The organism is Belliella pelovolcani, assembly GCF_900156785.1.
In the GTDB taxonomy this organism is placed as follows: domain Bacteria; phylum Bacteroidota; class Bacteroidia; order Cytophagales; family Cyclobacteriaceae; genus Belliella; species Belliella pelovolcani.
In genome coordinates, this window is record NZ_FTOP01000007.1 from 115,343 (window position 1) to 173,013 (window position 57,671).

The following is a 57,671-nucleotide window of genomic DNA, read 5'->3' on the forward strand; positions in this document are numbered from 1 at the left end:
ATCTTCCCCTTCGTAAATAGCTGGGTAAGTTGTCCCAGCAGGATCTCTCAATGCTCCATATCGACTACTTGCTGGTAAAAAGTAAGGGATTACTTCGGTGCCAGGTCTCAGAGAATACATTGTATTTTGATCCAGCTCTGCTGCTAAAGACCTCTGAAAGCCCCAAAATCCGTAGGCCCTGAATCCAATTTCGTAATCAGGATCATTTGGATCCGTGATATAATCGATGTAAACCGCTGGGTCAAATCCTAAAATACTTCCAGGAACAGTTCTGCGGCCATCTTCAGTCATATTGATCGGCGTGAAAGGTCCATCAGGCCTAGATCCTTTGGCAACCATTGCCTCTCTGCCTGGGCCTCTACTGTGTGGGTACAAATAGTATTCTTTAGTACCATCCTTGCGTTTGACTTCGACCAAATCTGGGGCATACATCACATCCCATTGGCCATCTATCTCATAAGTAAAAATAGCCCCCTCATCTCTCCACTGAGTCAAATCTTCTACGGGTGCTGACCACATTCGAATATCCGGGCCACAATAACTATCAAACCTCACATCATGTGAACCAATGATATAAGCACGGTATTTACCAGGGTTATCTGGGTCTTCAAAAACCCGTGGTTCTCCATCGGGCACATGTTCCCAAAGAGGTAAATACGGGTTACCTGGTATTGTATGGACATATTTTCCATCTTGGATAAGACTAGATTGGGTTTCCTCTTGGGCACAGGATATAGATGCAGATATGATGACCAATCCAAACGCTAATTTCATTAAGCTTTTCCCAACAGAGAAACGTGATAACTTTTTCATAGAATAGGTTTATTCGTGATATTTTTATTTCTATTGCTAGACTTTTGACAAATCTTTGAAGCTCATCATATAGAAGACTTATCTAAAAGAAAACGATTGACATCAAGCCAATGCATAAAAGCCTCAAACCAGCGATTACTCGTTCTGTTGGGGTTTCCTAACCCAAACCCATGACCGCCGTTTTGATAGAGATGAAATTCAACTGGAACACCTGCTTTATACCATGAATCGATGATCCCAAATTGACCACGGAAAAGAAAATCATCAGTAGCAATTACATTGAACATTGGAGGCGCATTTTCTGGCACCTCGACAGGTCCCATGCCTCCGTAAATTGGGCCTATAAAGGCCAATTTCATAGTTTGAGAATTTAGCGTGCAGTGCATGGTCAGGCCAGCTCCAGCAGAGAAGCCAATCATCCCAATTCTGTCTGTATCCACACCCCACTCTTCAGCTCTATCCACGATCATCGCGTAGGCAGCCTCAGCATCTTCTAGTTGGTCTGAAAGATCCCGTTGCACAGGACGAGGCCTTGGCTCTTCGTTGGAAGCTTCATCAAAGGTCCTATTCATAGAATCTCTAAATCCGTCCAAAGACTCTGGCGTTGGATGAAGTCTATACTTGAGTACAAAAGCGGTGATTCCCTGATCTGCCAAGGCTTTTGCTACTTTCCAGCCTTCATTATCCATAGAAAGCCATCGAAATCCTCCTCCAGGAGCCACAATCACGGCCGTCCCATTGGCTTTTCCAGGCGCTGGAAAGAAAGGGGTAAGTGTTGCCGCTGTGATATTACGTGCCATTGGGTCACCCCATTGACGAAACCAAGTCTCCGAAGCGGGTTGATCTTTTACACCACCCGTATTAAGGGGGATGGCATTGGGTTCTTCAGGGGTTTCAAGTGGGTAAATGGTCCCATCCTGAGCTTTAGTAGCCAATGCACAGAAAAGTAAGCACACTACTAGGGAAGACTTAGCTAAATTCTTAATTGTAATCAACATAACAAGATCATTTTACTGGGTTCAACATGTGCATTAAATCAAATCTTCGTGCTATTTCACACTAATATCATTGGCGGAGGTTGCATATAAGCCAATCATATTTCCGGTAAATCCTCCTGCTACATTGGTAGATAAAATATCTCCTGATACGACACCACCTAGTGTAGAGAAGTCTGAGCCATTCAAAGAATATGCGAATTCAAAATCATCTCCGGTTGCTTTCACTTGCAGGAAAATCGGTTTGGATAAGTCTACTTTAACACTTGCCAAGACTTGGGACTTCACGCTTCTACTTCTCCCTCTGCCCTCTGCCTCTGTACGCTCTAACAGCAACACGTGATCATTACCAACTTTTGTCACCCCAAATACATAGTGAAAAGACTCACTTTGTACGCAGGCGATACCCGCTAAATCTTTTTCTGAATTTGGCTTATAATCCAGCTCCGTTGTAAATGAGAAATTCTTGTGTTGCTGTCTGTAAAAAAGTGTTGACGTAGGCTTCATTTCTTTCATATTGACTGCAAAAGGTGTGATTTCAGCCCCATTTTTAGTCATCTTCAAGAAGTCCTCTCTAGGTCCACGCAATCCAATCCAGCGAAAATCCAACTTGTCTCCATCAAATCTCTCCGTGTAGGTGAAATTTCCGTTGGGGAAGAAGCCGTCTTGACCTGTTTTATTTTCAGAAACTCCTCCCGGCATTTTTAACTTTGGTTGGATCGGTACAAGTCCGTTTTCAAATACCGGCCATTCTCCTGACCAATCTACTGGTAGGATAAAGGTCTCTCTTCCCGTATTGACTCTGTTTTTTTCATTTGGTCTAATTCCCAAAAAGACACCATAATACTTATCATCTGGACCAAGTACTAAGTCTGCATGCCCTGCCCAATCCACACGATTGCTTCGATTACCAAAATATCGCTGTGTCAAAATAGGATTAGAAGGCGCAGGAATATATGGCCCCATCGGATGATCACTTTTGAATATCACCTCGCTGTGATTGCCTCCTGTGCCACCTTCTGCACACATCAAATAATAGGCATCATTCTTTTTGTAAATATGTGGTGCTTCAATCCAAATAGGGTTCTTAGAAGGATCTACTCCTCCATCTACGATAATTTTATCGGTTCCTGCGACTACTTGGTCATTTTCCAAGTCATATTCCCAGATTTTAATTACCCGATGTCCATCATACCGCTCTTTTCCGGGGTCTGGTGCATCATTATGAACTACATAGGCTTTTCCATTATCATCAAAAAACATCCCTGGGTCGATTCCATCAAATTTTAATTTAATAGGATCACTCCAACCCTGAAACGGATCTTTGGTTTTGACCACGATGTTTCCAAAATCCCCTGCAAACTGCGTGGTAATCATGTAAAACGTATCATTGTAAGGATTATACTTAATGTCTGGAGCAAAAATCCCCAAAGCGATAGGTGTGTCAGCAACTTTCAGTTGGGATTTCCTATCCAATACATGGCCAATCTGAGTCCAATTGACCAAATCTTTGGAATGGAAAATCGGAACGCCTGGAAACATTACAAACGATGATACGACCATAAAATAATCATCTCCTTTGCGGGTGATAGCAGGATCGGGATAACAACCTTGAAGAATTGGGTTGTAGAACTCATCTGGTCCAAGTGGGTTATCAATGTACACTTGATCTTTGCCTTCGTAAGTCACATACCCAAATACTGGAGCATTATTTTTCTTTTTTTGAGCGTAGGACTGTCCTATGTTAATCACACATAGCATTAAGGATATTACAATAGCTAGGTTTTTTTTCATTTCTAATTAATTATCTGAAATTTCAATTCTTGATTCTAAATTGCTCTTTTTAACTTGTTCTTTATATTTAACTTACCCTTCTATACATTAATCTTTATTTAAAATTTCCAGCATCTTGATCCCATAGCGTCTTCCAAGTTCCCTGTAGCCTGCTGCTGAGAAATGCAATCCATCATCTACTGCCTCACAGTCCTCTGATGATATTACATGAGCTGTCGGTAATACTTCAGGCAAGGTTTTGATGATGTCATTCATGCTGGCACATTTACCACCCTGAGCTTCACTGACCATTTCGCCTGCCAGAAGCGGCAGGGAATTTGGGTTCAAGCCTAAATCTGAAAGCATGGTATCATAGACGCCCTTTACTTTGGTTGGCCAAGTTTGATCTCCTGTATTAGACTCTCCTTGATGCAATAGAATGCCTTTGATGACTCCATGTTGTTGAGCTAGTTTTGCCATCTCTATCAATCGACCATAAGGGTCTCCATCATACTCCTCGACCATATTTTGTAACCATCCTGGTGCAGTAGCCACATAAGACTGGTAATTATCTTTTTGAAAAAGCTCAATCTTGGTACCACCGACTGATACATTGATCACACCTACCTTAATATGCTCAGGTAAGTTGTCTAAAAGTGTCCTACCAAAATAATCTGATGGACCTAGACCAGTATAGCATCTAGTCAATGGTGCCGCAGCAGGATACCAATTACCTTTAACTCTATCCAAATTTTCACAATCGACAGTCTGTAACACTTGAAACCTATCATCCACCACAGTATCTATCTCTTCAAACTTGGCATGGCCTTCCATATTGGATTGACCAAAACTTAAGAAAATGTAAAAATTCTCATCCTGAGCCTGTAATTTCCCGATGGTAAAACTTATTAAGACAAAGCCCATGATGAAGCTCTTAATCTTAACTAAAGGTGCCACTCTATAAATGATTTGTTTGCTTTTCATAATAGGTTGGAATTAATAGGTTGTGCTAGCTTTCAATTGAATCGTATAGGTATGTCCTTTTTCAGTAGGTAAGTCATACTCGTATATTTCTTTGGGAGCAATTTTATTCAATTCCCCAGCATAGTGTATTATTGGTTCTTTGACAGTAGGCACTTCGAAGAATTGACTTGGAGACTCTGAACTTGAGATGAGTCCCTTACCTTCCAATGGGAAATAAGACCTTATCTTGCATACGCCACCGAGATGCGAATGAATCTTGATCACTTGAGGTACTAGCTCAGACCAAGCCAAATCGACTTCAAAACCTCCCCTAGCTCGTAAACCTTCAAAAGAACCTTCAGCCCATACATCTGGAAGTGCTGGAAGGATATGGATTGCTCCATCATGACTCTGGAGTAGCATCTCAGCAATACCCGCAGCACATCCAAAATTACCGTCAATTTGAAATGGTGGATGTGAATCAAACAAATTGGGGTAACTCCCTCCTCGCTGCTTTCCATCTGGAAGAATGGCAGGGCTCAATTGGTCTTGAATCAATTTGTATGCTCGATTACCATCATGAAATCTGGCCCAAAGATTCACTTTCCATCCCATGGACCAGCCTGTAGATTCATCACCACGAGCTACCAAGGATTCATTAGCAGCTGCAAATAATTCTGGGGTACGATAAGGAGAAATCTGATTGGATGGATAAACTCCATACAAATGTGACACATGTCGATGATCATCTCTTCGGTTGTCCCAGTCCTCTTGCCACTCTTGAAGTTGCCCCCAATTGCCAATCTGCATCGGAGGTAGTCTGTCAATCATGGCTTCGATCTCCCTGATGAGCTCAGGATCTCTATCTAATAACTTAGCAGCCTTTGCTGATTTTCTGAATAGATCAAATAGCAATTGATTATCCATAGTAGTACCAGAAGCTACTGCCGCATTGTGATGCCTATAAGGGATATTCTCTGGTGATACTGATGGAGATACGACCATATATCCTGTATGAGGGTCCTTCACTAAGAAGTCCAAAAAAAACTGAGTAGCTCCCATATAGATCGGATAGGTATCTGCTAGAAATGCTACATCGCCAGTAAAATCATATTTGTCAAATATGTGCTGACACAACCATGCTCCACCAAGCGGCCACATGCCTGCTGCCGCAAAATCAACAGGCCCAGTGACTCTCCAAAGATCCGTGTTGTGGTGCAATACCCATCCTCTGGCGCCATACATATCTTTGGCTGTCTGCTGCCCACTTACTGATAGCTCCCGAGCCATTTGTATAAATGGTTCATGTAGCTCACTTAAGTTGGTCAACTCCGCTGGCCAATAGTTCATCTCAGCATTGATATTTACCGTGTATTTACTATCCCAAGCTGGGTAGAGCTGGTGGTTCCAAATCCCCTGGAGATTCGCTGGCTGTCCTCCTGGTCTGGATGCAGCAATAAGCAAATACCTCCCATATTGAAAATACAAAGCCGCTAATTGAGGATCATTTCCAGTTGCAAACTGCTCTATTCTTTTGTTTGTAGGTAATTCGACAGATTCATTTTCACCCAAATCAAGCTTGACACGCCCAAAAAACCTTCTATAATCTTCAACATGATCAGTGTAAATTTTATCAAAATCCTTTTTCGTGGCTTCATTGAGATAAGCTTCAGCCTTGCTGTCTGGATCACCACTGATATCTTGATAATCGATAAAGTTGGTCGCTATCGAGATATAAATGATTACTTCTGAAGCTTCTGATACCTGAATACTCGTACCCTCAGATTGAATTTGACCACCCTTGACATCAAACTTCACCTTGGCCACTGCTTTTACTCCCCCATTGACACCTTCGTGATCACTTGAGCGCGTGCTAAATTCAAACTGATTTCTCTTATTAGCTACCAATTCAAAATTACCAGGTCTATCCATGGTAGTAGAAAAGTTCAAGGCATTAGCTTGATCTGCACTTAACCTAAGGATTATGATTTGGTCGGGAAAAGACGCGATAGTTTCTGTCTTGTAAGTCACTCCTGACCTTTTGAATGTTGAAGTAACAGTAGCTGTTTCCAAATTCAACTCCCTATAGTAGCCTTCAACTTCTCCATCATCATGAAATTTGATTTTCAAATTTCCGATCGTTTGATACGGCATGCCATGAGGCCCCTTGAAAAAATATTTATCCACTTCTTCCTGAGCGGCAACATATTTACCATCAAATATCAACTTTCTTACTTGATCTAGAGCATTAAGCGCAGCTGGGCTATCATTTCGATGTGGCTGTCCTGCATAGAATGTATTTTCATTCAGCTGAATGATTTCTTCATCTACCTTACCAAATACCATCGCACCAAGTCTTCCATTCCCTACTGGCAAGGCCTCCACCCATTGATTTGCAGGTTGATCATACCATAACTTCATGTGAGGATTAAAGGATTCCTCTTTTGCTTGGCAGGATGATAGACTAGCAAAAACTATCCAAAGACTGAAGTAGCCTACTGATAGGTTACTATTTATTGATTTGGCTTTATTTAGGAAGTTGAGTCTCATGATTCGTTGACTTAAGTTTTTTTAATTAAAAGAGACCCAATCCACTTCCAATACTCCATCACCTTTGAATACCAAAAACAAATCATGACAACCTGATACCTGACTATTCAAGTCAGTCAATTTTTCAATCCAATCTTCCGAATCAGCTAGTGTCAATACACTCAGTAATTGACCATTCAAATCTCCAATTCTAAGCTCTAAAACACCGCTAATATCCTTAGCCTTCATTTTGATCATGGCCTTGTTTAGTTCTCCGTGTTCGAAGTCTACTTGATTGTATCGCACCCATGCCTCAGGCTGACTAAGCACAGACTTCCAGCCGAGGAATGGATTAGATTTATCCAAAAACTCAATTTGAAAACCTTCTTCGCTGGTATCACTATATCTATCCAATTGAACCTGTGCATGAGCTTTGGTTAGACCTATCCCTCTCAATGTTGGTATTACTTTCTGTATCTTGCCATCAGCGTCAAAAAACAAACTGTCTGCTCTTATTGACCTATTTTTGTCAAATTCAGGGGAATAATCATTGTGATGATAAAACAAGAACCATTGGCCTTCATATTGGACTATGGACTGATGATTGGTCCAGCAGCCTACGGGTGATTCATCCATGATCACTCCTTGAAACTCAAAGGGACCTAGAGGATTATCTGCCGTAGCATATTCTATTCTCTCTGTTTTATTGGCTACATGGGGATAGGTCATGTAGTAGATCCCATTTCGCTCAAATACGAATGGCCCTTCCTTCAATCCTTCATCTGGGAAATCTTTCAAAGTAATCACCTCTGAATCAAGCTCAAGCATATTAGAGTTGAGCTTAGCACCAAAAAAATGATGTTGAGACCAATACAAATAGGCTTGACCATCATGGTCAATAAATACATTTGGGTCGATTCCGTGAACATGATCAATAGGGTTTGACTCTGGGCGATAAGGGCCTTCTGGAGTATCGGCTACAGCTACTCCAATTCTAAAGCTAGAACCATTTACATTGGGATCTGCTGTACTATCATCTCTACTTTTCGCCTTACTTGGAAAATAGAAATAAAACTTACCATCTCTTTCAATACCATCAGGTGCCCACATGCTAAATGACTCTTGATCAGCCCAAGGAACTTGATATTGACTCAAAATCATCCCATGGTCCTCCCAATCGGTCATATTGGAAGAAGAAAAAACATGGTAGTCTTCCATACAAAACCAATCTGGTCTGCCTTGTGTGGTTTCACATCTTATATCATGTGATGGAAATACATATATTTTCCCATTGATGACTCTTGCAGTAGGGTCTGCTGTGAATTGATCTCTAATCAATGGATTCTGCGCAATAGCAAACTCAACAATCAAACATGATATAATTAATAAGAGAAAGCTCTTTTTGGAATGGATATCTGAAAGTATCTTGAAAGATCTCATATACACTTATAATTTAACCTGATCGGTAATTTGGAAATAATCAAAGTCTACCTGTCCACCAGGCTGTGAAGTGGCGTAGTAAAAAAGTCCAAACCTATACCCCATAAAATGGGGAAGGGTATATTTCATTTTCAAAGTATCTCCTAATTGCTTCCAGCTTTTACCATTATCTATGCTATAAAAAAATATAGCTTCATCTTTTCTTTCACTGAAATCACAAACAGCTCTCAGCAAAACTGACTCCCCAGTAAAAGGAAGACTTTCTACATCTATTTCATGGCTATCCTCAGACCTTTGCATTATAAGCTGTTTCTGCCCCTTGATTTGTCTGACTCCAATCAACCCATAATCCTTCTGAAGCAATGTAAGTCCTGCCCAATCCCCATCCTTCATTTTGGACACATCAATTTTAATGGTCCCCATGCTTTCAGGTCCAATGGTCCTTTGGGTAAGTGTATTTCTAGCTGTAAGTATAGATTGATCTACCCTATCAGTCTTTAAGGTAAGTTTTCCCTTTTTGCCATTGATTGCCCACAATTTATCTACTGGATTATGATTCCACTGCCAAACTAATGGGAGATCTGCCTCGCCTTTCTTTCTTTTGAAATCATCTGAGGCGACGATATTTGGGATCAAGCTTTTATTGGCAGGCAAATCCAACTGCATAGGTACTTTGCCGTCTACGCCTAATACAGGCCAATCATTTTCCCAACTTACGGGAACCAAATATGGTATTCTTCCTACTGCACCATTGTCTCTGAATAAATAGGCAAACCAATCCCCTCCAGGTGTATCGATAAGTCCACCTTGTGCTACACCTAAATCTTGTAGGGCTACCCTTCCTTCATAAGGACCAAACAGATTGTCAGCTTTGTGGACGATGACGGTACGCATACCACCACGAGGCCAAGCAATATTGAATAGGTAGTATTTGCCATTTACTTTGAAAATCTGCGACCCCTCTGCAGGTAGCATGATGTCACCTTCTATAGGTTCGTGCGCATTCTTGATCAATACGCGTTCTGTATTAGGCTTAATACCTGAGAGATCACTTTCAAGCTCTATTATTTTGATTTCACCACCACCCCAAATCATATAAACCTTTCCATCATCAAAAAGCAAGGTATGGTCGTGCAAAGATGGCCTAAAAGACTGTTGCTTCCACGGCCCATTCTCTATATCCTCTGTAGAAAAAATATACGTCCTACCTGTATTTCCAGAAAACGTACTTACATAGTATTTCCCCTCATGATACCTCAAGCTACTCGCCCAAGAGCCTTTACCATACATGTTTTTGTCATGCTCTAATCTCAAATCGTCAGATTCTCCTAATGTCTCATATGCGTAACTAACCAATTCCCAATTCACTAGGTCTTTTGATTTCATGATGGGTACGCCAGGGTTGACGTGCATGGTCGTACTACTCATGTAATAGGTATCTCCTACCCTTATCATAGATGCATCAGGTACATCAGCATGAATGATCGGATTGATAGCTTGCTGAGCTGTGGATTTTGAAAGGTTCCAGGCTAAGCATATAAGAAATAGGAAGACTATTTTATACGATTGATGCATTTTGATCTTAAGGCTATAGACGGCAGCATCAATTTGAAATGATGCTGCCAGTTTTGTGGGTTTTACAGGTTTGGGCTATTAGGCTTTGTTGTTTATGCTCAAAGAACTTAGCTTTGAGCTCATCAGTCTTAATATTGAGCTGCAAGTTGGATGATTTCATTCACCACAGATTTTGCTGTATTATCTCTGTTGAATAACAAAGGATAATCAGTTCTACCTTTGACTGGCCAGCCATTTTTCCATGAATCTCCATCATTGATTCCCCACAGTGTAACCCTAGAAATCTTATCATGATGCTTGAGGAACAACTTAAAAAAGTCTAAATATCTTTCATCAAATTTTTGCTGAACATCATCTGGAAGTCCCTCAGTATATGGATTCAAACGTTGCTGATATTCCACATTGGTAGCAATGTCAGCCCCCATATCTCTACGAGGAGATGGCAATACAGATAAGTCTAGCTCTGTCACCATTACTGTCACTCCTAAGCTAGAAAAAGCAAGAATACTTTTCTCAAATTCTTCAATAGTAGGATATTCTAAGCCAATATGGCCTTGCATCCCTATTCCATGTATCTTGACACCTTGCTCTTGAAGATTTTTTACCATTTTGACCACACCCTCTCTTTTACCTGGGTTGGCCATAGAGAAATCATTGTAGTACAATTCTGCCTCTGGGTCAGCCTCATGTGCAAACTGAAAAGCAAGCTTCATGAAATCTTCACCGAGAATTTGGTAAAACTTACTATTTCTCCATGAGCCATCATCCAGAATAGCTTCATTAACAACATCCCAACCTTTGACTTTGCCTTTGTATCTGCCAACTACAGTATGAATGTGATTTTTTATGCGCTCTGTGAGCACTTCAGGGCTGACATCTTTGCCTTCACTATCGGTAAAGAACCATCTCGGTGCTTGAGAATGCCATATCAGCGTGTGTCCTACAATATGGAAGTCATTTTCAACTCCATAGTTGATAAACTTATCCGCCATATCGAAGTTAAATTCACCTTCTCTCAGTTGAATCATTCCACTCTTCATGACATTTTCGGCCACAATTGAATTGAAATGCTCCTTCAGGACTCCCATTGAAGGTTGGCTGTGGTTATTGATATAATTTGCGCTGAGGGCTGCACCAATGTGAAACTTACCTTCGAAGGCATCTTTGAGTGTTTTTGCTGGTTCTTTTTCAGTCTTTACCATACAGCTGATACCTATCAGTCCTATTAGGAATACAGCAAGCACGATGAGCGTATTTGATTTAATTCTGGTCATGTTCTGAGTTTATATAGGTTTTTAAGGTTTGTTTTTATATTTCATAACTAAGCGTTCAAATTAATTACAGGCTATTTTTTCGCTTGCATATTCTTTGAACCATTTCTGACTTGGGTAAGCACAAGCATCAGGATCACCACCATAAGCTAGTCCTGCATTGGGATTCCCACGATCAATTAAATTTTCGGGCATGAGTAAATTCCAACTTACATTACCTGATTCATCTGCTAAGGCTTTAAAGTTTGCCCCAAAACCATAAGCTCCCGCAGTTCCTGTGATACCGCCTTTTCCCCAAACACCATATTGTTCTGGTCCCCAATCAATTTCTGTAATAGCAATTGGCGCAATGTCAGCTACTGGCTTGATATGGGTATTCCAATTTCTTCTAAAAGTCATAGGATCATTATTATCTTGACCCCAATAGCCAGGATAAATATGTACCGCATAGCCATAATTATCGTCTTCAATGGGATTGTTTGGAAAGCCACGGTAATGGGATTGATAACCAGACCCAGGAACCCATAAGACATTGTTGGCACCATTGGACCTAATCATATCCACCATAGGTTGAAAAAATAGTTTGAGTGCATCAAAATGAGCTTGGGTATCACTTCCGTATACGCCATCTGTGCCTAGTATATGAATTGGTTCATTCGCCAACTCAAACATAAGATGCTTTCTATTTTTTAAGCGTGGTTGTTGAGAAATATGATCCCAGATTCTTAGTAGGTACTGGTGATATTCATCGTCTACGGCAATTCTATCTGGACAAACACCCGGCGGCCTTAGAATCACATACATGCCACGAGATTCTGCATGATCAATCAAAGGAATAATTACTTCTTCTATGGCCGTTACGAACCTTTGAAAACTAAATCTCGAAATATCGCTTTCCGAAATAGGCTCTCCAGGCACATTAGTCCAATATGGATCAATATGAAGTCTAATCATGTTAAGGTACCATTCATCTTCTCCCTTTGATAGCGTATTCATCACCGCTCGATTATAATCTAGACAAGCTCCTACATCATAATTATTCCACCTCCACTCTCCTACATGTCCGCCGTTGAACCAAGGGCTAGGTGTAATCGCAACACCATGCAACAAAACTTTATTTCCACATTCATCTATCAAGTCACGACCTTGAACCTTTAGTGCTGAAGTTGGAATCGGCCAGGTCATTGCATCATCTGATGGAATTTCATTTTGTTCAGACTTCTCATCTTCAATGATATCTTCAGGATCAATGGTGTTGCAAGAGAAAAAAATTATCAACAAGCCTATATAAATAGGTCTAAATTGTAACATGAATCAATTGTGGTTATAGGTTTGATTGTTAAATATGATTACAACATGGGTGCTTGTAGGAGTATTATAAGTTAGTCAATGAGCCAAATAGACCCACTGACTAACTTATTAAAACAATAATTATTAATTACCTCCTAATCCATCAGCAAAGCCTGCATAAGCGTGCTTTCTGTTGAGATTATTAGCCCATAATCCATTTCTAGCGCTATCAGTACCATCGACAGGATTGGCGACGGTGATTCCATATCTTTGATTAGTTGGAACTTTGCTCAAATAGCTAGCTACCACTTGTTTGTATAACTCACCTTGATTGACTAGTGCAACCATTGAAGGTGAACTTTCATTTATTCTTATATCAAGGGAGCTAATACGGATCTTTTTGCCAGACGATGCAAGCAACTCAAACAAGTCAGTTACATTATTGAAATTAGAGTTGAAGTTCAGTTGAAGTCTGACCGAGATCCCATCAACCATCCCTCCATGCTCTTCGATAAAATCAATATAATCCAACAAGGCTTGTGCTTTGGCAAGATTTGATTCCATTCCACTCTCGCTTATAAATAATAGATCATCAGCGTTACCATATTCTCTAGCTAGCTTAAATGCCATTGGACCATATTCTTTACCGATATAATCCTGCCAGTAAAACTCCCCTTCACCTGGTGTCAAGCCTACTCCAGTTCTGATGGAAGAGAAATCCGATTCATGAATTGGTTCATTGATGACATCTCTTATTTTTATGATGTCTTTAGTTTCGGATACATAACCTGAAACCCATCTTTCCAATTGGCTTGAAATGATTGAAGTTTTTTCGCTTGGAGTCTTATCTACAATTGTAGTCTGACCACCAGTCATGCTTTCACTGGCCAAAACAACATCATCTATAAATACAGTGCCTGCAAACTCTCCATAACTAAAAATCAACCTGTTGCGATCATCAGCTGTAACGGTAGTAGTCAAGCTGACAAATCTCCAATCAGTGGTTACGAAAACTTGTCCAAAACCATTTGATGAAAAGTTTGGACTTTGCAACTCTGGTCTGATAGCTCCTTCTGCATCACCTCTAACCCAAAAACTCAACCTATATGTCTCACCATTTTTAACAGGTTCAGCAAGTTGATACAATGTTTGAACTTCCCAGAATCCACCAGTCAAAGATGGGTTCGTCACAAAGAAAGCTCTTCCTGAGTTACCTACTCCTGATCCCTCTTCAGCTACGCCTCTTACTGAGTTATTTCCCCAACCGCCCCAAGCAATTCCTGACTCAAAGTCTCCATTGGATACAAGATTATTGACCACGGGATCTCCTGCAATATCATAAACATATAAGTTATTGATATCTAGGTAATATTCATTGTTAGGTATATATCCTAGCTCCAAACTAAACTTAAAAGAATCACCTTCGAAATCACTTACACGAAATCTAATTTCTTTCCAAGAAATACCTGTAGAAAAAGTCTCAGAAGGAGTTCCTCCAGGTGTCCAAACTAATGTCGGCTCATTATTATTCAGCCCTTCGAAAGTAAATCTTCCCTGACCATCTATATCAGATTTGATATAAGCAACAATCTCATAGGTTCTACCTGGGATAATAGGTATCGAAGGAGATGTGAACCTCAAATCATCAGGACTGGAAACACCACTTCCTGTAGTTAATTTGATAGCAGGTGGTGAACCCAACCCCATTCCTTCACGCTCAGCATAGGTTACACCAGCACTTGATGTCCATCCCTCTAAGTTTCCAGCAGAGAGACTTGCAATATCCAACTCATTGACAAAAGCTGGTGAATTGACAACTAGCGGAGAAAGCAAACTATTTAGAAAACTGGCATTTTGATTTCTATGTGAGATCAGAGGAGCTGTAACAACATTCAAGTCATTTTCCTGAGCAATCTCAAGAAACGAGTTCAACTGAACAAAATTAAAGCTCCCGTTATTCTGTACAATACTACGGTGATCAGTACCTGAGCTTGGCGTAAACTCATTAAAGTTTCTATTAACTAATCTGTATCTGACACCTCTATTAGTATAATCTGAAAGTGGTAGTGAAGCTCCTATTTTAAAGCCTGGAGTTGAAAGTCCGTCCAGATAACTCAATAAGTCAGGGTAGCTATTAAGCTCTTCTTGAATTTCAACACTCAAGGGCTTTTCAACTTGGTACTCCAATGCCTCAAAATCAGCGCAAGAAGCTAAGCTTACAATCCCTGCCAATAGACCGCCTTTTATAATATTTTTCATAACAAACTTCGATTGGTGTAAACTATTTTAATACTGGATTGAAGGTTTCGAACCTTACGCCTCTATTTCTCATGACAAGCGTATCTGTAGACACTACTGTCATTCTAGGGTGATTAATCTCATAATTGAGGTAAATGGCATCTCTGTCTTGATTACCCCAGCTGTTCTTTTCACCACGCTTAGAGAATTTTCCAGAACCACTAGCAGTCACACCATCAGTCAATGAGCTGACAGTACAGTTACCATCATTATCAAAATTCAACATGAGGTTAATATCTTCATTGCTTCCGTCAGATGTTTCGATGGTAATCGGAAATTCTACAGCTGTTCTACTTGCAGTATGGAGATCGTTCAATTCATCCTCTTCTACAAATCTTGCTCTCCTAACCACAGTTCCAGAAAGATCCTCGTTTCCTTCTTTACCCAAAATCACATCCTGCCCTCTTCTCAAATAGATCCCATGCCATGGATTGATGTATTTGACAGCGTACAAAACAAAGTCTTTTGGGGTGACATCCCAGTCACCAATCACATGTGGGTTTGGATTAGGCAAAGTAGACCTGCCTACCAAAATGGAATCAGCATTGTCCACAGATGTAATTCTAAGTGGTACTACATAAGTATTCTTGATGGCTAATGGATCATCAAAAAAAGCTCCGGTCAATTGTACTTCAACACCTCCAATAATTTCCCCTCTAGGAATGATGATTTCGGAAGCTGCCATCTGAAAGTACTCAGTAGGCAAAACTCTAACTTCATCACCACCCTCTGAGAATAATAAATTCTCTGCTAAAGTTGGATCCATTTCTATTCCCAATCTCAATTGTTGGCGACTGGTGTAAACTCCACCTGTGGTGGCCATAATTCTGAACTTCCCTTCATTATCCAAAGTGGTGTCGAAGATATCTTCACCTTGAGTAATGGTCCTTACAGGATATTGATGGGCAAAATATACAGTTTGGTAATCAAAATCAGGAAACTCCCAATCTTGATTCACACAGGAACTCACTCCTATGATCATTATTACCATGCTAAATAAAACCTTTTTCATATTTCTTGTTTCTAATCAAATACTAAAACAAACTTCTATTATTTATTACCAACCTGTATTTTGCTTTAAGGAACTATATTTCAATAATTCACTCAAAGGAACAGGACCATATTTCATATGTGGAGCAAAAACTCTGTTTTGGACATTGATAACTTGACCAACATTGCTTTGAATTCTATATCCTCTAGCTGGCTCTGTCAAATCCAAATCCCATCTTCTGATATCCCAGAATCTGAATCCTTCGAAACACAATTCGAGTCTCCTTTCATTTCTTATCAATTCCCTCATGGCATCCTTATCACCTCTTACAGATTCTAAGTAAGCATCTCCATTTTGAATACCAACACCTGCTCTTTCTCTGATCCTTTTGATCACATCATAGGCAGAGAAACCAAAGCTTCCCGTACCTGTCGGCCCCCAAGCTTCATTGGCTGCTTCTGCATAGATCAAATAGAGCTCTGTATATCTTATTCTTGGCATCACATGAAGTTGACCATTTACTGAGTTAGGGTTCAAATTCACGTCTTGTCTGAGTAATTTTCTCATATAGTAGCCAGTCCTTGTAGATACCTCTACTCTGTTTATTCCATCGTTGGTACCGCCATCTGCTGTGGTATTGATCACTTGATTATTAGGGCCTGCTGTGGTTCCGTTGATGACGATGAATAGATTCAATCTAGGATCTCTATTTGCGTAAGGGGCGTTTGGATCATAGTTGCTATTTGGATGAGATATTGGATATCCATTGGATGCAGGAAATGCATCTACCAAATTTTGAGTTGGATTGAGTAAGCCATTCCCAAACTGTGTTGGAGGGAAATGCTGCGCTTCAAGGTTACTTGAAGGTCCTCCAAGTGATGTTCTCCAAAGAATCTCTTGCTGATTTACACCACCACCAAGGTTATTGATTTCGGCTACATTTGAGTACCAAGTTAGACCCGTAGGCGCCAATCCATTTACTCCACCATTGAGATTCAAAAGTTGACCAGCATAATTCGCTGCATCCTCCCAAGTAGTGGTACTTCCTGAACTAAAAGCAGGACTAGCGGCCAATAGAGCTGCTTGAGCTCTGATTGCCATTGCTATTCTTCCGCTAAGAAGTTGCCTTGCATCTTCTCCAAAAACCCTGTTGAAGTCATTTCTACTTGCTCCCATTTGTCTATATCTCTCAGGAACTTGACTTTCATTGGCTATATCTTCATAGTCTAACGGCAGTAATTCAATGGCTCTATTTGCATCAGCATATAATTGCTGCATACATTCTTCAAATGTATTTCTAGGTCTATTAAATTCTGAATTCAAATCCTGAGCTGTATCCAAAATCTGAACTCCAAGAAGCTGACCATCTGCCATACCTCCATGTGATTGTAAGAGATGGAACATGAACAAAGCTCTTAAACCATAAGCTTCACCCTTGATCCTATCAGCAAACATGCGATCAAGAAGGTTATTATTGACTGTGAAAGTGACGCTATCTGAAGCTGCGATCATTAAGTTCAAGTATTGGATCGCTGCCTTAGAGTTTTGCCATTGATTCAAAGGATTATTGTCAGATGCCCACTGTCCACTTGCTAAATTGAAGAAAGCATTGTTCTCATTGTTACTTACTGCATCATCTGTAGCCATATCATTGAATGACCAACCATTTCTAGGAATTCTCGCATAGCCATTGATAATCAAACCTTGGGCAAATCGAGGTTCATTGTAGCTACTTTCAAGATCTCTATTATTCTGTATTGCTGGTTCAAATAGATCATCACATCCTGTTATCAAAACAGTAACAATCACAAAAAACCAATATGTATATTTTAAACTTTTCATAGTTGCTCTGATTTAAAATTGTGCTGCCAAACCTAAATTGAAGAATCTTGTCTGTGGAGCTGAACCAATATTGGTCTCAAGGATCCTTCTATTAGGAGCTATGGTCAATAGATTCGCACCATTGGTGTAAATATCCATTCCCTTGATAAATCTCCCTCCGAAGATGCGATCAACTGGAAGCTTGTAGCTGATTTGAAGTCTAGCAAGATCAAATCTGTCAGTACTATAAAGCCAAAAGTCCGAGTTTCTAAAGTTATTTGCTCCATTGAGTGTAGTCAATCTCGGAAAAGTAGCTTCTTCCATATTTCCTTCATGCCACCTGCCTCTTACTTCTTCAGAATATTTGGCCTCACCAGCGACCCAGAAATAAGAGCTATTACTGATCGCATAAGCACCACTTCTCATCATACCCAAGGCGAAAATTGTAAAGTTCTTCCACTCTGCGGTAACATTCAGGCCTAAAGTCAAAGGAGCTCCAAACCATCCACCTCTACCTAGGAATACTTCATCTTGAGGTGTAATTCTACCATCGCCATTTTGATCTACATACCTCAAATCCCCAGGTCGAACTTCACCAAATATTTGTTCTGGCGAGCTGTTTATTTGAGCTGCACTATTAAAGAACCCTAAATTTTGCAGTCCCCAAATCGCATCCAGAGGTCTACCGCTTCGCTCTTGATACGAGTCAAGCCAGTTTTCACCTCTTTGTAGCGCCTTGGTATTATAATAGGTACCAACCAAACCTACATTGAGATTGACATCACCTACTTTTTGTTTTACATTCAGGTTAAAATCAAAACCAGTACGCAGATCACTGTTATAGTTTTCCCAAGGAATGAATGAAGAGGCAGGAAATCCAGTACTGAAGTAGTTTGGATAAATGTCACTTCTTTGAACTAGTAGACCTGACATTCTGCTGATAAATGCAGAACCCGTGAAGAAGAGTCTATTTTGGAACAAAGATGTTTCCACACCCACATTGATTTCTTCTCTTTTAGGCAATCTCATATCTGGGTTAGCACCTCTTCTTGAAATGGTGGTAATGTTATTTAGACCATCTTTCCAAGTATAGAATACTGTTCCATCACCTTGCTGTGTGTATACCTGCTCGTAGAGGTAGTAATCTTGGATATCCAAATCTGTATGGATAATTCCTCCAGAAACGGATAAGAGCAGGTTATCTACCACTTTTGAATCCTTCAGGAATCCCTCATTACTCAATCTCCAACCTAGAGACATGGTAGGGGAAAATGCACGTCTGTTGTTTTCAGGTAGTCTAGCTGAATGAATGACTGCATTATTCATTTCAACCAAAAACCTGTTTTGATAGCTATACCCAAAGTGAAGACCTAAATTGGCATTGCTCACTCGATGATACATTTGAGAGACGCCTGTTTGGAATCCCCCAGCTACCAACATTGCAGAAAATTCATGATCCTCCTTGACTACCTTGTTGTAATTCAATTGAGCCGACATGGACATGGTCTGTTGGAATCTGTTACCAGAAATATTCTGAGTTCTCGTACTCGCATCTTGACCAAACCTAGTCAAACCAGTGATCAAATCTTCACCTGCATAATTATTCCATTGTGGTTGAAATACCGCGTAGTTATTATTAAAAGCGAGGTTGTAAGAAGTCTGATAATCCAAACCAAACCTATATCCAAAGGTCAATCCAGGTAACACATTCGTCAAATCTGCATTTACGCCTGTATTAAATTGATATTGTCTGCTGGTAAATTGATTGGAGCCTCCTGCATAAATTCCAGCAATCGGGTTCGTTTGTTCCAATTGTGTACCTCCAAGAAGATATTGGCCATTGATGACATGACTGCTATTATTTACAAAATTCTGGGATACCAAATCATCTTCCTCAATCATGCTGATTGGAACTAAAGGAGAGAATCTATGTGGTCTGATAGTCGCCGCACCTTGCCAGAAGTTGGCATTCACGCCTTTTCCATTGTAAAAGATCACAGCTGCATCCGCAAAGCCTGAAATATGCTTGGTAAGATTCATATCTACATTTCCTCTGATATTGAATCGCTCATTTCTATTCTGCGTGGCTTGGCCAAAGTTTAGGAATGACCCTTCTGACATAAAGCCCATATTGGTGTAATACCTGGCACGATCATTTCCACCACTGATTTCCATGGTAGCGTCATGTCGACTATACGCTCTCTGAAGGTAATCGTCAGAATAAAAATCCAGATTTGGATACCTGTAAGGGTTACTACCAGAACCATGATTGAAAATTTCCTCTTGAGAAAACAAAGGTTGTAATCCATCATTAGCTCTAGCTTCATTGTAAAGCGTCATGTATTCTGCAGACCCCAAATAGTTCGGGAGTGCTCTTGCCATATGTACACCAGAGTTTGCCCTGACATTGACCATTTGCTTGCCTGCAGATCCTCTTTTGGTTGTGATCATAACAACTCCTTTGGCCGCACGACTTCCATAAAGCGCTACTGCTGATACACCTTTCAAAAAGGTGACTTGCTCAATTTCAAGTGCATTGACACTTCCTACATCTCTTGGAACACCATCTACAAGGACTAAGAACTCATTGTTCCCCCAAATATTTCCATGAAATCCAGGTGCAAAACCTTCCATATTATCAAGAGGCCAAGTAAAATAACTCTTCTCGATAATCTCTGGCACATTCACATAAGTGATACCACCGATCAGATTAGATTTATCTTTGGTTTGGTAAGGTGTATTTACCTGTCTTGATTCCCACTCGTCGAAGAGGATGATTTCATCTACTTGAGCGTTGATTCTTACTACTTTTGACTCATATCCCGGAGAAGTAAAGATCAAAACTGAATTTAAGGCTACTTCAAGGCTGAAAGTACCATCCTCGTTTGTGGTGGCCAATTGCTCTTCTTGGTCATTTCTGACCACTGCATTTGGAAGAGGTATGCCTTTCTGATCCGTTATTTTCGCTCTCAGTTGAATCGTCTGAATATCCTGAGCAACCAGAATAAATGGACTTAAAATCAACATAAAAGCCAGATACCATATTATATTTTTAATTTTCATCAGATGCTAGTTTAATGGGTTTGATAAATGAAAATCTCTTACCATCCTGGGTTTTGTCTAAACTCAGGATAAAGGGTGACATCAGAAACTTTCAATGGTAACCAGTAATGTCTTTCAGCAAGTGGTCTTTCTAATAAAACCTCTTCACGATAATTGAGCACTCTCATATCGGCAGGATCTCCACCAACCTCAGAATCTGGGGCTCTATTAAATTCAATTGCTGTTTTGAGGGTGTATGGTCTTTCTATGAGTAGCATCCATCTTCTCAAGTCATTGAATCTATGTCTTTCAAAAGCAAGTTCTACAGCACGCTCTCTTCTAACTTCATCAAGAAATACAGGTACAGATTCTAGGTACTTTGGCAAGACATTAGGCATTCCTGCTCTCTCTCTGATTGTATTGATCGCGTCTACTGCGGTCTTATCAAAGTTGGTAGACTTAGCTGTCACCGCATTATGACCCATCAATGCCGCTTCAGCATACATCAAATACACATCAGCCAATCGTAGATAAGGAACATTCAAATGCAAAGCAGCGCCAAAAGCAAATGCATTGTCATAAGCATTGGCCTGAAGAGGTACAAATTTTCTATTCAAGTAACCTGTAGGGCTACCAGATACAGCACCTCTGTAGCTACCCCCAGTAAATAAATTGGCAAATCTATTATCCTCTTGATTTGGAGGCATGGAACCCTGTACTACTTGAACTCCATCGAATACAACACTTTTGTAAAATCTCGGATCTCTTCCTCTAAAAGGAAACTCTGGATCATAACCTGACTCAGCATCTGCCTGACTTACATTTGCTGGCAGCGGATGACCATTGGCCATTCCAAAGTTTCTGTTGACATAATTAGCTGTAGGAGCAAACTTAGTCGCATCACCATCTACTATGACAGAAGGAAAGAATTGCTTCGTAATCCCCCAGTTAGACTGATCACCTGACCAATAAAGTGATCTAAAAATAGATTCTGTACTACCTGATAGGGCCCAGTTTTGACCCATTGTGTAAAATAATCCATGCCAACGATCAAATGGAACTAGAGCATATTGTGTCTGTCCTGTCTCTACCAAATTTAGCAATTCACCTAAAGCCTCAGCAGACCTTCTACAGAAATCTGCATTGTAGGATCTACTTCCTGTAGATTCTAGGTTCATCAATGGACTACCAGCATAAAGTAGGTTCTTCCCAAGATAAGCTAGGGCCATGACCTTATTGATCCGAAGTTCATTTCTACCCAGTGTTCTACGTCCAGCGACAGTGTTGTCCCAGTCAATTGGTAGTAAATCAGCAGCTCTTCTAAAATCTGCCGCAGCTTTTTCAGCACTTTCATGATAAGAAAGCCTCGGTTCTCTAAGCTGCTGATCGCCTGGCAGTACCCTATCGATGTAAGGAAGACCCCCCACATGCTGAATCAACATGAAATGAAACCATGCTCTAAAGAAAAGCAACTGCCCCTCGATCAAGGCTCTCTCTTCATCTGTAGCCTCAGTCATTCTATGCAAATTCTCTAAGCCAAGGTTAGCTTTACGAATTCCATACCATGCCAGTGGCCATAGACCTTTGGTGTGTGGGTTGTCATTGGTATTGGCAGACCACTTATCCATCCAGCTAGCTTGTCCACCATGTCCAGAATGCTCTACTTGCCATGCCCAGAAGTTACCTCTGTCAAAAGCAAATGTCACGTGAAAATTACCCGCAGCAGAGACCATCTCATCTTCACCCCAGTTCCAAGATGCAGTCCAATAACTTGTAGTAAAGTTTGGAATACACTGGTATAACTCTTCAGTAAACCCTTGGAAATTTTCGAAATTCAAAAATGCTATTTCCTCAGAAATCACTGACTCTGGTGTTCTCTCCAAATAATCTAGACAAGAAGTCGAGAATAATAATACTAGAGAAAAAGAGAGAAATATATTAATCTTATTTTTTATGTATTTTAAGTTTTTCATTGTGAATCTATTTTAGAATGACATTGTAACACCCAAATTGACTCTTCGCATCATAGGATAAGCTCCCTCCCATGCTGCACCAGTACCAAAGTTAGATTCTCTATCATCTGGCATTTTACTCCATACCATCAAATTGTTACCATTTAAGAATACTCTCAAACCACCCATTCCAAGTTTACTTGCCTTGGCTTTATCAAATGAATAAGCAAATTCAGCATTCTTGATTCTCAAATAAGAGCCATCGTACAGATACCTTGCTCCGTAATAGTAGGATACTGGAGTCAACCAAACTGGTAGTGGCGTGCCTGCATCAGGATTGTCGATAGACCAATAAGTACCTTCATCATACACAAGGTTTCTCTGACCATCTAGATTGGTGAAAGGGACATTTCGCGTCACATTATTGACACCATAAAGCTGAACAAAGAAGGATAATCCTTTATATTCAAAGCCTATATTGGTATTGAAGGTATTCTGCGGAACACCTGAGAAACCAAATGGTGCAGCATCAAAAGCATCAATGATTCCATCACCATTGAAATCGACTATTTGATAGCCTCCAGGAAGTTTGCTGCTATTATTTGTGTTATGTGGCGTACTTCCATAGACTTCATCCCATGAATTATAAAACCCGTGATCTATGTGAGATCTGTGCTGACCTAATTGGAAACCTGCTTGCTTTTGATAATCTACCAAAAACTCAGGATCATCTCTATTGATCACTATATCCAAAGCTCGTGTAACAGCAACATCAGCCCATACCCGGACGCCATTTCTTAAAGTCCTATTGATACCAAGCATCAATTCATAACCCGTAGTCGTCACTCTTCCAAGGTTAGCCGCCGGAGCTGTCGCTCCAAAATAACTTGGAATACTACGATCACCCGCCATCAAAATATCTACCCTGTCATCTCTAAAAACATCGACGCTACCATCCAACAATCCATTAAACAAACTGAATTCAGTTTTCAAATTGTATTTGTAGACGGTCTCCCATCTTACATTTGGATTACCAAGGACTTGCTCTCTGTACCATTGGAATGGGCTATTATCATCTCTCCATCCAACAGTTGCTAATCTTGAAGCGCCTCCAAAAGCCCACTGATTCATGAATAGGAATCTACCTCCAATATTATCATCACCTACTTGTCCATAAGAAGCTGTTACTTTTAAGAAATCAATGGCAGAAATCTGCTTCATAAAATTCTCTTCAGAAACTACCCATCCAAGTCCACCGGAAGAAAAGAATGCAAAACGGTAATCGATTCCAAATTTCTCCGAGCCATTGTATGCCCCGTTGTATTCTACCAAATACTTTCTCTTGTAATCATATACTGTTCTAAATACCCAGTCCTCTCTGTAGCTTGGTATCATGTTACCAATTGCATCTTGCTGACGGCTAAATAATCCCATCACATTGATATTATGATCATCAGCAATGGTCTTCAAGTAATTCAATTGCATTTGATAGAATAACCTACGCTGAGCACCTTGCACATTACCTCCTTGCGTAGTCCATGCAATAGGTTGAAAAAAGTCGAAATTACTATTATCAAAGTTATTTTTTAGATTGACTCTACCTGTCACTGGATCTATCCACATCTCTTCGGTATTGTTGAAAAGGTCATTGACGCCTCGATTGACCTCGGTGAAGGTATTATCTATCGCCATGGTGCCTCTGAAATTCAAACCTTTCACAATCATCCCCAAATCTTGCTCGAGGACAATATTGGTAGAAAGACTGGTGGTGGTAATATTTTCAACACCACCAATGGCCAAAACTCTTGCGGAGTTGATCGCGCCATAATCATCAAGTGGATAATATCCCCAAAGACCATTCGAATACCTTGGTACAAATGCATCAGGTGGGTTTCGGTAGGCTGCTCTCCAAAAGTTAGCGTCATTTCCTGCATTCCAAGGGGTTTGCCTCACACCATAAATACCACCTAAATTCACTTTCAATAAGGTTGAAGAAGTCAATTGGAAATCTAGGTTATTTCTAAAGTTTAGCCTATTGAAATTATATCCAGGTTGATATCCTCTATCATTCTGAATTTCTCTAAATAAATCTCCTTCATTTTGGAAGTCAAATGCAGCAAAATATTTGGTCAATTTTGTACCTCCACTGATTGCAACATTTGCATTATATGCCATGGCATAATCCTTAAAAAGATAATTTTGCCAATCTATATTAGGGTATCTCTCTGCCTCTGCAAGATTTGCAGGATTTCTATATTTTTCCCTGATTTCTTGAGGTATATACTGAGACCATGCTTGTGGACTTACTGACAATTCTCTTTCGATAGCTCTATTTCTGATCCCTATAGCATCATAAGCATCCATCTTACCAGGAAGCTTAGAAGGAGATTTCACAGTCGCATTTACTCTTGCTACTATTTCTGCTTTGCCTTCCTTACCTCTCTTGGTAGTCACGATGATTACGCCATTAGCTCCTCGTGATCCGAAAACAGCTGTAGCAGATGCATCTTTCAAAACAGAAATTGATTCTACTGATCCAATATCCATTTGATTAAAAAATTCTGGTCTTTCAACTCCATCCACAAGGATTAGTGGGGAGTTTCCATTCCAGCTATTCTGACCTCGGATGAAAATCTGAGGTTGTTCGTCTCCCGGCATTCCCGAGCCCTGAGTTGTAATTAGACCAGGCAAGTTACCAGTAAGTGCTGCTCCAAGACTTGAAACACCACCAGTTCGCTGGAGAACTTCACTATTGGTCTGAGATACTGCTCCGATCAATGTTTCTTTTCGCTGCTCACCATATCCAATCACCACAAATTCTTCCAATGAAGACTCTGTTTCTTTAAGGGTTACATTGTAGACAGTTTTATTGGCCAAAACAGGCATCTCTACGTTTTCATATCCAATAAAACTGAATACCAATACCTCACCAGGTTGCACATCAATCTTAAAGTCACCATCGATTCCTGTAGCAACACCCCTTGTAGTTCCTTTTACCAAAATAGTAACCCCTGGTATAGGCATCCCATCACGGGCATCGGTCACTACTCCTCTCACTTCTGCAAATACTTCTTTGTCAGATTCTGATACTTTTGAAGCAGTTGCATTTTCTTCCTTTAGATCCTTGTTTGATGAAGTTTTAGAAAATTCATCACTTGCTACTCTTGCCGCTTTTGTTTGATTTTCATTGGATGTTAGTTCATTATTTTGAACTCCCTGAAAATCTAAGCTTACAGCGGCAGCTTTAATTTGAGATGAAATGCTCCCTACGATAAATAAGGATAATAACATCACAAATAACTTACTCCGAAAATTTCCAGAGATATGCCTTTGTAAAATTTTAAACATACTTTTTAAGATTATTTTAGGTTGAAAGATTTAATTAATCATTTAATAAAACAGATAGGTATACTTTCCTACCACTCTATTTATCCTGTTAGCACTTTTGCAATCATAATTTTCTATTTTGGGTTAGTGATTATTTTAATTCAGATTTATACTAAGAAGCCATGAAAAAATAAATTTTTCGTTCGCTACTTAATTTTATCAATTTGTAAGCTGGACTGGAGAGCTACTATCGAATTGGAAACCTGGATAGCATCATTGTCTTCCTCCTTTGATTTGCCAAGAATGAGAAGAAGTTCAAAAAAGAAATCTGTTTAGAAAGATTAGAATGCCTTGCACAAAAATCTAAATTGTATTGCTGTTTCATGACCTTGGGTTTTATTGTTTTTGACTTAATCAAATATATTAATTGATCTTAAAAAAATAAATTCATAGAATAGGTATTAATATCCTGATTTTCAATTATTTATAAAATTTGTTTTGTTAAAAAATATAATAATATTTGATAAAAAACGTCGATTCCAGCCAAATAAGGCACATTTTACAGTTTCTAGCATATTGAGTATATTTCGCTTAGGTAAACACATTGATTTTCAGTGATTTACATTATTTTTTTGTGATTTTTTTTTACATAAAAATTTAAATTTTTGGCTTTAACAATTGAATTATTTTTCTCAACTAACTTATATGAAAATTTCAAATTGCGATTGACATAAAGCACCTACATTTTCAACTGTTTATTCTAAAATCGTATGCTTATCGTACTGAATTTTGATAGATTTTCTTCAAAATTAATGTCAAAATATTGAGCCAATAGCACGTCGTTCCTACACTAATTTGATTACTTTCAAATACAAAAATTATAATACTTCTTAACAAATTTTTATCAGTCTCAAAAGCAAGAGAAAGCCTGAATTAGCAAGCATAAATCATAGTTTTTTTCGATTTTAAGCAGAAAATCTAACAAGCTCTTATTGTCAATTTATGATTGAATATTTTTGAATTGGTAAAAAAATAAGCCCTAATTATAAGAGCTTAGGGTAATTGTGGCGGTTTTCAAAAACTCAGCTCAAATTGAAATGGAGATGCTGGCATTCCTTCCTTGTTTATTAAGTTTGCATTGACCGGGTTATTTGCCCAGCCATACCTGACTGATACAGGGTTCAAATTGTTGGGAAGCATTATTTCAACTTGATTATTATGGATTTTTGCTGCAACCCATTGAAAAGAACCAGTATGATCCTTCAATGAAAATCCTCCAAGTCTATTTCCTTGAATGGTGGTAAGTCCACTCCCTTTCTCATCAAAGTCTAAAATCAACCTGTTTCTTTTGACTCGCCCTTTTTTAAATACTGGACCTGAAAAAACCATGTCTTTTTCAAAATAGGCGACTTTCATGGCTTGTAAAACTAGCCTCTCAGCTACCGTCTTCTTATCTAGCGGGTGTATATCATTGGCCTCCCCTACATCAATGGTAATCGCCATACCTGTATTGGGATGTCTCAAAGCTAATCTTTGTACTTCCCGCATTTCTGCCCAACCACTTTCCTGAGGTTGATCGGAAGCTTCAAGATAGTTGGGCAGTTGAACAAAAATAAAAGGTAAGGCTTCCTCCCCCCAGCTTGCTCTCAAACTATAAATCAGTGCTTCTAACTGCTTGTCATATAACTGAGCTTGGCCGACATTGGACTCTCCTTGATACCAAAGTAGTCCTTTGATTGTCATATTGTGCAAGGGAGCGATCATAGCATTGTACAAACCCATTGGTTTAAACCTGATCGCTGTTTGAGTTGGAGCAGGAGGCATTTTCGCACCCAATTGATAACTCCAATCTTTGCTCAAATCAATAATTTGCCCTTTTATTTCTAGCTGGTAGGGTTTTTCTGTTACAAAACCACCGCGCCCATTCTCACTAACTAACCTGATGGTAATAACATTCTTCCCCCTTTTCAAAAAATCTGATGGAACTTCATACCTTCTTGGCGGATATCTATATCCTGTACTTCCTACTAGTTCACCGTTCACGTAAGTTTGGTCACTATCAATCAAAGTTCCCAATAAAAGTCTTGCAACTTCACTTTCCGAAGGATCAAAATCCAAATAGAATTCTTTTCTTAACCAATAAACACCATTGATAGCATACCCTTCTTCCGCAGGAAATAAATCTACATACTCTAACTTACTCCAGCCAGAAGGTACAAATGCTGATTCAAACCAATTGATTCTTGATTTTTTCAATCCTAAATCAACAGCTTCTAAGCTGTCTTTCCAATGATTGAATCTAGCTCTGTCTGCTTGCTCTATGGAGTCAATGATTCCAGGTTTTTGATAATATATGGCTTCATCATAATCTTTTGGAAAGGACTTTAGCGCTTGCTCACCTAGCCATGCCTGAATCGGCGAACCACCTACACTCGCATTGATGACACCAACAGCTACATCATATTCCTCTTGAAGTTTTTTTGCAAAAAAATAACTGATCGCGGCAAAGGATCTAATAGTTTCTGGTTTGACAGCCACCCACTTTCCACCCTTCAAATCATGCTTGGCTCCAGTAAAAGAGTAATCATCAGGAACATCAAAATATTTTATCCGATGCTGATACGGTCGATCAAATTCCTCAGGAAACATTGGTTCCACACGCTCCATTGTCGTCTCCATATTAGACTGACCAGAACATACCCAAACCTCCCCAAACCAAACATCACTGATTTCAAGACTTTCCGTTTCTGAGGAAATTTTCAAAACGTAAGGGCCTCCGGACTGAGCCGCAGGTAAGATAAGTTTCCATGCTCCCTGATTGTCGACAGTTCCAGACACCTTGATGCCACTGATTTCTACCGTAATTTTTGAATCAGCGGTCGCCCATCCCCAAATATTCACAGGAATATCTCTTTGCAAAACGAGTCCATCACTGATCAAAGCTGGAAGCCTTATTTCAGCGAAAGCATCGATAATCGATACTACAGAGAGTAAAATAAAAAAGGGAAGAAATCTATTCATTCTGGGCTTAATGTTAATTCAATAATACATGAAAGGGATACTTTCCTTATCAAGACTTATCAAATTCGCCTTAAACATGAAACAAAATTTGTTAAAATGCAACCGATTTCATAAATATTTTAAGTAAATGAATACAATTGAATTTATTTTTAATCAAAATATTTCTGAACCTACTCTTCAAATTGATTTTTCAAGTAAAAAATCAAACCTTTAAAATAAAATTAAGCATACTATTCTACAGATAATGGCATACTGAGCAAGTTTCATTTTTGTTTCTAATCAAAATTCAATATTATTGAAATCGATTTCATTTCAATCGCTTATCATGTAGAATTAATAAAAAATTAAAATCAGTCAAGCCTATGAACCTAAAATCAATCTCTAGGGTAGCATTATTAGCTACCATTCCCTTGTTTGCCATTTCTTGTGGAGAAAGTAAAGATACCGAAGAAGAAGTTGAAGTATCAGAAGCCCCAAAGTTTTTGTCCAAACCCTTAGTGTCCCACATTTATACAGCAGACCCTTCTGTTCATGTATTTGATGGCACAATATACATTTACCCTTCTCATGATGTAGAATCTGTGGTAGAAGAGGATGACTCAGGTGCACATTTCAATATGCGAGATTACCATGTATTCAGCATGACTGACATCAATGCAGAGCCTGTGGATCATGGTAGAGCCTTGGATGTAGATGATGTCAAGTGGGCCAAAAGACAGATGTGGGCACCAGATGCGGCCAAAAAAGGCGATAAATATTATCTCTACTTTCCTGCAAAAGATTTTGATGACATCTTTAGACTTGGAGTAGCTGTTAGCGATAGCCCAACGGGACCATTCACAGCTCAGCCTGAGCCAATGAAAGGCTCATATAGTATTGATCCAGCTGTGTTTCAAGATGGCGAGGAATACTATATCTATTGGGGAGGAATCTGGGGAGGTCAGCTTCAGAAATGGAGAACTGGCGAATATTTATCAACGGGAAAATCTCCTTATGCTGACGAACCAGAAGATGACGAACCTGCTATCAGTCCTATGGTAGCGAAACTTAGCGATGACATGCTTGAGTTTGGTGAGGAGCCAAAGAAAATCGCAATACTTGATCAAGATGGCACTCCTATCAAAGCTGGAGATCACGAGAGAAGATTCTTTGAAGCTGCTTGGGTACATAAGCACAATGACAAATACTATTTCTCCTACTCCACTGGAGATACCCACAATATCGCATATGCTATTGGAGATTCGCCTTATGGTCCATTTACATACCAAGGTGTGGTATTGAAGCCGGTACAAGGCTGGACCAATCACCATTCTATTGTCAAAATTGATGGCAAATGGTACATTTTCTATCATGATACAGAACTATCAGGAGAAACACATCTCAGAAATATCAAAATGGCTGAACTGGAACATCTTGCTGATGGAACAATCAAAACCATCGAACCAATCTTGAAATAACACTTAAGCAAAGGTTAAATAATCAACGAATCCGAAGCATAGCTGCTTCGGATTTTTGTTTTTAGACACTATTCTAAATATTTACTTTTGTTCGAACTAATTTTTTATCATATTTCGAATATGATGAACTTTAAATATGGCTATTACCTTTTAGCTCTACTGCTCTTTGCGGCCTGTGGTAAAAGCGAAGAATCAAAGCATTTCAGTAATGCCTCAGGCTATGAATTAGTCAAAGTTGATTCCTTCCAAGTAGAAAATCTAACTAGGGTGAGAATTACTGACTTCAGTGAAAGTGAAAACATCTACTTAGGCTACAGTGAAGCAGAAAACGACGTGCTTGAAATTTCCCCTGAAGGGAACATCATAAAAAGAGTTAATCTCAGTGGAGATGGTCCAGGCAAATTAAGAAATTATGGTCCAATGGGTTTGAGTTTTGGCCCTGATCAGAAAAGAGTGCTACAAATGCCATTTGTCTTAGCTACCTACAACCAAGCTTATGAACAACTTGAAAACATGAGTATCCGCTCTCCACTTCCCGTGAGATCTATCATTCCATCAGGCAAGACAGCTTATTTCATGGAGGAAAACCATCCGAGGTATCTTGTAGGGCCTACTACATTCCTTTCAGCCCATCTCTTAATCTATAATGAAGTAGGTAGAGATACTTTGCAAAACTTCTCTATCCTTTATCCAGAAACTGGTGAATTGAAGTCAATCATCCCCTACGAAGCAGACTCTTATTATAAAAAGACTCCCCATATTTATACTAACCTGATGGCTAAGTCATTTTTTATATCAGCTAACAAGTTATATGTACTACAAGGCCTATCAGAATCTATTCAGGTGTATGACTTATTGGATTTCTCACTTATTAAAAACATCCCGCTGACGCATAGTGATTTTATCAAATACGATCCTGTACCACTTGGCACGGTGATGGATGATCCAAGGATCAAACAGCTATCTTCCATGGCAGGAAGAAATCAAAAGTTACTCGAAATCAGTGAAGATTATTGGCTAGTAAGTTATTTCCAAGGTGTAACTGAATCAGAATATGAATTGAAAAACTCGGAAGAGCAACCATTTCGTCTTGGTGATGCTTATGACAAGCTCAAATTGCTTATATTTAAAAATGGCAGGCAAGTTAACGGAGAATTAGCTGCACCTAAGGGAATTATGCTTTTTTCTCTAGGAAACAATAAGGTTCTTGTGGAAGAAAAACCTAGCGAAGATATAGAAGAGGAGGTTACTCGGTATAGTATCTATGAATTGAGAGCTATCAATTAAAAGAGAACTGGGCTACGGTTCAAATAGCCCAGCTTTCCTTTTGATATGCAGCTTCCCAAAACATCCATTCCAATCGTGTAGCCATTTGAAAGGCTTCTAGCATTTCTCCTTGAAGCTTATCGCTTGCCTCTGATGCTAACTGATCAGTAATTTGTATGGCTTGCATTACGGATTGAGCAAACTCCTCTCCTGAATAAGTGTCTATCCAGTTTTTATAAGGATTATCTCGGACTGCTGATTGCTGCGCATAAATATGGTCTCCCACTTCCTTGTAAATCCAAAAACAAGGCAATACCGCTGCTGCTGCTACTTCTACATTGGCAAAAGCTGATTTCGAGAGCAGGTAATTGGTGTAGAGCAGACAAGTAGGTGAAGGCTTCACTTCATCAGGAATCCCTAAGGTCTTGAAATAACTTTCGTGCAAGGCTCGCTCCACTACAATAGCTCCAGTTGCAAACTGCGAATAAGCCAGTACTTGATTCAAATCTTGCAACCTACTCGAGATGGTACTCAATGCTTTGCCAAACTCACCTAAATAATAGGCATCCTGCGCCATGTAGAACTTGAACCTCTCCTTATCTAAAGTGCCGGCGGTCAATTCTTGATTGAAAGGCAATTCTAATATTTTCTGATAGATGGGTTCAATACTCCCCCATGCTTGCTCACTCCACTTCATGTATAATTTGATTTTGAGGGTTGAAAAAATGATTCAAGGGACCATTTCCTTGACCTGTTTTTACTGATTTCCCGAGTAATATAGCTTGATAAATATAATTTCTAGCCTTAGTCACTGCTAATTGTAAATCACTTCCTTTTGCCAATTCAGCTGCAATCGCCGATGAAAGAGAACAACCTGTGCCATGAACATTGCTAGATTCTATTTTAGCATTTTCATACATCACTTCATCTCCTTCCTTCATGACCAGTAAATCTTGGATAACCTCTGTTTCTAAATGTCCTCCTTTGATCAAAACTGAATTTGGAATGTAGAATTGTAGAAAAGCCGCAGCTTTCTTCATATCACTCAGGCTCTGAACTTTAAATCCACAAAGAATTTCTGTTTCATCCAAATTTGGTGTGATCAATGATACTATCGGGAATAATTTTTCCTTGATTGATTCGATGGTTTCCTCTTGGATCAATCGATCTCCTGATGTTGCAACCATCACCGGGTCAAAGACTATCGGGATCTCTAAACCTTTCAACTTGCTAGCCAATAACTCCACTACCTCAGGCCTATCAAGCATACCAATTTTGATGGCTTTTGGCGGAATATCTGACAATATTGCATCTAACTGCGCTTCTATATGATCAATTGGGATACCATGGATACCTTTGACGCCCATGGTATTTTGAGCTGTAGTAGCCGTGATGACAGTCATCCCATAGCAACCCAAAGCTGAAAAGGTCTTTAAATCCGCTTGGATTCCTGCTCCTCCACTGCTATCTGAGCCTGCTATACTCAATACAGGAATATATGATTTCATTTTTCTCTGATTTTTAAACCTAAATCAATTTCTTTTCTAAATAGCTCTGCAGCTTTGGCTGGCGATTCTGCACTGCAAATACCTGAGACCACAGCAAGACAATCTGCTCCAGCAGCGATCACTGAGGCTGCATTTTGGATTTTAATATTTCCTATGGCAATCAGGGCTTTGGTACTCATCGTCTTCAATTCGCTTAAGCCTTCGAGTCCCCATTCTGCTATGGTATCAGTCTTAGTCGGAGTCGAAAAAACTGGACTAACACCATAATACCAAGCTAAATTTGAATATGGATCCTTGATATCATTCATTTTCTCAATGGATAACCCTATTGGAAAATCTACGCCTAAAGCCTTTTGAACTTCATGGATTGCAGTGTCTGACTGTCCTACATGAATTCCATCAGCTTCAACCCATTGCGCTACATTGACATTGTCATTGATAATTAGCGGAACCTTATATCGATCACATATCACTTTTAATTTTTCTGCTTTTTGAAGGAATTGACGATCATCAAGCTTCTTCTCGCGAAGTTGAACAATGTCTACACCTCCCTTGATAGCTTCCTCCGCAACCCAATAAAAATCCCTACCCAAACAAGCTAATTCATCTGTGACCAAGTAAAGACGGTATGGGAATTGACTTGTCATAATTGATCAATGTGCAATCTTTTTACCAATTCCTGTTCATTCAATTGATAAAGTGCATCATAAAAGTGTAATTGGAGTGTTCCTGGGCCAGTAGCTTGCTCTGCTGCAATGTCACCTGCTACACCCATCACTGCCATTGCAGTCGCAGTGGCAAGAAATGCATCCTCGCTTGCTCCTGCAAATGCTCCCACTATCGCAGATGCAGTACAACCCATACCCGTCACTTTTGCCATCATGGGATGTCCATTAGAGATCACCGCTACTCTTCCTTCTTTGATGATATAATCCTTCGCACCAGAAGTACATACTACGGCTCCAGTTTCCTTTGAAAGTTCAATCCCTGCTTGCAGTGCTTCATCTGAGCTATTGCTGCTATCTACACCCCTACTTTGGATATTTACACTAGCCAAAGCCATGATTTCTGATGCATTCCCTCTAATGATACTTGGCTTTTTGGCGAGCAACTGTGTCAAGACTTCATTTCTATAGGCAGAAGCTCCCGCTCCCACAGGGTCTAAAACCCAAGGTTTTTGATTTTCGTTGGCACAATCCGCAGCTAGCAACATGCTATCCACCCAATATTCGTCTAGTGTACCAATATTGATGACCAAGGATGAAATAATTTTGGACAGATCTCCCATTTCAGGATGTGCATGCGCCATGATAGGCGATGCGCCAACAGCCAATAATGCATTTGCTGTATTATTCATTACCACGTAATTGGTAATCGATTGAACAAGCGTTGGGTTAGATTTGAAATGATTGAATGTACTGATAATTGTGTCCTTCATGATTTTATTTTTAAGGTTAAAAAAAACTTTAGGAGCACTATAAATCGGTGATCATTACGCTATCCTGAGGCAAATAGATAGTCATACTTTTTCTTTCGCCAGCATTACCTGGTTCAAGTTCAAAGGGTATAATCTCAGCCAATCAGGCACCCCTAAAGTTTTCAATTACTAAGGTATAAATTTATTTTTCAGCTTGCTGCTTTAAGTCTCCTTTTTTATAAATCTACGATTGAAATCACCTCATTTTAGGATTAAAAAATTATTGTAAGCCAACGGATTTAACTTGGCACTAAAGTGCTAAAATCTGGAAACAAACAACAATCTTTCATTTTTGGACTATCCAAATTTTATCTCCCTAAAACTAGTAAAAATCAACTAATCCCAATTTTTTTAAATTTTTAACCTTTTGTTAATAATAAAATTTGGTTTATCCGATTCCAATCGGTTAATTTTAGCAGCATTTTATTTACAACAAACTGCATATCTTAAATCATCAATCACATATACATGAAACACAATTTACTTAAAATCAATTTGAGTGTAATCATCATGTTGACGACGTTGGTCAGTGCCTTGGGACAGGGTACTACTTCGTATCAATTTGTAGAAACATTTGAAAGCCTTGGTCTCACTGGTACAACCTACAGAGACGGCTCCTTCATTGGCAACAATGATATTACATGGGAATATACCCATGTGACTGGCGAACAATCTTTTCCGATAATAGCTGAAGGACTACTCCTTAGGAGATCTGGGGAAAATAGCTCCATCAAATCCGGTACTATAAGTGGAGGTATCAAAAATTTCAAAGTCGATATGCGCAAAGCGTTTACCTCTTCGGGTGACAGGCAAATTGGCTTATTCATCAATGATCAATTAATTGCGGAATCCATTACTTTCGGAAATTTCTCTGGAGGAAGTGATGAAATTTTTAGTTTTGAGGTAGGAGATATAGATATACAAGGTGATTTTGTATTAGAAATTAGACACTTGCTCGGAGGTACTCAAAATAGACAGCTTGTGATTGACAATATTTCTTGGAATCCGTTTGATGGAGAAAACCCAGACCCTGCTGCTATTCCTGTTATCAATCCTAATGGTGGGACATTTGATGAATCTGTATCAGTATCTCTTTCTTCAGCAACTGCAGGTGCTGCTATACATTATACACTAGATGGTTCTATTCCAAATCTAAATAGTCCAATCTATTCTAGCCCTATCTCCATTTCAACTACAAGTACGCTTTCAGCAGTGGCTTTTGCAGAAGGCTTCTCAGCTAGCGCAGTGGCTTCAGCTGACTTTATCATTAATGTACCTGCAACTCCTGCTGCTGGCATTCCTTACGTTCAGAATTTCGAAAACTTTGTCAGCTTGAGCAGTCCTGTGACTACTTTTGGCACTGAAAGCGAATGGACTTTCTCAGCTGGTGCACTAAATTACAATGGCCTTTTTGGCGCTGGCACTGCTGGTGGATTTAGAGGAGGAGATGTATTAGGATACCAACATACCGGAACTTCAGGTGTATTTACTGTTAGCTTGACTTTAGAAAACACTACGGGCTTTCCTATTTCAGATTTAGAGATTTCTTACCTTGGAAGAGTCAGTAGGGTTGATCAAACAAGATTTCCTGAGTGGACGGTAACCGTCAACGGGACTACTGTTTCAGAACTGAGCTACAGCACTGCCTCTGGAGAAGATGAAAATAAATCTGCACTCCTTTCTGGACTGAATATCCTCCCAGGAGAATTGGTCACTATTGAATGGTCTTCTGATAGGGGATTCAATGCTGGAGGTGGAAGTAGACAAATCGGTATCGCTAATTTGAGTGTAACTATTCCTGAGGTATTAGAGCCAATAGAATTTGTCAATTGGAACTTCTCAGGTGAACCAGGAAATCAAGTAGCAACACCTGGTAATGCCCTTGTAGCAGGTATAGCTGCGAGAGATTTTGCTAGAGGAGCTGGAATCAATCCAGCATCAGCGAATAACTCAATCAACTCGAACGGTTGGAATGCTGGTGATGATCGCTACTTCACATTTGGGTTCAATGTCTCTGCTGATAAGCTGGTAGACTTGACAACGCTACAAATAGGAAGTACTTCTTCTAATACTGGCCCAAGAGATTTGGCTTTGGTTTATAGTGGTGATGGCTTCACAGCTAGAATTGCTGAATGGCAACATACAGGTTCGTTTGTGAATCAAATCATTGACCTTTCAGCATTACAAAATTTATCTGGTGATGTGGAGTTTAGAATAATCACCACAAGTGACGTATCTGCCAATGGCGGAACGATTGCTTCTACCGGAACTTCGAGAGTGACCAATTTCTTCCCTGGAGCCCTTCCTGTGACATTTACAGGAATTGTAAAAGATGCCGATGGAGTAATTATTCCAAGAATTGAGGTTAATCCAAGCGAATTGAACTTCGGAGCAATCAGTTTGGCGGGTACTCCAACTGTACTTTCTTACGAGGTCTCTGCAGAAAACCTTGAAGGAGATGTCATTGTATCAGCACCTGCTCCTTATCAAGTCTCTAAAGATGGGAATACCTTCTCAGGGTCTGTTGTATTCACCGTAGAGGAACTTAACGTTACTCAGACAGTATATGTGCAATTGAATAATACCGAAGTAGGGACTTTCAACACCACTATTACCAATCAAACAGCTGGAACTTTACCAGTGGCGGTAACAGTAAATGGTTCCGTATTTGATCCATTCAATATCAGCGAAAACTTCAACAATACCTGTCCTGACTTACCAGCTGGCTGGGAAACCATCAGTGTATTAGGTGCACAAGAATGGGCATGTACTACTTTTGGTAGAGCTGGCACCACTCCTACTGCCTCAGCCCCATTTGGCTTACAGATCAATGGCTTCTCTGGAGGTGCGGTTCTCAATGAAGATTGGTTAATTTCAGCACCTTACGATTTGACTGGGTTTAATATTCCATTGATGACATTCTGGAGTAGAGTCGCATTCCAAGGCCCAAGATTGAAGCTGTTGATTTCTACAGACTATGTAAGCGGAAATCCAAATGAAGCTACGTGGACTGAACTGAGTGATAGATTTGCAACAGCAGATCAGTGGACTTTCTCAGGTCAAGTTGATTTGAGTGAGTATTTGGGTGAAACAGTAAGGATAGCATTTGTCTACAATTCTTCTCCAGAAACTGGCGCTGCAAGATGGACACTGGATGATTTTGCTTTGTTTAGCTCTGATGTGCCTGCTGAGCCATTCTTCTCCAATAATATCGGGAATGTAGATTACTGGCATTTTGGAATTGTACCAGCAGGTAGTACTTCAAGCAATACAAGAACTTTCAACTTTGGTTTATCCAATGCTGTAGCTGACTTGACAATTAGCGCAGGCGAGGGTTTTGAGTTCTCTAAAGATGGCATTAGCTTCAGTAGCACATTGACCTACGCGCCAAGTGAACTGGCTGGTCAGAAAACAGTCACTGTAAGATTTGCTCCAAGCATTGAAGGAGCCTTTGCTGCACCGATTCAATTTGAAAGTGGTGACATTTCTGTCAGAAGAGGCTACTTAACAGGGGCAACTATAGATAAAGATGATTCATTCAATGTGGTCAACTGGAACATAGAGTGGTTTGGTTCTACCAACTCAGGTCAAGGCCCAACCAATGTTGATCTGCAGTTACAAAATGTAAAAACTGTGATTGAAGATTTGGACGCAGATGTATATGCTTTCCAAGAGATTACTAACCTAGATAAGTTCTACGAATTGGTAGATGCACTTCCTGGATACAGAGGATTCCATTCCACCGCTGTATCTCAAGCAGGTAGCTTTGAAGAAGCTCAGAAGCTTACTTATCTATACAAAACTACAAGAGTAGATTCTGTATCTACGAGAGTGCTATTACAGGGTGTCAATACAGCTGATTTGGAAGGCTATCCAGATGCAAACAGAAGTAGATTCTGGGCTAGTGGCAGGCTTCCATACCTATTCGATATCAAAACAAATATCAATGGGGTACAGCAAAACATTACTTTAGTCAATGTACACACCAGATCTAATGGCGGTGGAGAGAGTGCAGGAGCCCAGAGATATGCCATGAGAAGGTATGATGTGAATGTCTTGAAAGATTCATTGGATACTTATTACGGCGATGTACCATTGATCATTCTTGGTGACTTCAATGATGATTTGGATGAAACTGTTGCTGATCAAACTGCTCCTACAGTAAATACTTCTGAAACTTCATTTATCAATTACATCAATGATCCAGAAAATTATACGCCAATTACGCTCAGCCTGAGCAATGCAGGATTGAGGACATTCCCGAGCTTTGAGAATGTGATTGATCATCAGATCATTTCCAATGAATTGAATGACAGCTGGATCGTAAATTCAGAACGTATTGTTGCGCCTTATGATTTGATTCCAAATTATGACAATACCACGTCGGACCACTTGCCGATCAAGACAAGGTTTATTCTTAGATGTGATCTTGAACAAGCTTCTGTAATTGCTTCCGAAACAGAAGTATGTGCTGGTTCGAACAGTATTACTTTCGAATTGGTAGGCGGAAGATATGATAGCATCGTAGGCTGGGAAATCTCTACTGATGGAGGAAGTTCTTGGTCTGCTATTGAAGGTTCAGCTGAATTGAGTAGTATCACTGTAGAGGATCTTGAATCCGCTGCTCAAATCAGAGCCATCATCAATTCTAATATATGTGATGCAATAGCTACCGAGGCTGTGGCGATTGAGATCAAATCTTTGCCAACCCCTGTGATAGGGTTTGAAAAGAGTAGACTCTTCACTTTGGAAGGTCCATACACTTATCAGTGGTTCAAGAATGGTCAATTGATCGCAACTACAAGCAGCAACGAGACGAGAATCCAAGGAGCGGGCATCTACACAGTAGTGATTACTGATTTGGAAGGTTGTACAGCTACTTCTGAGGAATTTGCATTCCCTGTCAAAGGAAATACTAATAAAGTAAGAGTTTTCCCTAATCCAGCTTCAGATTTTGTCAATGTAGAACTAAAGAAAGCTGAAGGTCTTCAAAATATAGAATTGAGAAACCCTAATGGTCTTTTGATCAAATCTCAATTAACAGAAGGTGGTCTAGTTCAGATGGATTTGGCTGGATTGGCCAAAGGTATCTACTTGATCTACATTACAGATAGATTTGGGGCCACATCGGTCGAAAGACTTGTCATCCGATAACAGTTTAATTTTAAAGGCATTAAAAGGTCAGCGTTTGATACGCTGGCCTTTTTTTGTTCCATTAATCATCCCGTTTTCCAAGCTTTCATCATTTTTTTGTTTATTTGTAAAGCACAAATCAGAAAAGCATGTCACCCTTTGAAGATATAAGACCTTATTATGACACGGAAGTAGATGATGCCATCAGGGAGATCTTACATCACCCTATGCTCAAAGCAATGATGAATTTTACTTTTCCTGATGTCAGCGATGATTATTGGAGAGACCTGATGCTTCACTGTCATTCTATCCGTGATTTTCAGATCAATTTCATCTATCCAGGTGTACAAAAAGTACTTGAAAAAAGCTCCGAAGGCTTATCAACATCAGGATTTGAGAAATTAGAGAAAAACGTTCCTTATCTTTTTATATCAAATCACAGAGATATTATCCTAGACACCTCATTGCTCAATGCCAGTCTTTACGAGCATGGATTATCCATGACTACCTCTGCCATTGGGGATAATTTAGTCAAAAAACCTTTCCTCAACACCCTATCTCGGCTGACGAGAAACTTTACCATCAAGAGGGGATTACCCGCAAGAGAGCTTTTAGAAAGCTCAAAAATCACCTCGGCATTTATTAAAAACTCACTCTTAAGAGAAAATCGCTCAGTATGGATCGCACAGCGAGAAGGTAGAACCAAAGACGGAAATGATGAAACCCATAAGGGTGTTTTGAAGATGATTTCTATGGCTGCTGATGATGGGCAAGTCATTGAATATTTCCAAAAATTGAATATCGTACCTGTTTCTATCTCATATGAATATGATCCTACTGATGTATTGAAAATGCCAGAACTGCTAGCCAAAGCAAATTCTGAAATCTATGTGAAAAGCGAGAACGAGGATTTTATAACTTTGCTCAGCGGTATAATGGGTCAAAAGAAAAGAATCCACATACACATAGGAGAAGTCCTCAATGATGCTATAGGTGAGATTGGGAAAACTGAATCTAATAGCAACCGGCAATTTCAAGCCATTGCAGATTTGATAGATCAAAATATCCTCGCTGGATTCAAATTATGGCCGACGAATTATATTGCTCATGACCTGATGTATGGAGTTGAAGAGTATAAAGAGCATTATACAGATGAAGAAAAGGCCCTATTCGAGCGAAGATTCCAAAAAGGAGTAGATGTGAATGACCCTATGGCTGTCAAAAGCTTTCTAGCCATGTATGCCAACCCCGTTAATAATCAAAAACGTGTCCTTGAAGAAATCAGTAAATAAATTAAAAGGCTACCCAAATTTGGGTAGCCTTTTAATTAGACTGGCAATTTGACTGTAAACTTGGTACCGCCTTCACTTGAAGAATCTATACTCAACTTTCCATTGGTTTTATCTACCAAATGCTTAACAAGTGCTAGACCAAAACCAAACCCCTTCTCCCCTCCAGTGCCGTCAGTGGATTTAGAGTTTCCATCAAGAATTTCTTGAATTTTTTCCTTAGACATCCCAACACCAGAATCCTCCACGGTCATCACCAACTCGTTCCTTTCTTGCTCTTGCTCTTGAAGGTCCAAGACTACACTTACAGAGCCATTTTCTGGAGTAAACTTGATAGCATTCGATATTAGGTTCCCGACGATCTGAAGTAATTTATTTTTAGGGAAAGGCACATGATCTCTACCATCCTTATTGATTACAGTATAGCTCACGTTTTTATGTACTGCCTGAGCTCCATACATATCCAAAAGTTTTTCTTTTAAAGTTTCCAAGCTGAACTCAACAGAATGGTTGATCTGAGGCTTAGATTGTGTTGGTTTCGGATAGTCTTGCGAAAGGATTTCATCGGCCAATTCTAAAACAGAATTTCCACTTTTTTGAATCAAATTGATAAAGTCCAAAACCTCTTCAAGCTGATTTTCATTTCCTTGGTCTTGAATAATCTTTGCAAGGCCTATGATGCCTCCAATCGGCCCTCTAATATCATGTGCTACTTTTTTCTGATTCTCTTTGATCTCTAGCATTCTATGTTTGAGATCTTTGACCGCCTTCATGATTTTCAATCTATTGACTATCTCATCAGCTATGATCTTCAGCAATTCTATTTTCTCCTGAGAAAGATCTTTTAAATCAGTATCTAATACACACAAAGCACCAAGATTGAGGCCTTCAGCTGTCGTCAATGGAACTCCAAAATAATACCTCAAATTTGGGCTATCCTTCACATAAAACTTGTCAGAAAAGCGATCATCCTTGGAAAGGTCCTTGATCTCGAATTGATCTGACTCCATCAAGGTGTATTGACAAACTGAATCCTCTCTCGGCATTTGTCCTGCTGGAAATCCATGAGCTGAGACTGACCATTGTGTAAAGGAATCTATCAAATTAACTAAGGATATTTCAGTCCTAGCAACTTTTGCCGCTAGCTTGGTCAAATCCTTGAATTGATTGTCTAAATCTGTATAATCTAAATCATACTCTGACAACTCTAATATTCTTTCGAATTCGTTGTCTGGAATAGGCGCTTCGTGAAATTTCATAATGCTATAAATTTGTACAAAGAACGAATATTAGCAGCTTATAGATTAAATAAAGTCTATTTTTTTTGGGCGAAACTGCACAAACCTTTTTAGAGTCAATGAAGTACAAAATTACCATTTCGAAACCATAGACAAATATGGTATATTCAAAGAGAAAATCTACTTGACCAAAAAACCTAAACCTAAATTCTTGATAATCCTATCTTTCACTTCTTTACTCAGTTCCAAATGACCCGTGTAGACATCTGTGATTTTTTCACAATATCGTTGCCCATTTTGCTTCATCAAATAATTCCTGATCCGCTTTTGGTGATAAAATAGATGTGCCAAATAACCTGTGAATTTCAATTCAGGAAGAAGTCTGACATGTAATGCATCTAAGTAGGCTTTCTCTGCCTGAGCAGGATTTTGAAAGTTTTCAGCTATGGCTTTTCCCGCAAGGCTACCGGAATACAAGGCATTGGTGATACCCTCAGCAGTTAGTGGGTCTGCAAAGCCCGCCGAATCGCCCGTTAGGAACACGTTATGCTTTACAAATCCATCTGTTCGAGGTGATACGGGAACCTGAAAGCCATGAGCCTGTTCGGACTTTACTTCTTTGATTCCTAAGGTCTTTAAATACTGATAATAATGCTCCCTTAGGTTTACCTTTCGTTTTTCAAAAGTCCCCACTCCTATAGATAGGTGATTTTTCTTTGGGAAACACCAACCATAGCCTTTTGGTATAGCATCTATATCAAACCTTGCCTCTGCAGAAAGTCTTTCAAAAGCCTCTTGATCCACCTCTACTTCGTATTCTAATGCTGGTATGGTCTTTCGTGTTTCCTGCCATCCCGCGAGTTTGGCCGTAGGACCCAAGACTCCATCAGCAGCAATCACATATTTGCAAGATATGGCCCCTTGAGAGGTTTCTAATCTAATTTCAGTATCAAAATTGACAGCCTTGAGCTGATGATTTTCTAATAATTCAGCACCAAACTTTCCTGCTTCCTGAATGATCAATTGATCAAAACTATCCCGCATTACCATCGTCACTACAGGATAAGGTCGCTTGGCAAAAAGTGGCTCCTTCAAATGATCAAAATAGATATATAGATCATTGAACTCTTTTTCGATGACATGGGAAATATCAAAAGGAAGCATGTCTCTGCCACGAAAAACCAAACCGCCACCACAGGTCTTATATCGAGGTAAGGTCTCCTTCTCTAAAATGGCTACTCGTAGTCCACCTTTGGCTGCTTCATAAGCAGCCATACCTCCGGCAGGCCCAGAACCTACTACTACTACATCAAAACTTTTCATCCCGAAATATAGCCACGTTTTGATCATGGTTGGAAAAACTTTTTCAAAAAAAGAAGGCTGCCAAATGACAGCCTTCAAATCATAAATTGATCTTAATTTAGTTTATCCACCACTTTGAACATTCAGGTTGATATTTCTAGTAGTTGAGAAGCCACTCTGAGTTATCAGCTGAAATTGTATAGTCACTGTTGATCCGGCTGTACCAGATGGCACTTGATATTGAAATGTCTCCACATAAGAATCCTGTGTGTTCCAAGTAGTGAAATTTCTCGTCGTGATAGTGTTGGCGGTACCTCCACTGATTCTATTCATTCTAAGCTCTGTGGCATTTTCATGCTCAGAGTAGAAGTTAACTGTAAAGGTGACTGTTTGACCTTCGGATGGGCTCGTACTAGAGGCTGTAAGCCCTGAAATAGTACCTACTGCTCCGACCACTTCATACTCAGGCTCTACATCTTCCAAGATACAAGAAGACGCGAATACCATGACTGAAAGTATAGCTGCAAAATTGAATATCTTTTTCATATTTTTTATTTTTTCTGTTCGAAATCACCTATCCCAGAACACGCGATCCTGATTGGTTACACTAGGTACATTTGAAGAATTATTGACTACTTCTCTATTAGGATAGATAAATCTTCTTGGAAAAGCTCCTTGAGTTGAGTTTGAAGGAGAAGGAACTAGGTTTGGAATACCAGAGACAGTATTATTAGCTCCAGCTGGTGCTGATCTTCTCCAATCATTCCAAGCTTCAGGTTGAAGAAACAAATCAATATGTTTTTCAACCAAGATCTTTTCTAATGTAATAGTCGCTCCAATTTCACTTCCATACAAAGCCGTGTAGGCCGTGCTGACACTGCCTGTCACTCTCTGTAGAGAAGCCGCCACTGCCGCATTGTATGCAGTCGCTGCTCTTCCTGGTTGACCAGCTCTCAGTGCTGCTTCTGCTTCAATAAACTTTAATTCCGAGTAATTCAAAATTGGAGTTGGAGCCTCTCTCCTATTGAGGTATGGGCCGGGTATCACTGAGCCTTGTGGTCTTGAACTTGATCCATTTGGAGTACCTATGTAAAGGCCTCCTGTGGTTGGTGACACAAAGAAAGGTAGTCTAGGATCATCTAATCCAGGAGCAATCCTATCTCTTAGCAAGTCTATGAAGCGTTGACTAATAGCCACATTATTCTCGCCGAAAGTGGTCTGAAAGAAAGGAAACCAAGGCCCGGCAAACTCAGAACCAAAGATCACATTAGGCTGATCGGAATTGGAGGTAAATGTACCTGCATCGATAGCTGCTAGTGTTGCAGTTGCAGACGCCTGAGGGTCTACTTTACTTAAATGGTTATGAAATCTTGCTTTCATAGCTCTAGCCAACATAATCCATCTTGGTCTTGAATTTTGTCTCCAAAGGGTTTCATTATTTGCTCTGTAAATCAAATCATTTGTACTAGGACTAGTTGAACTTTGCGCATTGAGGTCTGCTATTCCTTCATCCAATAGTTGTTGAACTCTTTGGTACAAACCTGCCGCATCATCAAATCTAGGTTGTCTGATATCATCAAGTTGCAAAGCTTCTGAATAAGGGATATCATTCCATAAATCTACTGAATAACCAATTACAATAGCCTCCATGATTTTTGCAGCCCCAGCGTAATGTGTTGCTCCTAATTCCTCAGATTTTTCTTTGATGTTTTTGATATTCAATAGACAATTGGCATAAAACCTATTCCAGGTTGCATCACTCATATCAGCGATAAAGGAATAATTATTTACCTGCTGCTGATCGCCAAGCACCCCTGTAAGGTACTGCATCAATATACTCGTAAACTGCGCTGATTCACCATTCAATCCATAAGCGAAAGAAGCTGTCACAGCAGGAAATATCACCTGAATGGAGGCATCTGTCGCCTGATTTGGGTTGGTATTGATTTCATCAAAACTCTCGCAAGAGATCAACACAAAGAGCAGAAGTATAAGGGATATAATTTTATTTTTCATTGCTTTCATGTTTTAGGTTAGAAGGACATATTCAAAGTGACACCATAACTTCGCATATTAGGCGTAGTAAAGGCATCTAAGCCTACGACACTATTTGGTCCAGAAAGATTGGTTTCAGGATCAATGCCCCCATAGTTAGTAAAGAGTAGTAAATTTCGCCCATAAACTCCCAGGGTTGCTCTACTCATCCCGAGTCTACTTGCAGCATTTGATGATAGCCTATATGAAAGTGTAATGTCTCTAAGCCTGATCCAAGAACCATCCTGAACCCACCTTTCTGTCAATTCTCTTCCAAAGGCTGTAGCCGCTCCAACACCTTGAAATGCTGCTTGATTAAGTGTTACAGGTATATTATTGACTTGCCCATCATTATCTCCACCTGGGTTTTGAATTACACCATTGAAAACCACCACCTTATTTCTATCAGTTGTATGCTCAGCTACGCCGGATCCATTACCCATCCAATAGGCCGTAACATTGACCACATCTCCACCTTTTCTCACATCCCAAAGCATGGTAAGGTTGAAATTTTTGTAATTGAAATTATTACGCCAGCCTATCAAATAATCTGGATTAGGGTTTCCTACTACCCTCTGAACAGGGTCAATAATAGGGAAGCCTTGAGGGTTGATTAGTACATCACCATTATCATTTCTGAGAAAAGCATTTCCATAAAACAAACCAAATTGTTCACCTGGAACCAATCTTCTTTGAATTCTAGCGCCGAAAAGGTTATCCACTATAGGTTCATCATTTGGCAAAGAATTGACAAAATTCCTATTGCGCGTAAAATTGATGATCATATCCCAAGAGAAATCTCCTCTGTCCATTACAGTACCATTCAAGACAGCTTCGATCCCTCTATTTTGTATTTCCCCCGCATTGATGAGCTGACTTGTAAAGCCTGTAGATGCGGGTACAGGTACAGATACAATCTGATCTCTACTGATGGCATTGTAATAAGTAACATCTAAGCCTACTCTATTTTCGAAAAGCCTGATATCTGTACCTATTTCAAAAGTATTGGTAAATTCTGCTCGAAGGTTGCTATTCCCAGCAGCGGAGCTCAATAAGACTCCACCAACTCCATCAATTGGGAACCTGACACCCCCGGCATACCTTGTTCCGGTCGTAGCAATATTATAAAATGTTTCTGTAGCAAATGCTGGAGGAATATTACCAGCACCAGCATAAGAACCTCTCAACTTCGCATAGCTAAATGTATTGCTCTCAATTTTGAATAAATCTGTCAATACCACACTCAAACCTGCACTACCATATGTAAATGACCGATTATTGGCAGGTAATGTAGAAGCCCACTCATTTCTAACTGACAACTCAAGAAAAACAGAGTTTAGATAACCTAAACTGGCTCTACCAAAGACCGCCTGTGTCAACCTCCTGGTATCTGTTTTGGTGAAAATCGGATTCTCTTGCGTATTTGCAATATTGAATAAACCAGGAATCGCAAAATTTGTCCCATTCATGAATAAGCTCGCAGTATTGGTGCTGAACATATTATGTCCTACCAAGAATGTAGAGGTAAAATTTTCATTTAAATCTTTGGTAGCAGAGATAATTAAATCTGAATTGAGGATCTTGTCTGTGTAAGTATCTTCATATATCCTACCTCCCAATGCACCACTAGCTGAAATAGCTGCGCCACCTGAAGATGAAGGAGCCCAGATTTGTGTTCTCTCATCATGAGCAAAATCAAATCCTAATCTATGGGTAATGGTCAGCCACGACGCAGGAGTGATTTCTGTTTGTAGATAAGAAATAAACCTGTTGACATTATCTGTATAAGGGTTGTTATTGACTGTCCAAAAAGGGTTATCTGGACTAAATGGCTGTGAACCATCTAAAGCTCCTCTGAAGTTTCTTTGAACACCACTTGGATAAACAAATCCAGCTGAATTATCAAATGAAGGAGGAGTTCTATAGAGCCCTTGGATGGCATCAGAGAAGTTATCACCCCTACCAAATTTTGTACTCGAGCTATTTACATAATTTACCGATCCACCTATTTTAACAATATCACTCAATTGTGAGTCAGCTGTTAATTTAAATGAAGTTCTATTAAAGGTATTGTTGGGAATAATACCTTCTTGATACATGTTGCCTGCGGATAGGTAAAAGTTTGATTTATCAGTAGAAGATGACACTGCTACGTGCGTATCATTGGTAAATCCATTTTGAAAAAACAGCCTTTGGTTGTCGTATACCGGTACTCTTGGTCCGGCATTAGGATGATTCATGTCCACAATGGTACCCCTAGGGTCCTTGGCAAAAGGTGTGCTTTCATCATATCTTAAAGTAGAGATTGGAGCGCCATAATGATTGAAAGTAGTTCCTCCATTATAAACACCATTATCTCCTTGACTGTATTGAAGCTGTGCAGGAAAATAATTCATGATTCTATCAGTAGAGGTATTGGTAGAGATATCTACAGAAAATCCTTTTCTTTTAGAACCTTTCTTAGTAGTTATCAAAACTACTCCAGTAGCCCCTTGGATTCCATACAACGAGGTAGCAGCAGGCCCCTTCAATACGGAAATACTTTCAATATCATTTGGATTGATATCAATAGCCCTATTTGCATAATCCACGCCTCCAGAAGTCCCGATAGAAGCTCTAAATGAGTTATTAATCGGCACACCATCGACCACAAATAGCGGCTGATTCTGTCCAGAAATAGACTGTATTCCTCTAATCACAATGCTGGAACCAGCACCTGCCGAACCTCCTTGTCGAGTAACTTGCACACCTGCAACTTTTGCATTAAGTGCATCTACCACATTTTGCTCTCTTGAAGCCACAATCTCTCCGGAACCAACTTCTTGCTGCGAGAAGGCCAACTTTTTCTTTTCCTGCGTCAACCCAAAAGCAGTCACAACCACTTCCGAAAGCTGCGAAATATCTGGAGCCATTTCAAGATTGATCGTACTCCTATTTCTGACAGACACATTTTGTCGGACAAATCCAATATAGGAGAACTCCAATACTGAATTTCCACTTGGAACTTGAATCGTATAGGTACCATCAATATCTGTCACTGCACCGATGGTAGTCCCTTGAACCAAAATACTGACACCTGGAAGAGGTTCTCCATCCTCCTGTGATGTCACTTTCCCTGATACGGTAATCTGCTGGGCATACAGCGAACTCATGCCAAACAGTAGTATTAGGAAGATTACACTACTAGTACATCTTTTGATCATGTAAACTTGTTTATAGGGTTAGTAAATGAAAATATCTAAAAAACCGAGATGTAGAATCTCAGACCGACTGCAACGCTAAAAGCATAAAATTGCCTTTAGTCTATATTTTTTCAAAACTGATACAGTGCTTTTTGGGACAAACCCTAGAAACTCAAAAAAACACCTCAATCAGGTATATTCTGCAAAACATAACTATGATAATACTTTTACTACCAAAGTAATCCAACAACAAAAGAAATATACCTATTAATCTTAAAAAAATAAAATATATCTACCATTGTATCTGAAAAAGAAAGATTTTTAGTTTAAAGCAAATGCTAAGTATTACAGCGCAAAACTTGGAAAAGCTGGATTTCTGAACTATTTCTACCACATTTTCTTAAAGGTCATTAACAGAAAAAGCCGCCCCTTTTTCTAGGAACGGCTTTTATAAAATCATTGTAATGTATTATTTATTCTTTAATAACAATTTTTTCAACTTTCTCGATTTTCTTACCATCTTCATAGGTAATCTCCTTTTTGACCTCAACCTTCTCAGCATCGGCCACACTTCCATGAGGAACTTCTGAGATATGCGGCGCAATTACCAGGGCAACGATAGATGTCAACTTGATCAAGATATTCATCGATGGGCCAGAAGTATCTTTGAAAGGATCACCTACTGTATCACCAGTAACAGATGCTTTGTGGGCTTCTGAACCCTTATATTCCATTTTGCCATCAATTTCAACTCCTTTTTCAAATGACTTCTTGGCATTATCCCAAGCTCCACCTGCATTATTTTGAAATATCCCCATCAACACACCTGATACGGTAATCCCTGCCAGAAGTCCACCTAAAACCTCTGGACCAAAAGCAAATCCAACAATAATTGGCGAAATTAAAGCTATAGCACCTGGAGCGACCATTTCCCTAATTGATGCTTGGGTAGAAATCTCCACACATTTTTCATACTCTGGCTTGGCCTTATATTCCATGATACCAGGGATTTCTCTGAATTGTCTCCTTACTTCATTCACCATATCCATCGCTGCTCTACCCACCGCTGCAATCGCAAGTGAGGAGAAGATAAATGGAATCATAGCTCCAACAAAAAGACCAGAAAGCACATCTGCTTTATAAATATCAATAGAACTAATACCAGCCAATCCAACATAAGCGGCAAATAATGCCAAGGCTGTCAATGCAGCTGAAGCAATGGCAAAACCCTTCCCTGCAGCAGCAGTCGTATTTCCTACAGCATCCAAAATATCAGTACGCTCACGAACTTCTTTAGGAAGGCCGGACATTTCAGCAATTCCCCCTGCATTATCAGCTATAGGACCAAAAGCATCTATGGCCAACTGCATGGCAGTAGTAGCCATCATACCAGCAGCAGCTATCGCAACACCGTAAAGACCTGCTGCAAGGAAAGAACCATAAATACCTCCTGCCAATACCAGAATAGGCAATACAGTAGACTCCATACCTACAGAAAGTCCTCCAATGATATTGGTTGCATGACCAGTAGAAGATTGCTTGATGATAGAGTTGACAGGTCTCTTTCCCATGGAAGTGTAGTATTCTGTGATGATAGACATCAAAGCACCCACAATCAACCCAATCACAACAGCACCAAATACACCCATTTTGGTGAATGAAATTGATCCACCTCTAGAAAGCACCAAATCACCATCAGGCAACATATACTGAATCACAAAATAAGAGGCTCCTACTGTCAACAAGATGGAAATCCAATTACCCTTGTTCAAGGCTGCCTGAACAGAATCTGTTTCTTTGTTGATTTTGACAAAAAGAGTTCCGATGATAGAAAACATCAAACCCAAACCAGCTATCACTAAAGGCAACAATACTGGTGCGATTCCTCCAAAATTATCTACTGAAACAATCTCTCTACCCAATACCATGGAGGCCAAAATAGTAGCCACATAAGATCCAAACAAATCAGCACCCATACCAGCTACATCACCCACGTTATCACCTACGTTATCAGCAATCGTCGCAGGATTTCTCACATCATCTTCTGGGATACCAGCTTCTACTTTTCCAACTAGATCTGCTCCTACATCAGCAGCTTTGGTATAAATACCACCACCTACTCTAGCAAAAAGCGCAATAGATTCAGCTCCTAAAGAAAACCCAGCTAACACCTCAAGCGCAGTGGCCATGGCGTCACCGTTGACATTGCCGCCAGTAGACACGACAAACATGTTGTAGAAAAGTATAAAAAGCGAGCCCATACCCAATACAGCCAAGCCAGCTACTCCTATACCCATCACAGAACCACCTGTAAAAGAAACCTTCAATGCTTTGGCTAAGCTAGTCTTTGCTGCTTCGGTAGTCCTTACATTAGCCTTGGTGGCAATATTCATCCCCAAATAGCCCGCAAAGGCAGAGAGAACAGCTCCAATAACAAATGAAATGGCTATAATCCAACTTGAATTTTCTACTAGCGTACCCGACCAACCAAGGATAATTCCAGCAATAACAACAAAGTAAAAAAGTACTTTCCATTCAGCACGAAGAAACGCCATTGCCCCACGGGCTATATGACCTGCCAATTCTTGCATATTGGCATCTCCGGCATCCTGCTTTGTAACCCAAGCAGATTTTACGGCCATCACAATGAGGCCGAGAACCCCGAGTGCGGGGACCACATACGTAAACATTTGTTCCATAAGAGCTATGATTATTCGGTTTATTGTTTTTAAAACTGTCCGACAAATATATTATTATTCATATAGCAAGCAATAGTGAGCAAAGAATCTTTGGTCTGTGAAAAATATTCAAAAAGTTTAAAATTTGAAAGTAGATGGGGATTTTCAACTCTCACAGCATCATAAAAAACAAGTAACTCATTAGAAAACAATCCATTAAGAAACCGCTTTCAAGTATTCATGATATTTGTATGTGCGCTTTCGCACCAGTAACCATATTTTATCACGCACACGCCTTAAATTCAGCTCTTGTCGACCGTCGTCAATAGAAGATTATCCACTTGATCCTTTCGTTTTATTGAATTACTGCTGTCATTGCGAATACTCATATAATGATAAATACACTTTCTTTGTGGAAAACCAGTTTGAAAATAAAACAAAAAAAGGCTAACCACAGGTCAGCCTCTTACTTCATTTATTAACCATTAAATCAACGTCTTATATCAGAGACCAAATAGCCTTGGGAGCCAAAGTGTCAACCCAGGCCAAGTGGTGATGATGATCAATCCTATAATCATTGCAACAAAGAAAGGAAGCAAAGGTTTGACAACTTTTTCAATACTCGTCTGAGCGACACCTACACCAATAAACAACACCGAACCCACAGGAGGTGTACAAAGACCTATACACAGATTCAAAATCATAATGATCCCAAAATGTACAGGATCTACCCCAAGAGCAGTGACTATTGGCAGAAATATCGGCGTAAAAATCAGTACGGCCGGAGTCATATCCATGAAAATCCCCACAAATAATAAGAGTAAGTTGATCAATAACAGAATCACCCAAATATTGTCACTGACTGACAATAGAGCCGATGAAATGGATTGTGGTATATCTTCGCTAGACAACACCCAAGACATACTCATGGAAGTAGCAATCAGCAACATCACAATGGCAGTGGTCTCAGAAGACTTGAGCAAAATCGCAGGTAGTTCCTTCCACTTCAACTCTCTGTAAAAAAATGATAAACCCAGCGTATAAATCACCGCAATGGCAGATGCCTCAGTAGCGGTAAATACCCCTCCTACTATACCTCCCATCACGACCACCAAAAGCATCAAACTTGGAAATGCTCTAAAAAACTTTGCTGTCAATTCTTTGACACTGGTCTTTGTACCTCCTGGTAGGTTTTTTCTTTTGATAAATATGGCTGCCGTCAGCATCAATAAGAGACCTATAAATATCCCAGGAACATAACCTGCTACAAACAAGGCTGCAATAGATACCCCTCCAGACGCCAGTGAATAGACGATCAAGATATTAGAAGGCGGAATAATCAGACCTGTGGTAGATGAAGTGACATTGACAGCTGCACCGAGTTCTTTGGGGTAGCCTTCTTTTTCCATTCTTTTGCCCAATATCCCCCCTATAGCAGAAGCTGCCGCAGCAGCTGATCCAGCAATCGCTCCGAATAGCATCGCTGCAATGACATTCACATACAACAAACCTCCAGGAAGTCTACCTGTGATTGCTTTTGCCAATTCGATAAGCCTATTGGCGATACCGCCCCTATTCATGATCTCACCAGCTAATACAAAAAATGGAATCGCTAAGAGAGAAAAACTATCCAATCCTGTCCCCATCCTCTGAGCAATAGTGGTCGCTGAGGGTATAAATGCCACCGAGACCATCAAGGTCAATAAGCTTGACAACCCCAAACTCCAAGCAACTGGAACACCTATCCCCATCAAAGTGATAAATGTCAATACGAGTATGATAATGCTGATATACTCCATCTTATGCTACTTTGGGGTTCTTGATCAATAAAAAAGTAAAGCTCAGCTGATAATAGATCACCAATAGGCCGGAAAAAGGAATGATACCATACACATAGGCCAAGGGAATCTGTAAGGTTGCTGATTTTTGGCCCAGCATGTAGGTGATATATACCAAATTGCTCCCTCCGAGCACCATAGCAATGACAGCAAAAATGATGACCAGCACATTGATCATAATCTGTAGCCTGATCTTAGCTAAGCCTTCCAATTTTCTCAGAACTATATCAATAGCCAAGTGTTGATTCTGACCAGCGACATAGGCTGCCCCAAGCATCCCTAGCCATATCAACATATATCGAGAAAGTTCATCTGTAAATGAGCTGGGGCTCTGGAAAATATATCTTGAAAGTACTTGCCAAGTTACATTCACAACCATCAGTCCCATTAAGAAGACCAAAGAGGTAGCGATTACCTTGTCAATTTGATTTTTCATTTTTTCACTAAACATGCTAAAATTCTATTTTCAGGTTTATTGGTTGTTTCGAATTTGGGCTACTACTGCTGCTAGTTCTGGCTGAGTCACATTCAACTCCTCGTACATGCTTTCTACTGCTAACCTGAAGCCCTCGAGCTCAGGATACACGATGGTCACACCAGCTTTTTCCATTTCAGCTAGAGATTCTTCCACTGATTCTGCCCAAATTTTATATTGAAATTCCGCAGATTCATCTGCTGCTTCTTGGAGCCATTGCTTTTCTTGATCAGAGAGCAGGTTCCATACTTTGGTACTGATGATCAAGATGTCAGGGATGGCAGTATGCTCGTTGATAGAATAATACTTACACACCTCGTAATGCCGAGATGTAAATAAACTAGGTGGGTTATTCTCAGCTCCGTCTACGATTCCTTGTTGCAATGCTGTATATAATTCTCCATAAGATACCGGTGTAGGAGATCCACCAAAGTTCTTCACCATATTGATGGCTGTATTACTTTCCATCACCCTAATTTTCAGCCCCTTCAAGTCTTCAGGAGAGTCTACGGGCTTATTTTTGGTGTAAAAACTACGTTTACCCGCATCATAGTAGCAAAGCCCTCTCAGCCAAAAGTCCTCTCCATCTAGTAGAAGTTGCTGACCTATAGGACCTTTCAGAATTAGGTCACGGTGTGCATCATCTTTGAAAAGGTAAGGCATGCTCAACACTTGCAATTTAGGCGCAAAACTTTCCATCACTGCGGAAGAAACTTTGGTCATTCCCAAGCTGCCGATTTGGAGCAATTCTACCAGCTCTCTTTCAGAACCGAGTTGCTGATTGGGGTAAATTTTGATAATCATCTCTCCTTTGGACTTCTCTTCAAGTCGCTTAGCCATAAAAACCATGGCTTCGTGTACTGGGTGAGTGACGCCTAGTCCATGACCAAGCTTGATCACGCGTACACCTCCAGGCCCTTTACAAGCAGAGAGAAAAAAGAAAGCAATAGCAATAAGATAGCAAATTCTCATTTTCATTTGCGATGTATTTTGGGTTTGTGGTCTTAAGATCTGATTTGTTTGATCAATGTCAAGGTAGTATTAATTTTCTCCTGAAGTATCTCATACTGTCCCGTCTTAATGACTTCTTTGTCAAAAAGCTGAGAACCCATCCCTACACAGAATACGCCGGATGCGAACCATTCTGATAGATTCTCTTGCGAAGGTTCTACTCCTCCTGTCGGCATGATGCGTACATCAGGCATGATAGATTTTACTGCTTTGATAAATCCTGAACCAAGGAGATTCCCAGGGAAAGCCTTAATCAGCTTTGCTCCTAAAGATTTGGCTTGAAAAACCTCGGTCACTGTAGCACAACCTGGGACCCAAAGTAGTCCTTTCATATTACAAAAATGTGCTACTTCAGGGATTAGAGCAGGGGAAACAATAAAATCAGCACCAGCATGAATGAAATTTTGAGCATCTGCAACAGAAAATATAGTACCTATACCCAAGTACAAACCTTCAAATTGCTCACTGTAGATTTTAAGTGCTTTAAAAACCTCGAAGGCATTGGATTCGCGGTTGGTAAATTCAAAAACTCTAATTCCTGCTTCATAAGCAGCCCTCAATACTGATTTAGCAACTTCAATATCCTTATGATTGAATACTGGAATCATTCCAGTGTCTGACATGCTTTGAAGAATTTTGTTGTGGTGGGTCATTGGTTTGTAGATTTCAGATTTTAGCCCCGAGGGATCGGGGAGATTTTAGATTGAAAGATTATAAGATTTCATCCCGATTGACGAATTTGGAAATTAGACTGTTAGAAAGATCATGATATTACTTAGAGAATCTTTTCGTCTCTACGGGCATAGAATTTTCACCTTTTTTTAATGGCCACAAAGGCACGAAGACACGAAGGGATTTTTTTGATTTGATGACTATTAGTGATTCATCCTTTCTATTTCTTCCTTCATCCTTCTTATTTCCCCCCTCCTTACCTTAGGAGTTTGCCAACATGCTCTCCTCTGACCAAAGATTTGACTTCTTCAAGGCTGACAAGGTTGGCGTCACCCAGAATGCTATGCTTCAGCACTGATGCAGCTACTCCAAATTCTAAAGCATCTTGATCAGATAGGTGAAGCAAGCCATAAATCAAACCTGCCATGTATGCATCTCCTCCTCCCACTCTATCTACGATATGGGTCATTTGATATTTTTTGGAGGAAAGTAGGACTTGCCCATTCCAGAGAAGGCCACTTAGTCCATTTTCAGAAGCAGATATTGAATCTCGTTCAGTAGTGGTAATGTATTTGATCTGAGGAAAATCCTTTTTGGCTTGAATGCAAGCTTGTTCATAATCATCCGCTTGAATATCCATACAATTTTCAAAGTCGGCCAAACCAGCAACAATGATCGATGTATACCTAATCAATTCAGGCATAACTTCAAGAGGTCCTTTACCATATTGCCAGAGATTTCTTCTGTAATTGATATCTCCACTGATCATAAGTCCCTTGGAAGAAGCTACTTTCAAAGCTGCCAAAGTCATATCAGCCGCACTTTGAGAAAGGGCAGGCGTGATTCCTGTCCAATGAAACCAATCCGCTCCGTCAAATACACTATCCCAATCTACTTGACTAGCATCAAATTTGGCAAAGGCGGAATCAAATCGATCATAGATGATTTTTGAAGCACGTTGCATGGCTCCATTTTCTAGAAAATAAAGCCCAAGCCTTCCCTCGGATTGATAAACGTAATCTGTCTTGACTCCTACTTGTCTCAAGTATTGGATAGCGGCCCTGCTTAAATCGTGGTCAGGAAAAGCTGTAACATGGTAAGTATCCAACCCCCATTGAGCCAAAGAAACAGCCACATTTGCTTCGGCACCACCATATACAATATTGAACTGATCGGCTTGAAGAAAACGCTCATGACCGACTGTGCTCAATCGCATCATCACTTCCCCAAGGGTAATAACCTTCTTTTTCATTATTTTTTATTTCTGGGAGTTAAATTACTACGATAGAATTTTTTTTTCCTTTTCTTTTGCATAAATTGTGCAATCGATTGCGCAATATAAACAAAAAAATTAATGAACCATAAGTTTTTACAAATTCATCCTGATGACAATGTGTTGGTAGCTTTGACCGATTTGGAAGCGGGAAACATTGTCAATTTCAAAGGAAATGATATACTGCTCAAAAACCAAATTACTGCCAAGCATAAGTTTGCAATAAGCCCAATTGCTCAAGGTAATTATGTCTATATGTATGGATCAATCGTCGGCAAGGCAGTCAGTGATATTGACGCAGGCGAAGTCCTAACAACTACAAATGTGCATCATGAAGCCAATTCTTTCAGTGAAAAAACAGAGACAACAGGATGGATTAGTCCTGATATTAGCAGGTTTGCAAATCGCACCTTCAATGGCTTCCACCGTAAAGATGGGCAAGTAGGAACTGCCAATTATTGGATAGTGATTCCATTGGTTTTCTGTGAAAATAGAAATGTGGAAGTCATCAAAGACGCCTTTGTAGAAGAGCTTGGTTTCAGCAAACCTAACCCTTTCAAAAGCCTTGTGCAACAAATGGCCAGTTTGTACAAATCAGGAAATAAAGCTGCTATTTCCAGTCTCCAAGTAGAAGAAGTTCTAGCTGAAAATGAGCAGCGAATTTTCAAAAATATAGATGGTATCAAATTCCTGACTCATCAAGGTGGCTGTGGTGGCATCAGACAAGATTCCGATAC

General features: G+C 39.8%; 36 protein-coding genes and 1 riboswitch (2 of these 37 running past the window's edge). Of the genes, 5 read left to right on the top strand and 31 right to left on the bottom strand.

Annotated features, from left to right (window positions below; translation table 11 throughout):
- The 16 genes from BW935_RS09635 to BW935_RS09710 all read right to left on the bottom strand — a co-directional run.
- Positions 1 to 813, bottom strand: partial view of a glycoside hydrolase family protein gene (locus BW935_RS09635; protein ID WP_076500979.1) — the 5' portion only. It extends 1,287 nt beyond the left edge of the window; 813 of the gene's 2,100 nt are visible here — the first part of the coding sequence; it begins with the start codon at positions 811 to 813; its stop codon lies beyond the left edge, outside the window.
- A gap of 65 nt (positions 814 to 878) precedes the next feature.
- A complete protein-coding gene (locus BW935_RS09640) occupies positions 879 to 1,811 on the bottom strand; it encodes an alpha/beta hydrolase (protein WP_076500981.1) in 933 nt (310 codons plus the stop codon).
- Between the two features lie 51 nt (positions 1,812 to 1,862).
- Entirely contained in the window at positions 1,863 to 3,602 is a 1,740-nt protein-coding gene (locus BW935_RS09645; RefSeq protein ID WP_076500983.1) for a glycoside hydrolase family 43 protein, read from the bottom strand.
- Between the two features lie 87 nt (positions 3,603 to 3,689).
- Positions 3,690 to 4,505, bottom strand: a complete 816-nt coding sequence (locus BW935_RS09650; RefSeq protein WP_076501105.1) for a sialate O-acetylesterase — start codon at positions 4,503 to 4,505, stop codon at positions 3,690 to 3,692.
- A 72-nt stretch (positions 4,506 to 4,577) separates the two neighbouring features.
- Entirely contained in the window at positions 4,578 to 7,094 is a 2,517-nt protein-coding gene (locus tag BW935_RS09655; RefSeq protein WP_084565914.1) for a glycoside hydrolase family 95 protein, read from the bottom strand.
- Between the two features lie 21 nt (positions 7,095 to 7,115).
- Complete coding sequence (locus BW935_RS09660) at positions 7,116 to 8,513, bottom strand: family 43 glycosylhydrolase (RefSeq protein WP_139325527.1); 1,398 nt, start codon at positions 8,511 to 8,513, stop codon at positions 7,116 to 7,118.
- Between the two features lie 6 nt (positions 8,514 to 8,519).
- Positions 8,520 to 10,088, bottom strand: coding sequence for a glycoside hydrolase family 43 protein (locus BW935_RS09665; RefSeq protein WP_076500985.1), 1,569 nt, complete (start codon positions 10,086 to 10,088; stop codon positions 8,520 to 8,522).
- Positions 10,089 to 10,216: 128 nt separating this feature from the next.
- Positions 10,217 to 11,362 (bottom strand): endo-1,4-beta-xylanase, encoded by a 1,146-nt coding sequence (locus tag BW935_RS09670; protein ID WP_076500987.1) that lies wholly within the window; start codon positions 11,360 to 11,362, stop codon positions 10,217 to 10,219.
- A 60-nt stretch (positions 11,363 to 11,422) separates the two neighbouring features.
- The gene (locus BW935_RS09675; protein WP_076500989.1) at positions 11,423 to 12,670 is read right to left on the bottom strand and encodes a glycoside hydrolase family 5 protein; all 1,248 of its coding nucleotides are present in this window, start codon (positions 12,668 to 12,670) and stop codon (positions 11,423 to 11,425) included.
- Positions 12,671 to 12,793: 123 nt separating this feature from the next.
- Positions 12,794 to 14,908, bottom strand: coding sequence for an endo-1,4-beta-xylanase (locus BW935_RS09680; RefSeq protein ID WP_076500991.1), 2,115 nt, complete (start codon positions 14,906 to 14,908; stop codon positions 12,794 to 12,796).
- A 22-nt stretch (positions 14,909 to 14,930) separates the two neighbouring features.
- On the bottom strand, positions 14,931 to 15,959 hold the full coding sequence (locus BW935_RS09685; RefSeq protein WP_076500992.1) for a DUF5627 domain-containing protein: 1,029 nt from the start codon (positions 15,957 to 15,959) through the stop codon (positions 14,931 to 14,933).
- Between the two features lie 45 nt (positions 15,960 to 16,004).
- On the bottom strand, positions 16,005 to 17,780 hold the full coding sequence (locus BW935_RS09690; protein ID WP_076500994.1) for a RagB/SusD family nutrient uptake outer membrane protein: 1,776 nt from the start codon (positions 17,778 to 17,780) through the stop codon (positions 16,005 to 16,007).
- Between the two features lie 12 nt (positions 17,781 to 17,792).
- Positions 17,793 to 20,822 carry a SusC/RagA family TonB-linked outer membrane protein gene (locus BW935_RS09695; RefSeq protein ID WP_076500995.1) on the bottom strand — a complete coding sequence of 1,010 codons (3,030 nt, stop codon included), beginning with the start codon at positions 20,820 to 20,822 and terminating at the stop codon, positions 17,793 to 17,795.
- A 38-nt stretch (positions 20,823 to 20,860) separates the two neighbouring features.
- Positions 20,861 to 22,774, bottom strand: a complete 1,914-nt coding sequence (locus BW935_RS09700) for a RagB/SusD family nutrient uptake outer membrane protein (RefSeq protein ID WP_076500997.1) — start codon at positions 22,772 to 22,774, stop codon at positions 20,861 to 20,863.
- Between the two features lie 12 nt (positions 22,775 to 22,786).
- Positions 22,787 to 26,101: a SusC/RagA family TonB-linked outer membrane protein gene (locus tag BW935_RS09705; RefSeq protein ID WP_245802676.1), complete on the bottom strand. Its 3,315-nt coding sequence runs from the start codon at positions 26,099 to 26,101 to the stop codon at positions 22,787 to 22,789.
- 1,053 nt (positions 26,102 to 27,154) lie between these two features.
- Positions 27,155 to 29,101 (bottom strand): sialate O-acetylesterase, encoded by a 1,947-nt coding sequence (locus tag BW935_RS09710; protein ID WP_076501001.1) that lies wholly within the window; start codon positions 29,099 to 29,101, stop codon positions 27,155 to 27,157.
- Between the two features lie 362 nt (positions 29,102 to 29,463).
- Between BW935_RS09710 and BW935_RS09715 the strand changes: the two genes are divergently transcribed.
- Positions 29,464 to 30,558 carry a glycoside hydrolase family 43 protein gene (locus BW935_RS09715; protein WP_076501002.1) on the top strand — a complete coding sequence of 365 codons (1,095 nt, stop codon included), beginning with the start codon at positions 29,464 to 29,466 and terminating at the stop codon, positions 30,556 to 30,558.
- Between the two features lie 120 nt (positions 30,559 to 30,678).
- Positions 30,679 to 31,845 carry a hypothetical protein gene (locus BW935_RS09720; RefSeq protein WP_245802677.1) on the top strand — a complete coding sequence of 389 codons (1,167 nt, stop codon included), beginning with the start codon at positions 30,679 to 30,681 and terminating at the stop codon, positions 31,843 to 31,845.
- A 19-nt stretch (positions 31,846 to 31,864) separates the two neighbouring features.
- On the opposite strand, the gene tenA is transcribed toward BW935_RS09720, so the two are convergent.
- The 4 genes from tenA to thiM are packed head-to-tail and all read right to left on the bottom strand — an operon-like array spanning position 31,865 to position 34,770.
- The gene (tenA, locus tag BW935_RS09725) at positions 31,865 to 32,521 is read right to left on the bottom strand and encodes a thiaminase II (protein WP_076501006.1); all 657 of its coding nucleotides are present in this window, start codon (positions 32,519 to 32,521) and stop codon (positions 31,865 to 31,867) included.
- Positions 32,508 to 33,332 carry a bifunctional hydroxymethylpyrimidine kinase/phosphomethylpyrimidine kinase gene (gene thiD / locus BW935_RS09730; RefSeq protein WP_076501007.1) on the bottom strand — a complete coding sequence of 275 codons (825 nt, stop codon included), beginning with the start codon at positions 33,330 to 33,332 and terminating at the stop codon, positions 32,508 to 32,510. The genes tenA and thiD overlap by 14 nt, the downstream gene beginning before the upstream one ends.
- Positions 33,329 to 33,979, bottom strand: coding sequence for a thiamine phosphate synthase (gene thiE, locus BW935_RS09735; RefSeq protein ID WP_076501009.1), 651 nt, complete (start codon positions 33,977 to 33,979; stop codon positions 33,329 to 33,331). The genes thiD and thiE overlap by 4 nt, the downstream gene beginning before the upstream one ends.
- Positions 33,976 to 34,770 (bottom strand): hydroxyethylthiazole kinase, encoded by a 795-nt coding sequence (thiM, locus tag BW935_RS09740; protein ID WP_076501011.1) that lies wholly within the window; start codon positions 34,768 to 34,770, stop codon positions 33,976 to 33,978. The genes thiE and thiM overlap by 4 nt, the downstream gene beginning before the upstream one ends.
- A 73-nt stretch (positions 34,771 to 34,843) precedes the next feature.
- A riboswitch (TPP riboswitch) is annotated at positions 34,844 to 34,934 on the bottom strand.
- Positions 34,935 to 35,277: 343 nt separating this feature from the next.
- On the opposite strand from thiM, the gene BW935_RS09750 reads away from it, so the two are divergent.
- Both BW935_RS09750 and BW935_RS09755 read left to right on the top strand, forming a co-directional pair.
- A complete protein-coding gene (locus BW935_RS09750) occupies positions 35,278 to 39,963 on the top strand; it encodes a chitobiase/beta-hexosaminidase C-terminal domain-containing protein (protein ID WP_084565918.1) in 4,686 nt (1,561 codons plus the stop codon).
- A 128-nt stretch (positions 39,964 to 40,091) separates the two neighbouring features.
- Positions 40,092 to 41,234 (top strand): 1-acyl-sn-glycerol-3-phosphate acyltransferase, encoded by a 1,143-nt coding sequence (locus BW935_RS09755; RefSeq protein WP_076501013.1) that lies wholly within the window; start codon positions 40,092 to 40,094, stop codon positions 41,232 to 41,234.
- Positions 41,235 to 41,269: 35 nt separating this feature from the next.
- Here BW935_RS09755 and BW935_RS09760 read toward each other — a convergent pair whose 3' ends face one another.
- The 11 genes from BW935_RS09760 to BW935_RS09810 form a co-directional block, all read right to left on the bottom strand.
- On the bottom strand, positions 41,270 to 42,490 hold the full coding sequence (locus BW935_RS09760) for a sensor histidine kinase (protein WP_076501015.1): 1,221 nt from the start codon (positions 42,488 to 42,490) through the stop codon (positions 41,270 to 41,272).
- A 159-nt stretch (positions 42,491 to 42,649) separates the two neighbouring features.
- Positions 42,650 to 43,819, bottom strand: a complete 1,170-nt coding sequence (locus BW935_RS09765; protein WP_245802678.1) for a geranylgeranyl reductase family protein — start codon at positions 43,817 to 43,819, stop codon at positions 42,650 to 42,652.
- Between the two features lie 75 nt (positions 43,820 to 43,894).
- Complete coding sequence (locus BW935_RS09770; RefSeq protein WP_076501016.1) at positions 43,895 to 44,317, bottom strand: hypothetical protein; 423 nt, start codon at positions 44,315 to 44,317, stop codon at positions 43,895 to 43,897.
- A gap of 24 nt (positions 44,318 to 44,341) precedes the next feature.
- Positions 44,342 to 45,787: a SusD/RagB family nutrient-binding outer membrane lipoprotein gene (locus tag BW935_RS09775; RefSeq protein WP_175606661.1), complete on the bottom strand. Its 1,446-nt coding sequence runs from the start codon at positions 45,785 to 45,787 to the stop codon at positions 44,342 to 44,344.
- Positions 45,788 to 45,804: 17 nt separating this feature from the next.
- Positions 45,805 to 49,008: a SusC/RagA family TonB-linked outer membrane protein gene (locus BW935_RS09780; RefSeq protein WP_076501020.1), complete on the bottom strand. Its 3,204-nt coding sequence runs from the start codon at positions 49,006 to 49,008 to the stop codon at positions 45,805 to 45,807.
- Between the two features lie 452 nt (positions 49,009 to 49,460).
- Positions 49,461 to 51,686 (bottom strand): sodium-translocating pyrophosphatase, encoded by a 2,226-nt coding sequence (locus BW935_RS09785; RefSeq protein WP_076501021.1) that lies wholly within the window; start codon positions 51,684 to 51,686, stop codon positions 49,461 to 49,463.
- Between the two features lie 482 nt (positions 51,687 to 52,168).
- Positions 52,169 to 53,464 (bottom strand): TRAP transporter large permease, encoded by a 1,296-nt coding sequence (locus BW935_RS09790; protein ID WP_076501024.1) that lies wholly within the window; start codon positions 53,462 to 53,464, stop codon positions 52,169 to 52,171.
- Between the two features lies 1 nt (position 53,465).
- The gene (locus BW935_RS09795) at positions 53,466 to 53,939 is read right to left on the bottom strand and encodes a TRAP transporter small permease (protein WP_245802679.1); all 474 of its coding nucleotides are present in this window, start codon (positions 53,937 to 53,939) and stop codon (positions 53,466 to 53,468) included.
- 36 nt (positions 53,940 to 53,975) lie between these two features.
- Positions 53,976 to 54,956: a TRAP transporter substrate-binding protein gene (locus BW935_RS09800; RefSeq protein WP_076501028.1), complete on the bottom strand. Its 981-nt coding sequence runs from the start codon at positions 54,954 to 54,956 to the stop codon at positions 53,976 to 53,978.
- A gap of 26 nt (positions 54,957 to 54,982) precedes the next feature.
- Positions 54,983 to 55,612 carry a beta/alpha barrel domain-containing protein gene (locus tag BW935_RS09805; protein WP_245802680.1) on the bottom strand — a complete coding sequence of 210 codons (630 nt, stop codon included), beginning with the start codon at positions 55,610 to 55,612 and terminating at the stop codon, positions 54,983 to 54,985.
- Positions 55,613 to 55,917: 305 nt separating this feature from the next.
- Positions 55,918 to 56,913: a sugar kinase gene (locus BW935_RS09810; RefSeq protein WP_076501033.1), complete on the bottom strand. Its 996-nt coding sequence runs from the start codon at positions 56,911 to 56,913 to the stop codon at positions 55,918 to 55,920.
- Between the two features lie 102 nt (positions 56,914 to 57,015).
- Between BW935_RS09810 and BW935_RS09815 the strand changes: the two genes are divergently transcribed.
- Positions 57,016 to 57,671: the start of a UxaA family hydrolase gene (locus BW935_RS09815; RefSeq protein WP_076501035.1), read on the top strand. The gene runs 991 nt beyond the window's last position; only the first 656 of its 1,647 coding nucleotides appear in the window; it begins with the start codon at positions 57,016 to 57,018; the stop codon falls past the right edge of the window.

Coding starts and splice junctions, on each gene's coding strand:
- BW935_RS09760 (WP_076501015.1), bottom strand. CDS start 42,490: ATGAAATTTCACGAAGCGCCTATTCCAGACAACGAATTCGAAAGAATA.
- thiE (WP_076501009.1), bottom strand. CDS start 33,979: ATGACAAGTCAATTCCCATACCGTCTTTACTTGGTCACAGATGAATTA.
- BW935_RS09670 (WP_076500987.1), bottom strand. CDS start 11,362: ATGACCAGAATTAAATCAAATACGCTCATCGTGCTTGCTGTATTCCTA.
- thiD (WP_076501007.1), bottom strand. CDS start 33,332: ATGAAATCATATATTCCTGTATTGAGTATAGCAGGCTCAGATAGCAGT.
- BW935_RS09640 (WP_076500981.1), bottom strand. CDS start 1,811: ATGTTGATTACAATTAAGAATTTAGCTAAGTCTTCCCTAGTAGTGTGC.
- BW935_RS09685 (WP_076500992.1), bottom strand. CDS start 15,959: ATGAAAAAGGTTTTATTTAGCATGGTAATAATGATCATAGGAGTGAGT.
- thiM (WP_076501011.1), bottom strand. CDS start 34,770: ATGAAGGACACAATTATCAGTACATTCAATCATTTCAAATCTAACCCA.
- BW935_RS09800 (WP_076501028.1), bottom strand. CDS start 54,956: ATGAAAATGAGAATTTGCTATCTTATTGCTATTGCTTTCTTTTTTCTC.
- BW935_RS09645 (WP_076500983.1), bottom strand. CDS start 3,602: ATGAAAAAAAACCTAGCTATTGTAATATCCTTAATGCTATGTGTGATT.
- BW935_RS09810 (WP_076501033.1), bottom strand. CDS start 56,913: ATGAAAAAGAAGGTTATTACCCTTGGGGAAGTGATGATGCGATTGAGC.
- BW935_RS09770 (WP_076501016.1), bottom strand. CDS start 44,317: ATGAAAAAGATATTCAATTTTGCAGCTATACTTTCAGTCATGGTATTC.
- BW935_RS09690 (WP_076500994.1), bottom strand. CDS start 17,780: ATGAAAAGTTTAAAATATACATATTGGTTTTTTGTGATTGTTACTGTT.
- BW935_RS09720 (WP_245802677.1), top strand. CDS start 30,679: ATGATGAACTTTAAATATGGCTATTACCTTTTAGCTCTACTGCTCTTT.
- BW935_RS09765 (WP_245802678.1), bottom strand. CDS start 43,819: ATGATCAAAACGTGGCTATATTTCGGGATGAAAAGTTTTGATGTAGTA.
- BW935_RS09755 (WP_076501013.1), top strand. CDS start 40,092: ATGTCACCCTTTGAAGATATAAGACCTTATTATGACACGGAAGTAGAT.
- BW935_RS09675 (WP_076500989.1), bottom strand. CDS start 12,670: ATGTTACAATTTAGACCTATTTATATAGGCTTGTTGATAATTTTTTTC.
- BW935_RS09665 (WP_076500985.1), bottom strand. CDS start 10,088: ATGCATCAATCGTATAAAATAGTCTTCCTATTTCTTATATGCTTAGCC.
- BW935_RS09780 (WP_076501020.1), bottom strand. CDS start 49,008: ATGATCAAAAGATGTACTAGTAGTGTAATCTTCCTAATACTACTGTTT.
- BW935_RS09695 (WP_076500995.1), bottom strand. CDS start 20,822: ATGAAAATTAAAAATATAATATGGTATCTGGCTTTTATGTTGATTTTA.
- BW935_RS09775 (WP_175606661.1), bottom strand. CDS start 45,787: ATGAAAAATAAAATTATATCCCTTATACTTCTGCTCTTTGTGTTGATC.
- BW935_RS09700 (WP_076500997.1), bottom strand. CDS start 22,774: ATGAAAAACTTAAAATACATAAAAAATAAGATTAATATATTTCTCTCT.
- BW935_RS09715 (WP_076501002.1), top strand. CDS start 29,464: ATGAACCTAAAATCAATCTCTAGGGTAGCATTATTAGCTACCATTCCC.
- BW935_RS09750 (WP_084565918.1), top strand. CDS start 35,278: ATGAAACACAATTTACTTAAAATCAATTTGAGTGTAATCATCATGTTG.
- BW935_RS09790 (WP_076501024.1), bottom strand. CDS start 53,464: ATGGAGTATATCAGCATTATCATACTCGTATTGACATTTATCACTTTG.
- BW935_RS09655 (WP_084565914.1), bottom strand. CDS start 7,094: ATGAGACTCAACTTCCTAAATAAAGCCAAATCAATAAATAGTAACCTA.
- BW935_RS09795 (WP_245802679.1), bottom strand. CDS start 53,939: ATGAAAAATCAAATTGACAAGGTAATCGCTACCTCTTTGGTCTTCTTA.
- BW935_RS09680 (WP_076500991.1), bottom strand. CDS start 14,908: ATGAAAAATATTATAAAAGGCGGTCTATTGGCAGGGATTGTAAGCTTA.
- BW935_RS09710 (WP_076501001.1), bottom strand. CDS start 29,101: ATGAATAGATTTCTTCCCTTTTTTATTTTACTCTCTGTAGTATCGATT.
- BW935_RS09805 (WP_245802680.1), bottom strand. CDS start 55,612: ATGTCAGACACTGGAATGATTCCAGTATTCAATCATAAGGATATTGAA.
- BW935_RS09705 (WP_245802676.1), bottom strand. CDS start 26,101: ATGTTTAAAATTTTACAAAGGCATATCTCTGGAAATTTTCGGAGTAAG.
- tenA (WP_076501006.1), bottom strand. CDS start 32,521: ATGAAGTGGAGTGAGCAAGCATGGGGGAGTATTGAACCCATCTATCAG.
- BW935_RS09785 (WP_076501021.1), bottom strand. CDS start 51,686: ATGGAACAAATGTTTACGTATGTGGTCCCCGCACTCGGGGTTCTCGGC.
- BW935_RS09650 (WP_076501105.1), bottom strand. CDS start 4,505: ATGGGCTTTGTCTTAATAAGTTTTACCATCGGGAAATTACAGGCTCAG.
- BW935_RS09660 (WP_139325527.1), bottom strand. CDS start 8,513: ATGAGATCTTTCAAGATACTTTCAGATATCCATTCCAAAAAGAGCTTT.